Source organism: Amycolatopsis umgeniensis (assembly GCF_014205155.1).
Lineage (GTDB): Bacteria > Actinomycetota > Actinomycetes > Mycobacteriales > Pseudonocardiaceae > Amycolatopsis > Amycolatopsis umgeniensis.
Genome location: NZ_JACHMX010000001.1, coordinates 3,480,901 through 3,536,238, shown reverse-complemented (window position 1 = coordinate 3,536,238; position 55,338 = coordinate 3,480,901). Strand labels below are relative to the sequence as shown.

General features: G+C 68.2%; 57 protein-coding genes (2 of these 57 cut by a window edge). 29 read left to right on the top strand and 28 right to left on the bottom strand.

The window, feature by feature from the left end:
• Window positions 1–631: the 3' portion of a type IV toxin-antitoxin system AbiEi family antitoxin domain-containing protein gene (locus tag HDA45_RS16280; protein WP_221472041.1), read on the top strand. The gene continues 59 nt to the left of window position 1, outside the view; only the last 631 of its 690 coding nucleotides appear in the window; its start codon lies beyond the left edge, outside the window; its stop codon occupies window positions 629–631.
• A gap of 119 nt (window positions 632–750) precedes the next feature.
• Window positions 751–1,617 carry a nucleotidyl transferase AbiEii/AbiGii toxin family protein gene (locus HDA45_RS16275; RefSeq protein WP_246480725.1) on the top strand — a complete coding sequence of 289 codons (867 nt, stop codon included), beginning with the start codon at window positions 751–753 and terminating at the stop codon, window positions 1,615–1,617.
• Here HDA45_RS16275 and HDA45_RS16270 read toward each other — a convergent pair.
• Window positions 1,614–2,198 (bottom strand): TetR family transcriptional regulator C-terminal domain-containing protein, encoded by a 585-nt coding sequence (locus HDA45_RS16270; protein ID WP_184896190.1) that lies wholly within the window; start codon window positions 2,196–2,198, stop codon window positions 1,614–1,616. The two genes, HDA45_RS16275 and HDA45_RS16270, sit on opposite strands and share 4 nt — an antisense overlap.
• Before the next feature lie 149 nt (window positions 2,199–2,347).
• Here HDA45_RS16270 and HDA45_RS16265 point away from each other — a divergent pair, with 149 nt between their 5' ends.
• Genes HDA45_RS16265 through HDA45_RS16255 form a run of 3 tightly spaced genes read left to right on the top strand, consistent with a single transcriptional unit; the run spans window position 2,348 to window position 6,222 of the window.
• Window positions 2,348–3,847, top strand: coding sequence for an MFS transporter (locus tag HDA45_RS16265; RefSeq protein ID WP_184896188.1), 1,500 nt, complete (start codon window positions 2,348–2,350; stop codon window positions 3,845–3,847).
• A gap of 36 nt (window positions 3,848–3,883) precedes the next feature.
• Window positions 3,884–5,575, top strand: coding sequence for an SDR family oxidoreductase (locus HDA45_RS16260; protein WP_184905702.1), 1,692 nt, complete (start codon window positions 3,884–3,886; stop codon window positions 5,573–5,575).
• A 23-nt stretch (window positions 5,576–5,598) separates the two neighbouring features.
• Window positions 5,599–6,222: a TetR/AcrR family transcriptional regulator gene (locus HDA45_RS16255; RefSeq protein ID WP_184896186.1), complete on the top strand. Its 624-nt coding sequence runs from the start codon at window positions 5,599–5,601 to the stop codon at window positions 6,220–6,222.
• Here the strand turns inward: HDA45_RS16255 and HDA45_RS16250 are convergent.
• Entirely contained in the window at window positions 6,219–7,370 is a 1,152-nt protein-coding gene (locus HDA45_RS16250) for a citrate synthase (RefSeq protein ID WP_184896184.1), read from the bottom strand. The two genes, HDA45_RS16255 and HDA45_RS16250, sit on opposite strands and share 4 nt — an antisense overlap.
• 292 nt (window positions 7,371–7,662) lie before the next feature.
• Between HDA45_RS16250 and HDA45_RS16245 the strand changes: the two genes are divergently transcribed.
• Genes HDA45_RS16245 through HDA45_RS16220 form a run of 6 tightly spaced genes read left to right on the top strand, consistent with a single transcriptional unit; the run spans window position 7,663 to window position 12,063 of the window.
• Window positions 7,663–7,965 (top strand): urease subunit gamma, encoded by a 303-nt coding sequence (locus tag HDA45_RS16245; RefSeq protein ID WP_184896182.1) that lies wholly within the window; start codon window positions 7,663–7,665, stop codon window positions 7,963–7,965.
• An 11-nt stretch (window positions 7,966–7,976) separates the two neighbouring features.
• Window positions 7,977–8,270, top strand: coding sequence for an urease subunit beta (locus tag HDA45_RS16240; protein WP_184896180.1), 294 nt, complete (start codon window positions 7,977–7,979; stop codon window positions 8,268–8,270).
• Window positions 8,270–9,991, top strand: coding sequence for an urease subunit alpha (locus tag HDA45_RS16235; RefSeq protein ID WP_184896172.1), 1,722 nt, complete (start codon window positions 8,270–8,272; stop codon window positions 9,989–9,991). The genes HDA45_RS16240 and HDA45_RS16235 overlap by 1 nt, the downstream gene beginning before the upstream one ends.
• Window positions 9,991–10,665, top strand: coding sequence for an urease accessory protein UreF (locus tag HDA45_RS16230; protein ID WP_184896170.1), 675 nt, complete (start codon window positions 9,991–9,993; stop codon window positions 10,663–10,665). Before HDA45_RS16235 ends, HDA45_RS16230 begins: the two co-directional genes overlap by 1 nt.
• Window positions 10,655–11,362, top strand: coding sequence for an urease accessory protein UreG (ureG, locus tag HDA45_RS16225; protein WP_184896168.1), 708 nt, complete (start codon window positions 10,655–10,657; stop codon window positions 11,360–11,362). The genes HDA45_RS16230 and ureG overlap by 11 nt, the downstream gene beginning before the upstream one ends.
• A complete protein-coding gene (locus tag HDA45_RS16220) occupies window positions 11,359–12,063 on the top strand; it encodes an urease accessory protein UreD (RefSeq protein ID WP_184896166.1) in 705 nt (234 codons plus the stop codon). The genes ureG and HDA45_RS16220 overlap by 4 nt, the downstream gene beginning before the upstream one ends.
• Window positions 12,064–12,404: 341 nt before the next feature.
• Here HDA45_RS16220 and HDA45_RS16215 read toward each other — a convergent pair whose 3' ends face one another.
• Window positions 12,405–13,496, bottom strand: a complete 1,092-nt coding sequence (locus HDA45_RS16215) for a lipase family protein (RefSeq protein WP_184896164.1) — start codon at window positions 13,494–13,496, stop codon at window positions 12,405–12,407.
• Between the two features lie 91 nt (window positions 13,497–13,587).
• On the opposite strand from HDA45_RS16215, the gene HDA45_RS16210 reads away from it, so the two are divergent.
• Window positions 13,588–14,208, top strand: a complete 621-nt coding sequence (locus tag HDA45_RS16210; protein WP_184896162.1) for a TetR family transcriptional regulator — start codon at window positions 13,588–13,590, stop codon at window positions 14,206–14,208.
• Window positions 14,209–14,223: 15 nt separating this feature from the next.
• Here HDA45_RS16210 and HDA45_RS16205 read toward each other — a convergent pair whose 3' ends face one another.
• Genes HDA45_RS16205 through HDA45_RS16175 form a run of 7 tightly spaced genes read right to left on the bottom strand, consistent with a single transcriptional unit; the run spans window position 14,224 to window position 21,044 of the window.
• Window positions 14,224–14,817, bottom strand: a complete 594-nt coding sequence (locus tag HDA45_RS16205; protein ID WP_184896160.1) for an ATP/GTP-binding protein — start codon at window positions 14,815–14,817, stop codon at window positions 14,224–14,226.
• Window positions 14,795–15,175 carry a DUF742 domain-containing protein gene (locus HDA45_RS16200; RefSeq protein WP_184896158.1) on the bottom strand — a complete coding sequence of 127 codons (381 nt, stop codon included), beginning with the start codon at window positions 15,173–15,175 and terminating at the stop codon, window positions 14,795–14,797. Before HDA45_RS16200 ends, HDA45_RS16205 begins: the two co-directional genes overlap by 23 nt.
• Window positions 15,176–15,195: 20 nt before the next feature.
• Complete coding sequence (locus HDA45_RS16195; RefSeq protein WP_005156032.1) at window positions 15,196–15,621, bottom strand: roadblock/LC7 domain-containing protein; 426 nt, start codon at window positions 15,619–15,621, stop codon at window positions 15,196–15,198.
• Complete coding sequence (locus HDA45_RS16190) at window positions 15,618–18,293, bottom strand: sensor histidine kinase (protein WP_184896156.1); 2,676 nt, start codon at window positions 18,291–18,293, stop codon at window positions 15,618–15,620. Before HDA45_RS16190 ends, HDA45_RS16195 begins: the two co-directional genes overlap by 4 nt.
• Window positions 18,294–18,307: 14 nt before the next feature.
• On the bottom strand, window positions 18,308–19,084 hold the full coding sequence (locus tag HDA45_RS16185; RefSeq protein WP_184896154.1) for an ABC transporter ATP-binding protein: 777 nt from the start codon (window positions 19,082–19,084) through the stop codon (window positions 18,308–18,310).
• Window positions 19,081–20,043, bottom strand: a complete 963-nt coding sequence (locus tag HDA45_RS43050; protein ID WP_184896152.1) for an ABC transporter permease subunit — start codon at window positions 20,041–20,043, stop codon at window positions 19,081–19,083. Before HDA45_RS43050 ends, HDA45_RS16185 begins: the two co-directional genes overlap by 4 nt.
• Entirely contained in the window at window positions 20,040–21,044 is a 1,005-nt protein-coding gene (locus tag HDA45_RS16175) for an aliphatic sulfonate ABC transporter substrate-binding protein (protein ID WP_184896150.1), read from the bottom strand. The genes HDA45_RS43050 and HDA45_RS16175 overlap by 4 nt, the downstream gene beginning before the upstream one ends.
• A 393-nt stretch (window positions 21,045–21,437) precedes the next feature.
• On the opposite strand from HDA45_RS16175, the gene HDA45_RS16170 reads away from it, so the two are divergent.
• From HDA45_RS16170 to HDA45_RS16150, 5 genes are all read left to right on the top strand, one after another.
• On the top strand, window positions 21,438–21,809 hold the full coding sequence (locus HDA45_RS16170; protein ID WP_184896149.1) for a hypothetical protein: 372 nt from the start codon (window positions 21,438–21,440) through the stop codon (window positions 21,807–21,809).
• A 488-nt stretch (window positions 21,810–22,297) separates the two neighbouring features.
• Window positions 22,298–22,978, top strand: coding sequence for a pyridoxamine 5'-phosphate oxidase (gene pdxH, locus HDA45_RS16165; RefSeq protein WP_101610812.1), 681 nt, complete (start codon window positions 22,298–22,300; stop codon window positions 22,976–22,978).
• A 313-nt stretch (window positions 22,979–23,291) separates the two neighbouring features.
• Window positions 23,292–24,575: an MFS transporter gene (locus tag HDA45_RS16160; RefSeq protein WP_184896147.1), complete on the top strand. Its 1,284-nt coding sequence runs from the start codon at window positions 23,292–23,294 to the stop codon at window positions 24,573–24,575.
• Window positions 24,576–24,599: 24 nt separating this feature from the next.
• Entirely contained in the window at window positions 24,600–25,190 is a 591-nt protein-coding gene (locus tag HDA45_RS16155) for a DUF3558 domain-containing protein (RefSeq protein ID WP_184896145.1), read from the top strand.
• A 95-nt stretch (window positions 25,191–25,285) separates the two neighbouring features.
• The gene (locus HDA45_RS16150; protein ID WP_184896143.1) at window positions 25,286–26,671 is read left to right on the top strand and encodes an APC family permease; all 1,386 of its coding nucleotides are present in this window, start codon (window positions 25,286–25,288) and stop codon (window positions 26,669–26,671) included.
• A 5-nt stretch (window positions 26,672–26,676) separates the two neighbouring features.
• On the opposite strand, the gene HDA45_RS16145 is transcribed toward HDA45_RS16150, so the two are convergent.
• The 3 genes from HDA45_RS16145 to HDA45_RS16135 are packed head-to-tail and all read right to left on the bottom strand — an operon-like array spanning window position 26,677 to window position 28,903.
• Entirely contained in the window at window positions 26,677–27,504 is an 828-nt protein-coding gene (locus HDA45_RS16145) for an MBL fold metallo-hydrolase (RefSeq protein ID WP_184896141.1), read from the bottom strand.
• Entirely contained in the window at window positions 27,501–28,331 is an 831-nt protein-coding gene (locus HDA45_RS16140; protein ID WP_184896139.1) for an MBL fold metallo-hydrolase, read from the bottom strand. The genes HDA45_RS16145 and HDA45_RS16140 overlap by 4 nt, the downstream gene beginning before the upstream one ends.
• Window positions 28,331–28,903: a TetR/AcrR family transcriptional regulator gene (locus tag HDA45_RS16135; RefSeq protein WP_184896137.1), complete on the bottom strand. Its 573-nt coding sequence runs from the start codon at window positions 28,901–28,903 to the stop codon at window positions 28,331–28,333. Before HDA45_RS16135 ends, HDA45_RS16140 begins: the two co-directional genes overlap by 1 nt.
• A 274-nt stretch (window positions 28,904–29,177) precedes the next feature.
• On the opposite strand from HDA45_RS16135, the gene HDA45_RS42800 reads away from it, so the two are divergent.
• Complete coding sequence (locus HDA45_RS42800; protein ID WP_184896135.1) at window positions 29,178–29,954, top strand: aminoglycoside adenylyltransferase domain-containing protein; 777 nt, start codon at window positions 29,178–29,180, stop codon at window positions 29,952–29,954.
• On the opposite strand, the gene HDA45_RS16125 is transcribed toward HDA45_RS42800, so the two are convergent.
• A complete protein-coding gene (locus tag HDA45_RS16125) occupies window positions 29,931–31,439 on the bottom strand; it encodes a fatty acyl-CoA synthetase (RefSeq protein WP_184905700.1) in 1,509 nt (502 codons plus the stop codon). The two genes, HDA45_RS42800 and HDA45_RS16125, sit on opposite strands and share 24 nt — an antisense overlap.
• 52 nt (window positions 31,440–31,491) lie before the next feature.
• On the opposite strand from HDA45_RS16125, the gene HDA45_RS16120 reads away from it, so the two are divergent.
• The 4 genes from HDA45_RS16120 to HDA45_RS16105 all read left to right on the top strand — a co-directional run bounded on the left by HDA45_RS16120 (window position 31,492) and on the right by HDA45_RS16105 (window position 34,745).
• On the top strand, window positions 31,492–32,397 hold the full coding sequence (locus HDA45_RS16120; protein WP_184896132.1) for an aldose 1-epimerase family protein: 906 nt from the start codon (window positions 31,492–31,494) through the stop codon (window positions 32,395–32,397).
• Entirely contained in the window at window positions 32,397–32,882 is a 486-nt protein-coding gene (locus HDA45_RS16115) for a GNAT family N-acetyltransferase (RefSeq protein WP_221471138.1), read from the top strand. Before HDA45_RS16120 ends, HDA45_RS16115 begins: the two co-directional genes overlap by 1 nt.
• Before the next feature lie 11 nt (window positions 32,883–32,893).
• A complete protein-coding gene (locus HDA45_RS16110; protein WP_184896128.1) occupies window positions 32,894–34,123 on the top strand; it encodes an amidohydrolase in 1,230 nt (409 codons plus the stop codon).
• 67 nt (window positions 34,124–34,190) lie between these two features.
• A complete protein-coding gene (locus HDA45_RS16105; protein WP_184896126.1) occupies window positions 34,191–34,745 on the top strand; it encodes a hypothetical protein in 555 nt (184 codons plus the stop codon).
• Between the two features lie 238 nt (window positions 34,746–34,983).
• Here the strand turns inward: HDA45_RS16105 and HDA45_RS16100 are convergent, their stop codons facing one another.
• Window positions 34,984–36,129: an acyl-CoA dehydrogenase family protein gene (locus HDA45_RS16100; protein ID WP_184896124.1), complete on the bottom strand. Its 1,146-nt coding sequence runs from the start codon at window positions 36,127–36,129 to the stop codon at window positions 34,984–34,986.
• Between the two features lie 103 nt (window positions 36,130–36,232).
• Between HDA45_RS16100 and HDA45_RS16095 the strand changes: the two genes are divergently transcribed.
• From HDA45_RS16095 to HDA45_RS16080, 4 genes are all read left to right on the top strand, one after another.
• On the top strand, window positions 36,233–36,835 hold the full coding sequence (locus tag HDA45_RS16095; protein ID WP_184896122.1) for a TetR/AcrR family transcriptional regulator: 603 nt from the start codon (window positions 36,233–36,235) through the stop codon (window positions 36,833–36,835).
• 42 nt (window positions 36,836–36,877) lie between these two features.
• Window positions 36,878–37,819 (top strand): PfkB family carbohydrate kinase, encoded by a 942-nt coding sequence (locus HDA45_RS16090; protein WP_184896120.1) that lies wholly within the window; start codon window positions 36,878–36,880, stop codon window positions 37,817–37,819.
• Between the two features lie 192 nt (window positions 37,820–38,011).
• Window positions 38,012–39,328 (top strand): citrate synthase, encoded by a 1,317-nt coding sequence (locus tag HDA45_RS16085; RefSeq protein ID WP_184896117.1) that lies wholly within the window; start codon window positions 38,012–38,014, stop codon window positions 39,326–39,328.
• 120 nt (window positions 39,329–39,448) lie between these two features.
• Window positions 39,449–40,798 (top strand): FAD-binding domain-containing protein, encoded by a 1,350-nt coding sequence (locus HDA45_RS16080; RefSeq protein ID WP_184896110.1) that lies wholly within the window; start codon window positions 39,449–39,451, stop codon window positions 40,796–40,798.
• A gap of 63 nt (window positions 40,799–40,861) precedes the next feature.
• On the opposite strand, the gene HDA45_RS16075 is transcribed toward HDA45_RS16080, so the two are convergent.
• The 8 genes from HDA45_RS16075 to HDA45_RS16040 all read right to left on the bottom strand — a co-directional run bounded on the left by HDA45_RS16075 (window position 40,862) and on the right by HDA45_RS16040 (window position 46,795).
• Window positions 40,862–42,052 carry an ABC transporter permease gene (locus HDA45_RS16075; RefSeq protein WP_184896108.1) on the bottom strand — a complete coding sequence of 397 codons (1,191 nt, stop codon included), beginning with the start codon at window positions 42,050–42,052 and terminating at the stop codon, window positions 40,862–40,864.
• A complete protein-coding gene (locus tag HDA45_RS16070) occupies window positions 42,049–42,975 on the bottom strand; it encodes an ABC transporter ATP-binding protein (protein ID WP_184896106.1) in 927 nt (308 codons plus the stop codon). Before HDA45_RS16070 ends, HDA45_RS16075 begins: the two co-directional genes overlap by 4 nt.
• Window positions 42,972–43,202: a hypothetical protein gene (locus tag HDA45_RS16065; protein ID WP_184896104.1), complete on the bottom strand. Its 231-nt coding sequence runs from the start codon at window positions 43,200–43,202 to the stop codon at window positions 42,972–42,974. Before HDA45_RS16065 ends, HDA45_RS16070 begins: the two co-directional genes overlap by 4 nt.
• The gene (locus tag HDA45_RS16060) at window positions 43,199–43,663 is read right to left on the bottom strand and encodes a hypothetical protein (RefSeq protein ID WP_184896102.1); all 465 of its coding nucleotides are present in this window, start codon (window positions 43,661–43,663) and stop codon (window positions 43,199–43,201) included. The genes HDA45_RS16065 and HDA45_RS16060 overlap by 4 nt, the downstream gene beginning before the upstream one ends.
• Entirely contained in the window at window positions 43,660–44,205 is a 546-nt protein-coding gene (locus HDA45_RS16055) for a hypothetical protein (protein WP_184896100.1), read from the bottom strand. Before HDA45_RS16055 ends, HDA45_RS16060 begins: the two co-directional genes overlap by 4 nt.
• Window positions 44,202–44,471, bottom strand: coding sequence for a helix-turn-helix transcriptional regulator (locus HDA45_RS16050; RefSeq protein ID WP_020631744.1), 270 nt, complete (start codon window positions 44,469–44,471; stop codon window positions 44,202–44,204). The genes HDA45_RS16055 and HDA45_RS16050 overlap by 4 nt, the downstream gene beginning before the upstream one ends.
• 222 nt (window positions 44,472–44,693) lie before the next feature.
• Entirely contained in the window at window positions 44,694–46,235 is a 1,542-nt protein-coding gene (locus HDA45_RS16045; RefSeq protein WP_184896098.1) for an FAD-dependent oxidoreductase, read from the bottom strand.
• A complete protein-coding gene (locus HDA45_RS16040) occupies window positions 46,232–46,795 on the bottom strand; it encodes a TetR family transcriptional regulator (RefSeq protein ID WP_184905698.1) in 564 nt (187 codons plus the stop codon). Before HDA45_RS16040 ends, HDA45_RS16045 begins: the two co-directional genes overlap by 4 nt.
• A gap of 97 nt (window positions 46,796–46,892) precedes the next feature.
• Between HDA45_RS16040 and HDA45_RS16035 the strand changes: the two genes are divergently transcribed.
• Window positions 46,893–48,512: an FAD-linked oxidase C-terminal domain-containing protein gene (locus HDA45_RS16035; protein ID WP_184896096.1), complete on the top strand. Its 1,620-nt coding sequence runs from the start codon at window positions 46,893–46,895 to the stop codon at window positions 48,510–48,512.
• Here HDA45_RS16035 and HDA45_RS16030 read toward each other — a convergent pair.
• The 4 genes from HDA45_RS16030 to HDA45_RS16015 form a co-directional block, all read right to left on the bottom strand.
• Window positions 48,490–49,137: a gamma-glutamylcyclotransferase family protein gene (locus tag HDA45_RS16030; protein WP_184896094.1), complete on the bottom strand. Its 648-nt coding sequence runs from the start codon at window positions 49,135–49,137 to the stop codon at window positions 48,490–48,492. The genes HDA45_RS16035 and HDA45_RS16030 overlap by 23 nt on opposite strands.
• Window positions 49,131–50,225: an S-(hydroxymethyl)mycothiol dehydrogenase gene (locus HDA45_RS16025; RefSeq protein ID WP_184896092.1), complete on the bottom strand. Its 1,095-nt coding sequence runs from the start codon at window positions 50,223–50,225 to the stop codon at window positions 49,131–49,133. The genes HDA45_RS16030 and HDA45_RS16025 overlap by 7 nt, the downstream gene beginning before the upstream one ends.
• Before the next feature lie 81 nt (window positions 50,226–50,306).
• Complete coding sequence (locus HDA45_RS16020; RefSeq protein ID WP_184896090.1) at window positions 50,307–51,572, bottom strand: C39 family peptidase; 1,266 nt, start codon at window positions 51,570–51,572, stop codon at window positions 50,307–50,309.
• Between the two features lie 259 nt (window positions 51,573–51,831).
• On the bottom strand, window positions 51,832–53,553 hold the full coding sequence (locus HDA45_RS16015) for a TIGR03767 family metallophosphoesterase (protein ID WP_184896088.1): 1,722 nt from the start codon (window positions 53,551–53,553) through the stop codon (window positions 51,832–51,834).
• Window positions 53,554–53,725: 172 nt separating this feature from the next.
• Here HDA45_RS16015 and HDA45_RS16010 point away from each other — a divergent pair, with 172 nt between their 5' ends.
• A complete protein-coding gene (locus tag HDA45_RS16010) occupies window positions 53,726–54,160 on the top strand; it encodes a hypothetical protein (RefSeq protein ID WP_184896086.1) in 435 nt (144 codons plus the stop codon).
• A 301-nt stretch (window positions 54,161–54,461) separates the two neighbouring features.
• Here HDA45_RS16010 and HDA45_RS16005 read toward each other — a convergent pair whose 3' ends face one another.
• Entirely contained in the window at window positions 54,462–55,061 is a 600-nt protein-coding gene (locus HDA45_RS16005; protein WP_184896085.1) for a TetR/AcrR family transcriptional regulator C-terminal domain-containing protein, read from the bottom strand.
• A 57-nt stretch (window positions 55,062–55,118) separates the two neighbouring features.
• Here HDA45_RS16005 and HDA45_RS16000 point away from each other — a divergent pair, with 57 nt between their 5' ends.
• Window positions 55,119–55,338, top strand: partial view of a hypothetical protein gene (locus HDA45_RS16000; protein WP_184896083.1) — the 5' portion only. 236 nt of this gene lie beyond the right edge of the window; 220 of the gene's 456 nt are visible here — the first part of the coding sequence; the start codon lies at window positions 55,119–55,121; its stop codon lies beyond the right edge, outside the window.

Here is a 55,338-nt window from a genome sequence, read left to right as displayed (position 1 = left end):
GTCACGGCAGGCCAAGGAAGTGGGCGTCGACGGATCCACCCTCCACCGGATGGAGAAGGTCGGCTACCTCGACAGGGTCCGCCGCGGCGTATACGCGTCGACCACCGCGGCGGTCGACGTCGCGAGAGACGAGCAAGCTGCTTGGCTCGCACTGAACCCCGCGGTGGCGAGCTGGGAGCGGCCGGTACCGGATCCCGATGGCGGCGTGGTCTCTCATCGGTCTGCCGCCCGTCTGCATGGCCTGGGCGAGTTGGTCGCCGACCGCATCACCTTCACCAGTTCCCGAAGGCGCACCAGCCGTGACCCGGATCTGTGGTTCAAACTCGCCGATCTCGATCGCGACGACGTGACCTTCGTCGACCGACTCCCGGTCACGACCGCGCTGAGGACCATCTGCGACCTGCTCGATCAACACCTGGATGGCAGTCACGTCGGCGCGATCATCCATGACGCCGTGCTGGCGAACCTGGTCCAGCTCGACGTGCTGAGCGACAGCATCGGCCCTTACGCGCTGCGCTACGGAATCCGTCGCCCGGACGATGGTGAAGCCCTGCTCGAGCATCTGCTCGTCCAAATCGGAACCAGTACCGCGCTGCTCGCCCGGAGACCGGCGCCACCGAGCGTTCACTGACGGGGACTCCACGGCTACTCACCGCAACATGATGGTCAAGAATGATGATCATGGCAGTGCGGAAGAGACCCAAGAGTCCACAGGACTACCTCACTTCACAAAGAGGTCGCGCCAAAGCGATGGCGAAGGAGGCGGGTGGCAACGTCGGCGAACTGCTGGAGCAGCATTTCCATCGCCGCTTGATCGCCCGTGTCTTCGACGGCGCGGAAGCGGACAAGTGGGTACTCAAAGGCGGTCAAGCGTTGCTGGTGCGTTGGCCGACCGCTCGGTACTCCACGGATGTGGACCTCCTCAGCGCCGAGGGCACCACCGAAGCGGCGGTCGAGGCACTGAAGATGGCCGCGGTCCGTCGCTTGGACGATGACATCTGGTTCGATCACCTCGGCACCTCTGTCCCTGTCCAGCTCGATCGCCCGACCCGCACGGTGAAGTTCATGGCCATGTTCGGAAACGCACCGCTCGGGCATCGGGTCAAGGTGGACGTCGTGGTCTCGGCGTGGGCGCCCCGCGGAAAGGTCGTCGTCGAACCACTCGCGCCCGTGTACAAGACGGATTGCGCTCCTTGGCCCCTGGCGCGGCTCTATCCGTTCGAAGACCACGTGGCCGAGAAGGTCTGCGCGATGTACGAGCGCCATCGGGCCGATGGGCAGTCGTCCACTCGCTACAAGGACCTCGTCGACCTTGTCCTCGTCGCACTCAAAGTACGGTTGCCGGGCCCCGAAACGCATCGCGTCCTGCGTGACGAAGTGGCACGTCGGCAGCAACGGGGCGTCGTCCTCGAACTGCCGGACCGGTTCGGTGTCCCGGACCCCGGCACCTGGCGTGACGGCTACGACAAGGTCGCCGCCGGCGTTCTCGAACTGCCGGAACACCTTCGCCGCTTTGACGAAGCCGAGAAGCTTGCTTACGACTTCCTCGGTTCGCTGTTGCGGCCCGAGCCGCCGACCGGCAGTTGGGACCCGGAACTGCGTACGTGGTCCGCTTAAGGGGTGAGCAGGGTGCGGACGGCGGTTTCGAGGGAGGGGAGCAACGCGGCGGGGTCGGCCGAAGTGAGCATCCTGTTCGCGAAGCCGTCCGTGAGGGCGAGGACGGCGTCTGCCAGGTCACCTGCCGCGAGGTCGTCGCGGACGTGCCCTTCCGACTGGGCCTCCTCGAGGTATCGCGCCGTGACCTCTTGGATTTCGTCGTAGCCGGTGCGGATGAACTCGGCCCACGACGGCAGGACCGCGGCGCGGGCGGTGAAGGCGTTGATGACGATCACCTCCGCGCGGCGTTGCTCGTCGAGTGGCATCGCCTCGACCAACAGCCGCAGCAGCAGGTCCAGCAGGTTCCCGGACTGATCGAGGGTCTTCCAGCGCTGCTCCAGGAACTCGCTCGTCATGTCGAGCGCGAAGCGGAACAGGTCCTCTTTGGTGGAGAAGTACTTCTGCACCGCACCGCCGGACACGCCCGCTTCCGCGGCGACCGAGCGCACGCTGACGGCCTCGACGCCGTCGCGCGCGACGATGCGCAGGAGGGCGCTGGCGATCTCTCGGCGGCGTTCGGTCCGGTCCACGATCTTCGGCACGGCCGTATCTTCCCCTCCGCTGACTCGGTCGGCTTGGTGGCGCGAAGGCGGCCTTCACCCGCGACAGTCGCCCGACAAGGCATCGAGTCACCGCGCTTGCTCACCCGCTCCCTTTAGAATACATTCGTATCCGAAAAGGGGGTACTGGGGTGGACGAAGTAGCACAGAAGCGGCGTGCGGAGGAGAACCAGCTCGCCGCCGCGCTGACGAAAGGGCCGGCGGAGGTTCTCGATTTCCTCCTGCCGTTGTGGGTGGGGAGCCAGCTCGGCGCGTCGGCCGCCGAGGTCGGGGCGTTGACCGCGCTGGAGACGCTGGTGTCGTTCGTGGTCCGGCCGATCGCGGGCTCGCTCGCGGACAGGTTCGACAGAGGGCGCGTCGCGGCGGTCGGCGCGGTCCTCTATGGACTGTCCTTTGTGGTCTACGCGGTGACGCCGGGTATCGGGGTCGCCTATCTGGCGGCGGTTCTCGGTGGCGCGGGCGGTGCGCTGTTCTGGGTCGCGTTGCGGGCCCGCGTGGGGGAAGGGCTCGCGAAGGACGACGGCGCGTTCAGCAAGCTGTTCGCGGCCGAGGGGGGTGGCACGTGGATCGCGTTCGTGGTCGCGCTGACCGCGATCGCCTGGATCGACTACCGCGGCGTGTTCTGGCTCGGCGCGGCGGCCTGCGTGGTGGCCGCGGTGGTCTTGCTGAACGCGAAATCCGCGCCGGTGCGCGCGGAGGACGCCCCGCGGCTTCTGCAACTCGGCAAACGCATGCGCCCGATGCTCGCGCTCGTCGCGTTGACCGCGATGGCCGAGGCCGGGGTCGCCCTGTTGCTCCTGATGCATCTGCAACGCGGGCATCAGCTTCAACTCGGGGAGATCGCCGCCGTCTTCATCCCCGGGTTCATCGTGTACAGCCTGCTGCCCGACTATCTGCACGGGTTCGTCCGCAAGGTCGGACGGACGCGCGTGCTCGCGTTGGCGATGACGGCGAGCGCGCTCTTCGCCGCCGGGCTGTCCTTCGCGCCGGGCCCGGCGGTGCTCGCGGTCATGTGGGTCCTGTCCGCGGCGGCGTTCGCGGCGGCCATCCCGGTGGAGCAGGCGGTGGTCGCCGAGGCGGCCGGGCTGAGCCTCGGCCGGGCGATGGGGATCTACGAGAGCGCGACGCTACTCGGAGCGACGATCGGGACTTTTCTGGCGGGTCAGCTCTACGGCTCGGACGGCGGCTGGCGGATCGCGTGCTTCGGCGCGGCGGCACTCCTGCTCTTCGGATCATTCGTGGTTCGTGGCGCCGTACGGCGTGTCGGAGTTGCGGAGTTTCCCGTGGAACCACGAAAAACGGTGTCACAAAAGGAAAAACCGGCTTCCGGCACGGTTGGGGAAAGTCTGCAAGCGGCCGAATCGGTGACGAAGGAGACGAACAAGCGGGCGAACCCGTTCCGGAACTGGGCGATCCATGTCGCGGTGTACGTCCTCGCACAGGCGGCGTTGGCGATGGTCGGCTACAGCTGGCCTGTCGAAGCCTTGTTCGGCGAAGCACACGAAGCCGGTTGGTACTGGAACTCGAGTGGTCACTGGCTGCTGAACCTCGGCCGGATCTGGACCTTCGTCTTCGTGATCGACACCGCGTGGACGGTGGGCCGGGTGCTGCTGAAAAAACGGCCTTATTGACAGGTTGTCTAACATGACACCATGTCTCATAAGTGGGTGACGGCCAGCGACGGTGTCCGCCTCTTGGTCCGGGTGACCGGTGTCGACGACGCGCCCACGGTGGTGCTCGTCCACGGTTACCCGGACAACGGCTCCATGTGGGACGGCGTCGCCGCCCTGCTGGAACAGCGTTTCCGGGTCGTCGTCTACGACGTCCGCGGCGCGGGCCGCTCGGACAAGCCTTCGGGACGCGCGTCCTATAAACTCGACCAGCTGTCCGAAGACCTCGCCGCGGTCGTCGACGAGGTCCAGCCCGTGGGCAAGGTCCACCTGCTCGCGCACGACTGGGGTTCCATCCAGACCTGGCATTCTGTCACCGGTGACAGGCTGCGCGGACGGCTCGCGTCGTTCACCTCGATCTCCGGGCCCAGTCTCGATCACGCGGGAGCGTGGTTCCGCGCGCAGGCACGCCCGAACCCCAAACGGATCAAGAACGCGCTCGTGCAGTGGGCGCACTCGACCTACATCCTCGGCTTCCAGCTCCCCCTGGTCCCGCAGTTGCTGTGGCGCACCGGCGCGATGGGCGCGCTCATCGGCCGCATGGATCCGGCGGCCGCCGCTCCCTCCACTTCGGACGGACTGCACGGGCTCAACCTCTACCGTGCCAACGTGTTCACCCGTCTCTCCCGACCGAAGCCGCGCAACGCCGAGATCCCGGTGCAGGTGCTCGCGCCCACCGGCGACAAGTTCGTGACCACGCCGCTGCAGACCGAGATCGAGCGCTGGGCGCCGGACCTCCGGGTCCGCCGGATCGTCGGCACGCACTGGGTGGTCCGCGAGAAGCCGCATGTGATCGCGAAGGCCGCGGCGGAGCTGATCGACCACGTCGAAGGCGGCGAGGAAAGCCGCGCGCTCAAGCAAGCCCGGCAGGGCGGTTTCGCGCACAAGCTCGTCCTGATCACCGGCGCCGGCAGCGGGATCGGCCGCGCGACGGCGCTCGCGTTCGCGGACAAGGGCGCCGACCTCGTCATCACCGACATCAACGGCTCGGCCGCCGCGGACACCGCGAAACTCCTGCGGGACAAGGGTGCCACCGTCGGCGAGTACACAGTGGACTCCTCCGACGCCGAGGCGGTCGAGAAGTTCGCCCAGCAGGTAAAGGAAGAGTTCGGCGTTCCGGACATCGTCGTGAACAACGCGGGCATCGGCCTGTCCGGCCCGTTCCTCGACACGACGGTCAAGGACTGGGAACGTCTCATCGACGTGAACCTGTGGGGTGTCATCCACGGCTGCCGCGTCTTCGCCGAGCAGATGCGGGAGCGGGCCGAAGGCGGCCAGATCGTCAACGTCGCCTCGGCCGCCGCCTACCTGCCGTCGAAGATCCTTTCGGCCTACGCCACCACGAAATCCGCCGTGCTGACGCTGAGCATCTGCTTGCGCGCCGAGCTCGCCGCCGAGAACATCGGCGTCACCGCGATCTGCCCGGGCATCGTGAACACCAACATCACCAGCACCACGCGGTTCGTCGGCGTCGACGACGTCGAGCAGAAGCGGCGCCAGAAGTCGAGCAGCAAGCTGTACGCGAAACGCGGCTTCGGCCCGGAGCGGGTCGCGCGCGACATCCTGCGCGCGGTCGAAAAGGACAAGGCGATCCAGCCCTCGACCCCGGAGGCCAAGGCCGCGCTCGTCCTCTCCCGGCTCACCCCAGGACTGCTGCGGGCCGCGGCGAAACTGGACGTCACCCCGTGACAACCGCCAGACGGCCTCGCCGGATGTCGCCCCAGGCGCGCCGCGAGGACCTGATCCGCGCCGCGCTGGACCTGTTCGGTTCACGCGCGCCCGAACTCGTCACGGTCGACGACATCATCGCGCGCGCGGAGGTCTCGCGGCCGCTGTTCTACCGTTATTTCTCGAGTCTGCGGGAATTGCAGGTCGAGGCTCTGAAGACGGTCACCGAGGGGCTCATCGACGGTCTGGCCGGGCTCGAGGAAGGCCCGCCCGAGACCAGGCTGCGGGCCGCCGTCCGCGGGCTGATCGACGTCGCCGACCACTACCGCGCGGGTTATGTCGCGCTTCTGCGCAGTGGTTCGGTGATCGCGACCTCGGAGACGGACGCGGCGATCGACGAGGTCCGCAACCGCGCCGTCGAGCTCATCCTCGACGCGCTCGAAGTGCCGGAGCCCTCACCGATGCTCTCTCTGACCCTGCGTTGCTGGACAGCCGTCGTCGAGGGTGCCTTGCTGAGCTGGCTACAGGAACGCGCCGTGTCCCGCGAGGTGCTCGACGGCTGGCTGGTCGATCAGCTGACAGCCATGCTCTCGGCGACGGCGCTGCACGACTCAAACGCAGTGAAGGGGCCTTTCGCGATGAAAGGCCCCTTCGACGTACGTGACTAGGCCTGCTTGGCGACCAGGTCCCAGCCTTCGACCTCTTCCGGCTTACGCGGCTCCGGCCCGACGTACTTGGCCGACGGGCGCACGAGACGGCCGGTCTTCTTCTGTTCCAGGATGTGCGCGGCCCAGCCGGCGGTGCGCGCCGAGCTGAACATCGCGGGCATCATATGCGGCGGTACCTGGGCGAAGTCCAGGATCACGGCGGCCCAGAACTCGACGTTGGTCTCGATCGGGTGATCCGGACGGCGCTCGCGAAGCTCCTTCAGCGCCACCTGCTCCAGCTCGGCGGCCGCCTCGTAGCGCGACGCGCCGAGTTCCTGGCAGGTGCGGCGCAGCACGCGCGCCCGCGGGTCCTCCGCGCGGTACACGCGGTGCCCGAAGCCCATCATGCGTTCCTTGCGGTCCAGGATGCCCTTGACCAGGCCCGACGCGTCACCGGTCTTCTCGACCTCTTCGATCATCGGCAGCACCCGCGCCGGCGCGCCGCCGTGCAGCGGGCCCGACATGGCGCCGATCGCGCCGGACAGCGCCGCGGCGACGTCGGCGCCGGTCGAGGCGATCACCCGGGCGGTGAAGGTCGAGGCGTTGAGACCGTGCTCGGCGGCCGAGACCCAGTAGGCGTCGATGGCCTTGACGTGGGCCGGGTCGGGCTCGCCGCGCCAACGGACCATGAACCGCTCGGTGATCGACTTCGCCTCGTCGACCCGCGTCTGGGGGACGGCGGGCTGCCCGATGCCGCGAGCGGACTGGGCGACGTAGGAAAGCGCCATCACCGAAGCCCGCGCAAGCTGGTCGCGGGCCTCGTCGTCGGTGATGTCGAGCAGCGGCCGGTAACCCCAGATGGGGGCGAGCATGGCCAGCGCGGCCTGGACGTCGACCCGGACGTCGCCGGTGTGCACCGGCAGCGGGAACGGTTCGGCGGGCGGTAGCCCGTGCCCGAACCGGCTGTCGACGAGAAGACCCCAGACGTCACCGAAGGTCACCTTGCCGGCGAGATCCTCGATGTCGACACCGCGATAGCGCAGCGCGCCACCGTCACGGTCGGGCTCGGCGATTTCGGTCCGGAAGGCGACAACGCCTTCGAGGCCCGGTCGGAAACCGTCGTCGACCTGGTCGGACGGCTGATTGGTGCTGATCGTGGAGGCACTCACTGTGGTGAAACCTTTCGATGCGCATTCCCCGGCTTTGTGTTTCATGCGTGGACGGGATACACGCGGCGAAGGCGCGCCTCATCGCACGGATGGACAAACTTTGCTCCACGTCGGGGCGCGGGGCAATCGAAAGATGTGGTGGTTTCGGTCACGATTACGAGAACGATTCAGTGAAAACGGCCTTCGTACGCGAAGAGTTACGGTGACGTTCACTTTGCGTGTACCGGTCGCCGAGGTAAATCCTGTGTTTCGAGAACCGGCGCAGGACGGTTTCCGGTGATAGACCTTTCTCATGCACCTGAGCCCCCAGGAGCGGGACAAACTGCTCATCCACGTCGCGGCGGACGTGGCTCGCAAACGCCTTGAACGCGGGGTCCTCCTGAACTACCCCGAATCGGTGGCGTTGATCACCGACCACGTTCTCGAAGGCGCCCGTGACGGACGGACCGTGAGCGAACTCGTCGCCAGCGGCCGGACGGTGCTCGCGCGGGCGCAAGTGCTGGAGGGCGTACCGGAAATGGTCGACTCCGTGCAGGTCGAAGCCACTTTCCCGGACGGCACGAAGCTCGTCACCGTGCACGACCCGATCGTCTAGAAGGGGGACGGGTGCGTCCAGGAGAGATCATCACCGGTGCGGCGCCGGTCGAACTGAACCCCGGCAGGCCGCGGGTCCGGCTGCTCGTGCGGAACCTGGGCGACCGGCCCGTCCAGGTCGGCTCGCACTACCATTTCGCGGCCGTCAATCCGGGACTCGAATTCGACCGCGAGGCCGCGCGAGGACACCGGCTCGACGTGCCGGCCGGAACTTCGGTGCGTTTCGAGCCGGGCGTCGAACGCGAAGTCGACCTCGTCCCGCTGGCCGGGAACCGGCGCGTGCCCGGATTGCGGAAGGAATCCTGATGCCGTCGATCGAGCGCGACCGTTACGCCGAACTCTTCGGCCCGACGACCGGCGACAGGATCCGCCTGGCGGACACCGATCTGCTCATCGAGGTCACCGAAGACCGCAGCATGGGGCCGTCCGGCAGCGGGGACGAGGTGCTCTTCGGCGGCGGCAAGGTGATCCGCGAGTCCATGGGCCAGGGGATGGCGACCAGGGCCGAAGGCGCGCCGGACCTCATCATCACCGGAGCGGTGATCCTGGACCATTGGGGGATCGTCAAGGCCGACGTCGGCGTGCGCGACGGCCGTATCGTCGGCATCGGCAAGGCGGGGAACCCGGACACGATGGACGGCGTCGACCCGGCACTGGTGGTCGGACCGTCGACGGAAGTGTTGTCCGGCAACGGGAAGATCCTCACTGCGGGCGGTATCGACTGCCACGTCCACTTCATCTGCCCTCAGCTGACCGACACCGCGCTGGCGTCCGGGCTCACCACGCTGGTCGGCGGCGGCACCGGGCCGGTCGAGGGCAGCAAGGCGACCACGGTCACGCCCGGCGCGTGGAATCTCGGCCGGATGCTGCAGGCGATGGACGGTCAGCCGGTCAACGTCCTGTTGCTGGGCAAGGGGAACACCGTCCGGCACGAGGCGTTGCGCGAACAGCTCGCCGCCGGTGCCGGCGGCTTCAAACTGCACGAGGACTGGGGCAGCACCCCGGCCGCGATCGACGCCTGCCTCACCGTGGCCGACGAATCCGGTGTCCAGGTGGCGATCCACACCGACACGCTGAACGAGGCGGGGTTCCTGGAGTCCACTGTGGACGCCATCCGGGGCCGCTCGATCAACGCGTACCACACCGAAGGCGCGGGCGGCGGGCACGCGCCGGACATCATCCAGGTGGCCGGGCTGGCCAACATCCTGCCGTCGTCGACGAACCCGACGCGTCCGCACACCGCGAACACCCTCGACGAGCATCTCGACATGCTCGTCGTCTGCCACCATCTGAACCCGTCCGTACCCGAGGATCTGGCGTTCGCCGAAAGCCGTATCCGGCCGACCACGATCGCGGCCGAGGACGTCCTGCACGATCTCGGCGCGATCTCCATGATGAGTTCGGATTCGCAGGCGATGGGCCGGATCGGCGAGGTGATCATCCGGACCTGGCAGACCGCGCACGTGATGAAACGTCGCCGCGGCGCGCTGCCCGGCGACGGCGCGGCCGACAATCTGCGGGCGCGTCGCTATGTCGCCAAATACACGATCAACCCCGCGATCGCGCATGGGATGGACCGCGAGATCGGTTCGGTGGAGATCGGGAAACTCGCGGATCTCGTGCTGTGGGAGCCGAAGTTCTTCGGCGTCCGGCCGCATGTCGTGCTCAAGGGCGGATTCCCGGCGTGGGCGGCGATGGGCGACGCGAACGCGTCCATCCCGACGCCGCAACCGGTGCTGGCGCGGCCGATGTTCGGCGCGGCGCCGGTCGTCGCGGCCGGGAGCAGTTTCCATTTCGTGGCACCGGAAGCCATCGAGAACGGCGTCGCGGAGCGATTCGGTATCGCGCGGAAGCTCGTGCCGATCTCGAACACCCGATCCCGCGGCAAGGCGGACATGGTGCTCAACGACGCCACCCCGGACATCCGGGTGGAGCCGGACAGTTTCGCCGTGCACGTCGACGGTGAGCTGATCGAACCGCGGCCGGTCACGGAACTGCCGATGGCGCAAAGGTATTTCCTTTTCTGATGAACACCGCCGCGCTCATCCTCGCCGACTCCCGGTTCCCCGGGGGCGGTCACGTCCACTCCGGCGGTCTCGAAGAGGCCGTCGCCCGCAAGCTGATCACCCACGAACGCGACCTGCCGGGGTTCCTCTCCGGGCGGTTGCGGACGGCGGGTTCGCTGGCCGCGGTGTTCGCGGCCGCGGCGGCGCACGCGGCCGCGCGGAAAGTCCGAAGTGGACATTGGTCGCGGCTCGATGCCGAACTCGACGCGAGGACGCCGTCGCTCGCGCAACGGGAGGCGTCCCGCGCGCAAGGGCGCGGAACGGCGAGGGCGGGCAAGGCGGCGTGGCCGTCACCGGTGCTTTCCCAGCTGTTGAAGGAAACCCCGAGACCGCATCATCCGGTGGTCCTCGGTGCGCTGGTCGGGGTTCCTCTCGACGCGGCGATGGCGGTGGCCTACCTGGCGATCAGCGGACCGGCGAGCGCGGCGGTGCGGCTGCTCGGACTCGACCCGTTCGCCGTCAACGCCGTCGTGGCAAGGCTTTCCGTCGAAGTCCGGGACGTATCCCTGCGCGCGGCCGAGGTCGCGGGGGCCGATCCCGCCGAACTCCCGGCGCCGGGGTCTCCGGCGCTCGATCTGTTCGCCGAGGCACACGCCCGGCATCACAAGGAAGAGGTGCGTCTCTTTGCCAGTTGAGCACGGTCACGGCCACGGGCACGTCCACCCGGTCAACTTCGACCCGACGGCCGCCGAACCCGATCACTACGAGCAGGCGCCGACCGCGGGCCGCGCCTACCGGATCGGTATCGGCGGGCCGGTGGGCAGCGGGAAGACCGCGCTCACCGCGGCGCTGTGCCGGGCGCTCGGCGACGAGGTGAACCTCGCCGTCGTCACCAACGACATCTACACCACCGAGGACGCCGACTTCCTGCGCAAGGCCGGGGTGCTCGACCCGGAACGGATCGAGGCCGTGCAGACCGGCGCTTGCCCGCATACCGCGATCCGCGACGACATCACCGCGAACCTCGACGCGGTCGAATTGCTCGAGGAGCGCTTTCCTGGGCTGGACCTGGTGATCATCGAAAGCGGCGGAGACAACCTCACCGCGGTTTTCAGCCGGGGGCTCGCCGACAGCCAGGTCTTCGTGGTCGACGTCGCGGGTGGTGACAAGGTGCCGCGCAAGGGCGGGCCGGGTGTGACGACCGCGGATCTGCTGGTGATCAACAAGATCGACATCGCGCATCTGGTCAACGCGGATCTGGACGTGATGACCTCGGACGCGCACCGCATGCGCGGCGAGCTTCCGGTGATCTCACAGTCCCTTGTGGACACTCCGAACGCGCCGGCTGTCGCGGATTGGGTCCGCTCGCTGCTCCCGGTCCGCGCGGGGTGAAGGCGCACGCGCGGCTGACCGCCTGCTTCGAGGGCGGCCGGACCGTACTGCGTGAGCTGCGCTCGATGGCGCCGCTCACGCTCCTTCCCAAACGGGGCGCCGGTGTGGCGGCGATCGTGCATCTGGTCAACTCGGCGACCTCGCCTTTGGGGGGCGACGAACTGAAGTTGACCATCCACGTCGGCCCCGGTGCTTCGCTGCGGCTCTCCGGAGTCGCGGCGACCATCGCGCTGCCTGGGTTGCACGGCGAAGAGAGTGTGACCGAAGTGGACGTCGTCGTGGAGGACGGCGGCTCGCTGGAGTACCTGCCGGAGCCGACCGTCGTGACCGCCAGGGCCCGGCACCGCGCGGTGTTCACCGCGGCTCTGGCGGCCGACGCGTACCTGCACACGCGGGAGGTGCTCGTTCTCGGCAGGGCCGGTGAGCGGCCTGGGTCCCTGGTGACCACGCAGCACGTGACACGTGGCGAAGTCCCTGTGCTGCGGCAAACGCTGGAGATCGGGGACTCCACTTTGGACTCCAGCCTCGCGCATCTGGCCGGACGGCGGGTGCTCGCGACCGATCTGGTCGTCGGCGGCCCCTCGGTTCCCGAAGCGTCCGGCGAGTGGTGGTCGCGGACGTCATTGGCCGCGGGCGGAACACTCACGACGTCCTTGGCGCCGGACGCCGTCACCGCGCTCCGGGTGTTCGGCGCGCCCTAGCGCCGGTCGGATTCGTCGGCTTTCGGGCGTGAAAGGGACGACGCGCGTGATCGGATGGACGACACGCGTGATCCGATGGACGACACGCGTGGCGCTCCGCCCTTGGTCGTGTCGTCCCTCCAGTCGCGCGTGTCGTCCGTCTGGTCACGCGTGTCGTCCGCTCGTTCCATGCGGCGTTCCAATCCGCTAGCGCCGCTAGAAATACTAGCGTTACTAAAGGTCCCTTGCTCCCCCGTTGTAGGGGCGTGTGTGGCGCCTGGAGGCGTTGCGAAAGCCACTTTCGCAACCTTGAAGGTTGCGAAAGTGGCTTTCGCGTCATCCCCGGCGGCGTACCCGGGACGTCAGAACTTGGTGCCCAGCCAGGTCATCGCGACCGGGCCGCCCGCCGAGACGCCGCCGATGTGTTCCAGCAGCGGGAACTCCTGCCAGGTGACGTCGGCGCCGAGGGCGCGATAGCGGTCGCGCAGGCCCTTGCCGACCGAAAGCGGGATCAGCTCGTCCAACGACGCGTGGTACAGGTAGACCGGCGCGCCCGGTTTGGTCTTGCCCGCCAGGTTCTCGCCGAGTCGGGCCTGCCAGCGCGGGTCGGACGAAACGTTCGGCACGGTCGTGAAGTCGTTGAGCCGCGCGAAAGGTGCGGCCGCGCCGAGTTCGACGACGCACGCTTCCTTCACCTTCGCGACGGCCTTCTCGCCCTTCGCGTTGAGCACGTCGTTGAAGGGTAGTTCGGGGTACGCCGTCGCGTAGCCGACTGCGGCGCCGAGCACCAGTCCGAACGCAGGACCGCCGTCGTTGAACTTCAGGACCGCGTTCAGATCCGCCGGGACACCGCCTTCCGCGACGCCGACCAGGTTGACGTCGGGTGCGTAGGACGGCTGCAGTTCGCCGGCGAACGCCGCGGCCTGACCTCCTTGTGAGTAACCGAAAACGCCGACCGGTCCGGTCTTGGACAGGCCTGCTTCGGGGACACGGGAGGCGGCGCGGGCGGCGTCGAGGACCGCCCGGCCTTCGGACTGGCCGACGGCGTAGGTGTGCGTACCCGGTGTGCCGAGGCCTTCGTAGTCGGTCACGACGACCGCCCAGCCACGCGAGAGTGCTTGGCTCATCAGGAGGACTTCGTTCTCGGACCCGTTCGTCAGCCGGGTCGACGGCGCGCAGCGGTCGCCGAGGCCGTGGGTGCCGACGGCGTAGCTGACCAGCGGACGCGGCCCCTTCGTCCACGGCGTGTGCGGCACCAGCAGGATGCCCGACACCGTGTTCGCCTTTCCGGTGGCCGAGGTGGAGCGGTAGTTGAGTTTCCAGGCCTTCGCCGGGGCGGTGGCGATCACCGGCCTGTAGTCGACCAGGTCCCCTGGCGCGTTCGGCGCGGCTTGCGCGGCGGGCGCGCCGATCAGGGCGGCTGCGAGGGCTGAGACCAGAACTGTCCGAAGCACCGTTGCCTCCAGTTTGGTAATTGAGATTTTCGCAATGTAGGCGCTGTTGGTAGCATCTGGCAATCCCTATTACCGAATCGGGGGAGGTCGAGTGGCCCGCACATACGGCGGGGTCGCACCCGAGCAGCGGCGCGCCGAACGGCGCGAACGCCTGCTCGTGGCGGCCCTGGACCTGTTCACTTCGACGGGCTACCAGCAGGCGAAGATCACCGAGTTGTGCACGCGCGCCGGCGTCTCGACGCGGAACTTCTACGAGGAGTTCGAGAGCAAGGAGAAGGTGCTGCTGACCCTGCACGAGCGCATCAACGCCCTCGCGCTGGAGCACGTCACCGGTGTCCTGGAACGCCTGGAGGGCGCCGACGCGGTCACCAGGATCGGGACACTGCTGGACGTCTTCGTCGGCACGGTGACCTCGGACCCCCGGATGCCGCGGCTGAACTACGTCGAAGCCGTCGGCGTCAGCGCGGCTTTGGAGGCGCAGCACCAGGAATGGGTCGACCGGTGGGCCGCGTTCATCGAGGCCGAGGCCCGGCACGCCGCCCTGGGCGGCGTCGCACCGGACCGCGACTATCACCTGACCGCGATAGCGCTCGTCGGCGCGGCGACCGGTCTGCTGCGCGAGTGGCAGGCACATACGCCGCCGTTACCGGTCGCCGACGTCGCCGCCGAACTCCGTGCCCTGATGCTGGCCGCCATCACCCGGCCGGGCTGAGCGGGCCGCGCCGCGTCAGGACGCGGCGGACGCCCGCCGGTAGGTGTTGTGCAGGACGGCGAGCAGCGCGTCCCTGACCGAAAGGCGCTGCCGTGCGTCGAAGGTGATCAGCGGGACGTCCTCGCTCACCGCGAGCGCCCAGCGCACGTCCTCGAGATCGTGCTTGAGGGAACCGTCGAAGACGTTCACTCCGACCACGAAAGGCAAACCGGCCTTCTCGAAGTAGTCGACGGCCGGATAGCAGTCGTCGAGCCGCCGGGTGTCGACGATGACGAGCGCGCCCAGCGCGCCGAGCACCAGGTCGTGCCACATGAATCCGAACCGGTCCTGGCCCGGCGTGCCGAAGAGGTACAGCTTCACCTCGTTGTCGATGGTGAGGCAGCCGAAGTCCAGCGCCACCGTGGTGGTGGTCTTCGACGGCACCTCCCCGCCCGGTCCGTCGACGGCCGCGCCCGCCGAGGTCATGGCGGCCTCGGTCGTCAGCGGTTTGATCTCCGAGATCGCGCCGACGGTGGTCGTCTTGCCGACGCCGAATCCGCCCGCGATGACGATTTTGACCGGTGTCGGCGGCCTCGCCGACGCCGGTTCAGCGAATTGCTTCGAGTCCACGAATGACCCTTTCGATCATGCCGAGGTCCTGGGTGAGAGCTCCGGCCGGACGCCGGAGCACGACGTAGCCGAGCGCGGCGAGATCCGCCACGAGCACCCGGGCCACGCCGATGTGCAGGCCGAGCATCGCCGCCACTTCGGCGACGGATTTCGTGTCCCGGCAAAGGGAAACGATCTCCCGTCGTTCGAAGGTCAGCCTCGCCTGCGACGCCGCGCCGAGCCTGCTCGTGAGCACCTGTGCCTCGATTTCGAGCGTGCCGTCCACCGGCTGCGCGCGGCCGGCGGTGAGCAGGTACGGGCGCAGCGGCGAGATGCCCTGTTCGGCCCCTCTCGGTCGGGGTACCTGGTCGTCGCTCATTCCCTTATCCCCTCGTCAGTTCAGCTGCCGACGCTCTTCTTGAGTTCCTCGATCAGCGCGGGGGTGAGCACCTCGGTGGCCCGGTTGGCGAACATCGCCATCTCGTAGGCGATCGTGCCGAGGCTGGCCTGCTTGGTGGCGAGCACACCGAGCGAGCAACCGATGCTGATCGTGCAGACCAGCAGGTAGCCCTGCTCCAGTTCGATGATGATCTTGTCGGGCGAACCGAGCGGGTGGCTCTCGGAGACACCGTGTGCCAGGCCGAGCATCGCCGAGCAGATCGCGGCCAGCCGGTCCGCGTTGGCGCGTTCCAGCTCGGACGACATCGCGATCAGCAGGCCGTCGGCCGAGACGGCGATCGCGCCCATCGCGCTCGCCGTGTTCTGTGCGAAGCGCGTCACCAACCAGTTGAAATTCCGGGCTTCGACGCTGACTCCGGTCGTCATCTCTTGCTCTTCTCTCTCTGTTCCATCTCCGGGTTGACGGCTTTCTCCAACCCGTCACTGAAGGCGTCGAACGCGGCACGCTCGGCCTCGGGGTCACGCATGCCCTTGGGCTTGGTGGTGTTCAGTGCCGCCCGCGCGGTCTGGTGGCGCGCGGCCGGTCCCTTCGCCAGTCCCGGCGCCAGCTGGGCACCGGGGACCCGTCTGGTGAGACCGCCGCGCGAGGCGGCGGGCACCGGTGTCGGGGTCGGCATCGGCGTCGGTATCGGATTGCCCGCCGGTGGGCTCACCGGCGGCGGCGGGGCTTGCGGCGGAACGGCTGCCTTCGCGAGTCCGGCCTCGAACCCGTCGAAGGCCGCTTTGGCCGCCTCTGGATCATGCCTGGACTTCTGCCGCGACGGTGCTTCGGGGGCACCGGGAAGCTGCGCGCCCTTGACCCGTCGCCTCAGCCCGCCGCGGGTCTCCCCGGAATCGGCGGCGGTCAGTGTCGGCGCGGGAGCTTCGAAGGCGGGCAAGGGTTCGGGCAGTGGTGCGGGTGACGGCACGGGTTCCGGCATCGGCATCGGCTCCGGAATTCCCCGGTCGGTCTTGCGGAACCACCGGAAGTCCTTGGGGGGCTGACCATCGCGCGGGATCATCCCGGCGATCGCCAGTGTCGGCAGCTCCCGCCCGGACGCCCTTTCCCGAGGCTGGGGCGGGGCTTGCGGCGGGGTGGGCTCGTCGCCCGGCTCCGCCGTCGGCCACGCCGGCGGCGGGACGGGCTTCTGCACGGGCTGCCGATAGGTCAGCAGATCCGGCGGGACGGCGATCCGCGCGGTGATACCGGCGCCCGGTTCGGTTTCGGTCAGCTCGACCTTGAGCCCGTGCCGCCGCGCGAGCCGTCCGACCACGAACAGCCCGAGCACACTGGTCGGCGCGAGTTCGAGCCGCTCGCGTTCGACCAGCCGCCGGTTCTCCTCGGCGAGCCGTTCGGCGGTCATGCCGATGCCCTGGTCGACGATCACGATCAGGCAGGAGCCGTCGGGCAGGATCTTCGTGCCGACGTCCACAAAGGACTCCGGCGGGGAGAACGACGTCGCGTTCTCCAGCAGCTCGGCGAAGATCAGCACCAGATCCGAACCGAACGGCGAAGACAGCAGGACGTCGCCCATCGAGCCCAGCCGGACCCGCTGGTAGTCCTCGATCTCCGCGAGCGCCGAACGCAGCGCCGTCGAAAGCTCGATCGGCCCGGAAATCCTCGCCTCGTCACGGTTTCCCGAAACGACGAGCAGGTTGTCCGCGTTCCGGCGCAGACGGGTGGAGAGGTGGTCGAGCCGGTAGAGGCTCGCCAGCAGGGCGACGTCCTGCTCGTTGCGCTCCAGCTCGTCGACCAGCGCTAGCTGCCTGCCCACCAGGTTCTGCGTCCGCTTCGCGACGTTGGCGAACATGAGGCCGACGTTGCGCCGCGTGACGGCCTGCCGTTCCACCAGTTCGGCCGCGGTGGCCTGCACCCGGTTGAACGCTTCGGCCAGCTTGCCGAGTTCGTCCTGGGAGGACACGTCGATGGTGGCGAGCCGTGGCGCGAGCTCCTCGGCCTGCTCGGTGTCGGTGACGCGGACCAGTTCGGTACTCGCGAGGTCGGCGACCGACGTCGCCGCCGTGGTCAGCTTCCGCAGCGGATCCGCGATCGACCGGCTGACCGCGATCGCGAGACCACCGACCAGCAGGAACAGCACACCGGCACCGGCACCGATCGTCCACGCCAGGTTCTGCGCGGCGTCCGCTCGCGCGGTCGCCGCGTCGGTGATGCCGGTGGTGACCTCGTCCTGGGCGAGTCGTCGCTGGTTCGACTGGGCCTCGACGGCGCCGAGGATGTCCGGCAGCAGTGTCTGCACGGCCTGTGCGCCGCGGGTGTCCGGGAGCTTGGCTTCCAGCGCGTCGACCCGGCGGCCCGTCTCGCCCTGCTCGACCGAGACGACCTGCGTCGCCTGGGTGACGTCGGCCTGCTGCACGAACCGTTCGAGGAACAGCGACGACTGCTGCTTCGCGTCGTCCAGCACCGGTTTCCCGGATTCGGGCGTGACCAGCACGATGATCAGCGCCATCCCGCGCAGCGAGTTCTCCTCGTTCGCGCGCAGCAGCGCGTCGAGCGCGGTCAGCTGCCGGGTGCCCTCCGCGTCACTGGTCTGCTGCGGGACGAGGCGGAGCGAGTTGATGACCGCGTCGATCACCGCGTGATAGGTCCGCGCCACGCTGTCCAGCGAGGCACCGCGCCGGAGCGCGTTCTCCCGGATCTCGCTCAGCGACCCGATTCGCACGAGGGCGGCCGCGAGCTCCTCCGGCGCGTCGGCGCTCAGCTGCGAACGCACCCGGTTCACCGTGTCCGCGACGACGCCCTGCTGCTTCAGCATCGCGCCGCTGCTGGCCGTCGAAGACGCGATGTAGTGCGCCGTCAGCAGCCGTTCCCGCTGCAGTTCCCACGCCAGCGTGCCGAGGGCACGGGCCTGTGACGCGACGTCGGCGGTGGTGCGGGCGGACCGGGCGTCGTCGATCTCCCCGGCGACGTAAGGCACCGACACCAGGACCACGGCGGTCAGCGGCAACATCAGGAGCAGGTTGAGCTTGCCCCGGATGCCGAGTCTGCCGAGCAACCCGGAACGCGGGGTGCGTTCCGGCCGGGTCTTCCCGTGCCTCATGATCACCTTTCTTCTCAGCTACGCCCGAGGTGTCCGCGGTGCTGTTCCCGGACGAGGTCTTCGATGGACGCGCGCAACGAAAGGAACTCCGGCGCGCGTTTGACCGCGAGGTCGCGTTCATCGGGCAGGTCGACCACGATGTCGGCGGCCACGCGGCCGGGGTCCGAGGCCAGCACCACGACGCGTCTTCCGAGGAACACGGCCTCTTCGACGTCGTGGGTCACCATCAGCACGGTGGTGCCGGTGTCGGTCCAGATCCGGCGGATCAGGACCTGCATGTCCTCTTTGGTCTGGACGTCCAGCGCGCCGAAAGGTTCGTCCAGCAGCAGGACGTCGGGTTCGCACGCCAGCGCCCGCGCGATCGCGACCCGCTGTTTCTGACCGCCGGAAAGCTGTTTGGGCAACGACTTCCGCAAACCGTCGAGCCCGGTCTCTTCGAGATACCAGTCGACGCGGCGAGCTCGCTCGGCCTTGTCGAGGCTCAGCAGTTCGAGCCCGAAAGCGACGTTGCTCTCCACCGAACGCCACGGGTACAGCGCCCCGTGCTGGAACACCAGCCCGCGATCGGGGCCGGGCCCGGTCACCGCGTCGCCGTCGAGGGTGATCAGGCCCTCGGACGGTTCGGCCAGCCCGGCGATCAGCGAGAGCAGGGTCGACTTGCCGGACCCGCTCGCGCCGACCACGCAGACGAAGTCGCCGCGCGCGATGTCGAGGTCGATCCCGTCGAGAGCCCGCGTGGTCTTGCCGCGGACCGTGTAGTCCTTGGCGACGGCCTTCAGCTGAAGCGTCATGCCGCCCACTTCCCGACGCGTGTCCGCAGCTGCCGCAACGCGATGTCGATGATCAGTCCGAGCAGGCCGATCACGATCAGCAGCGCGAAGATCCGGTCGGTCTGGGTGAACCGCTGCGCCCGCATGATCCGCAGGCCGAGGCCCGCGGTGGCGTTGATCAGTTCGGCGACCACCACGAAGTTCCACGCGGCCGCGGCGTTGACGCGGGTCGCGTCGATCATGCCGGGCAGCGCGTGCGGGACGATCACCTTGCGCAGGACCTCACCGCGCCGCGCGCCGAGCGTGTAGGACACGTCGATCAGCGAACGCGGCACCCCGCGGACGGCGTCTGCCGTCATCAGCGTGTTGAAGAAGACCGTGCCGAGGAACAGGACGGCGACCTTCGACGGTTCGCCGAGGCCGAGCCAGATCATCAGCAGCGGGATGAACGCGCTCGCCGGCAGGTAGCGCAGCATCGCGATGACCGGCTCGAACAGCGCCAGTCCCGCGTTGAACGTCCCCATCACGATGCCGAGCGGGATCGAGACGAGGATCGCGAGCCCGAAACCGAGCAGCACCCGCTGGGTGGTCGCCCAGAGGTCGCTGAACAGTTCGCCGGACTCGGCCATCTTCAGCAGCGCGTCGAACACCGCGACCGGGGTCGGCAGGAACGTCGGCTTGATGGTGCCCAGCGCGTTCAGTGTCACCCAGATCAGCAGCGGGATCGCGAACGAGGCCACCGCCAGCGTCCACCGCCAGCGCGCGGGGATCGGGGTGCGGAGCGAGAACAGCGGGGACGCGTTGGGCTTGAGGCCCGCCCGGCGGGGCAGCGGCGACCAGTCCGGTCGCTTGCCACCGCCCCGGACACGGCTTTCCTGTGCTTCGGCGAGCCGCTGCTCGTCGTCGAGACGGCGCGCCTCGGCCTCGTCAGCGGCGTCCGTCCGCTGAGCGGCCTGGCTCGCCGAATCCGTGGTGCTCACTTCACCGCCTTGACGTACTGGTCGTCGAACAGCCCGTCGAAGTTGGGCCTGCTCTGGGCGAGCCCGTTGGCGATGATGAAGTCGGCGATCTTGCCCGCCTGGAAGTTCAGGTGGGCGGGGGTGACGCCCGGGGTGAACGCGTCGAGGTTCTGCTGCTTGGTGAAGATCGTGGTGCCCGCGTCGTAGGACTTGTACTCGTCGATCGACACCGCGCCGCGTTTGGCCATGATCTGCACGGCCTCGTCACGGTTCTGCTTGATCCAGTCGATCGTCTGGAACCAGGTGGTCACCAGCGCCTGGACCTCCTTCTTGCGCTCCTTGGACATCTGCTCGGAGACGACGAGGTGGTCGGGGATGGCGCCGGGGAACTCGGCGGACGTCGCGATCGCGCGGCTGCCGGGACGCTCGAGCGCCTTCGAGGTGAAGGGCGCGAACGCGGCGACCGCGTCGACCTGCTCGCCGACGAACGCGGCCGCGGCGGCGTCGGTCAGCAGCGGGACCAGCTGGACGTCCTTCTCGGTCAGCTTCGCTTCCTGCAGCGCGAGCAGCAGGAGGTAGTGGTCGACGGTGCCCTGCTCGACGGCGATCTTCTTGCCCTTGAGGTCGGCGACGCCGGTGATCCCCTGACGGGCGATGATCTTGTCGTTGCCTGTCGAGTTGTCGTTGACCAGGACCACCGACAGCTTCGCGCCACCGCTGACGGAGGCGAGGGTGTCGTTGAGGGTCTGGCTGTTCGCGTCGATCGCGCCCGAAGAGAGTGCGTTGATGCTCTCGGTGTAGCTGTCGAACCATTTGAGGTCGACGGTCACGCCGTTCTTCTCGAAGAGGCCCTTCTCCTGGGCGACCGCCCAGGGGAACCAGCCCGGCCAAGCGCTGTAACCGATGGTGACCTTGGTGCCGGAAGCGGCCGTGCTGTCGGAACAAGCCGAAAGGGCTGTCACGCCTGCCAGCGAAAGGGCACACAACAGGGCCGTCATGAGACGGCGGGAACGGGAAATCACAACGCACTCCTGGGGAAGGGGAGTAACAAGGTCGTAGAAAGTTCCGGCGGCGGCTCGAGCGCAGGACTGATCGACCGACGTCGAACTCCCTCGCGGAAGCCCGGCCGGCAATAGCGGACGGAGCGGCCGCACACCCGGCCGTCCCATCCAAACCTCTGAACACACTGGATAGAGGTGATCACCCCGTTGCTCTCGGCGGCGATCCTATCGAGTGGCGCAAGGTCTACCTAGTGTGATCATCAGCTCTTGCACGATTTGCTGTCACATTCTGCTAAATCGGGGTCGTTCGCCCCAAGGGGCGGGGTCTCTTCCGGTGGGCAACCCCGTGCCGTCCGGGGCGCGTCCATCGGGTGACGGGTGAAATCTTCGCCCGGCTTCGGGAGGGAGCGGAAGATGAAAATTCGTTCGGCCGCGTTGTGCGTCGCGGGGGCGGCGATCGTGTCCACGATGGTCGGTGCGGGGCAGGCGAACGCGACCAGACCGTCCAGTCTGGTCTTGAGCCCGAACACCGTCGTCGCAGGTGGGACGGTGACCGCGGACCTCTACTGCCTGCGCCCGTCCGGTGCCGGCGAGCTCGCGAAGACCCTTGCCGCGGACGGTCTCGCCGCGCCGATTCCCTTGCGGGTGGTGGGGGACGGCGGTACCGGCGGCATCGGTGTCGCGTTGCGGGGCGACGGTTCCGTGGGGACGGTGCCGGGGCGGTACACGGCGTCGTACGACTGTTGGGGATGGATTGTTCGCGCGGAGTTCACTGTCACGAACTGACAGTCCGAGACGGACGAAGTGAAGGCCGCTTTCGGGATTTCGACCCTCCCGAGGGCGGCCTTCTTGGCACAACTCGTGAGTATGTGTCGCGTTCGTAATTTCTATCGGGCGACAGAATTAGACTGGATCCGGGGAGGCGAGTGCGGGCGTTGGGCCGAATGCCGCGATCAATTGTCGTGAATCAGGAAAATGGCGCCGGGAAATTGTCCGAGGGTCGTCGATTTTCGAAGTTTTGGTTTGGGTTAATTCGGTGTGTCGCGAGTGGCGAGCACGGTTCCGGCCGCCCTTGCCGCCCGCGAGGCCTTGATCGATCAGGGGCCGAAGGTAACCAGGAGGTAACGGCTTGCGGTCCGGCGGTTACACACAGATGATCGGACGGGGGTGGCGGGTGTCACCGTTCAGTGGGTTTCGCCGCCGCCTTCTAGGCAATACCGTCGGCGGCAAAGCCGAAGTCACAGATGCCCTGACCGGGTGCGGAGGTTTGGCGGATGATGCCGGAGATCAAGGATGGCGTGGACGGTGACGCCGTCGTGCGCCTGCCCGGAATGCGGGTGGCCTACGAAGGGGCCGCCTTCGACGAGTCCGCGCTGGCGGAGACCTGGACCGCCCAGTTACAGGACTGGCTGAACCAGGCCGTCTCCGCCGGAGTCGCCGAACCGAACGCGATGGTGCTCGCCACTGCCGACCCGGAGGGCAGGCCGTCCTCCCGGACCGTCCTGTGCAAGGGCCTCGACGAACGCGGCGTCGTGTTCTACACGAACTACACGTCGACGAAGAGCCACGACCTCACCGCGACGCGCTACGCGTCGATCACCTTCCCGTGGTACGCCCTGCAGCGTCAGGTCCACGTGCGCGGCGAGGTGGAGAAGGTCAACGTCGCCGAGACCGCCGAGTACTGGGCCTCCCGGCCGCGGGGCTCGCAGCTCGGGGCCTGGGCTTCGCCGCAGTCCCGCGTCGTCGACGGCCGCCGCGCCCTCGAGACCGCGCTCCACGGCATCGAGCGCCGCTTCGCCGACGTCGAGAAGATCCCGTTCCCGCCGCACTGGGGCGGATGGCGCATCCGGCCCGACGTCGTCGAGTTCTGGCAAGGCCGCGAGGACCGCATGCACGACAGGCTCCGCTACGTCCGCACCGACGACGGCTGGCAGATCGAGCGCGTCGCGCCGTAATTTTTGTCAGCGCGCTTACGAAAAGCGCGCCGAAGGGGCGTCGTTCCGTACGCAACTCGCGTTGCGGGCGGAGGGCGCCCCTTCATCGCGTTTTCGTGGGCCTTCGGCCCGAAAGAGGGCGCGCGACGGTGAAGTCTCCCCGTCGCGCTGGCGCGCTCCCGGGAGACGCGTGGGGTCACCAGTGCCCCGCTCGCGTAGGTGACGTGGGCTGAAGGGGCCCTTCGCCGCGTCTCACGTGGTGAAGGGGGCCTTCGGGGGCGGGTGACGTAAATCGCGCGCGGTTGGTTAGTTAGCGCGGCTAAGCTGTCTGGCTGTGAGTAGTGACGTGGGGGCCGAGCAGCGTAAAGGTGTCCGCAAGCTGTTCGGCTCGATCGTCGTCGACACCCGGCCGCTCAAGATCCCCGCGTTCCGCCGCCTCTGGCTGTCCACCGCGGTCACCGCCGTCGGCAGCCAGCTCACCGCCGTCGCGGTCCCCAAACAGGTCTTCGACCTCACCGGTTCGTCGGCGTACGTCGGACTGACCGGCCTGGTCGCCCTGATCCCACTGCTCGTCTTCGGACTCTGGGGCGGCGCCATCGCGGACGCCGTCGACCGCCGCAAGCTCCTGCTCGTCACCAACGTCGGGGTCACGGTCACGTCGGCGGTCCTGTGGCTCCAGGCGTTCCTGAACATCGGCTCCGTCTGGCTCGTACTCGCACTGCTGGCGGTCAACCAGGCGTTCTTCGCGGTCAACATGCCGACCCGCAGCGCCGTAGTCGCCCGGCTGGTGCCGGACAACCTGATCGCGCCCGCGACCGCGCTGAGCAGCACGATGGCCACCTTCGGCGCGGTCTTCGGCCCGCTGCTCGCCGGTTCGCTGATCCCGATCCTCGGCCTCTCGACGCTCTACTTGATCGACGTCATCGCGCTGAGCCTGACCCTCATCGCGGTCTGGAAGCTGCCCCCGATCCCACCGGTCGGCGAGATCGCGCGCCGAGCCGGGATCCGCGACATCATCGACGGCTTCAAGTACCTGGCGACGCAGAAGATCCTCTTGGCCTCCTTCCTCGTCGACATCATCGCGATGGTCGCGGGTATGCCGCGCGCGCTGATCCCGGAGATGGCGGAGCGCACGTTCGGCGACCCGCCCGGCGGCGGACCGGCACTGGGCTGGCTGTACGCCGCGCTCCCGGCGGGCGCGATGCTGATCGGCCTCTTCTCCGGTTGGCTGACGAGGATTCAGAAGCAGGGCGTCGGCGTGATCGTCTCGATCTGCGTCTGGGGTGGCGCGATCGTCGGCTTCGGTCTCGCGAATTCGCTGTGGCTCGCGGTCTTCTTCATGGCGCTCGCCGGAGCCGCCGACATGGTGAGCGCGATCTACCGGATGTCGATCCTGCAGGTCGCCACCACCGACGAGATGCGCGGACGGCTGCAGGGCGTGTTCACCGTCGTCGTCGCGGGCGGTCCGCGGATCGCCGACCTCACCCACGGCTGGGCCGCCGCGGGTGTCGGCACGGCCGCCGCCGCCTCGGGCGGCGGGGTGCTGGTCATCGTGCTGGTCATCGCGGCGGCGCTGCTGATCCCGTCGTTCTGGCGGTACCGGGCCCCGGTGGACTGATCCTCCGGGGCTATCGTCGGGTCCATGCGTATTTCACGGGCGATCGTCTTGTTCGCCGCTGTCATCGCGACCCTTTCCGCCTGTTCTTCCGGGGACGAGAAGTCGGACAACGCGGCCAAGCCGTCGAGCCAGGCTCCCGCTCCGTCCACCTCCGCCGCGCCGAGTTCCTCGGCCGCGCCCACCGGCGGTGCCGGCGCGAAGGAGCCGTGCGCGCTGCTGCCCGCCGAGGCCGTCTCCAAGGCCATCGCCATCCAGGGCGTGACGTCGGCGCCTGGTCCGGTGCAGGACAACGCCGCCAACGGTGGCAAGGCCAAGAGCTGCGTCTACTCGGCCGCGGGCAAGCAGGTCGGCGCGCTCGCCGTGACCCGCTTCGAGGGAAACAAGATCAAGCCCGCCGAGATGGTCGCCGCGCTGAAGAAGGCGAAGCCGGGAGCGAAGGACGTCGCCGGTGTCGGCGAGGGCGCCCTCTACTACGTCGACGAGAACAAGACCGCGACGCTGGCGGCCGCCGAGGTCGTCAACGACGTTCCGGTGCTGGTCAACTACACGGGGCCGATGAAGATGACGCAGGAGATGATGGTCCCGCTGGTGAAGACCGCGGTCGACGCGAACTGACCGAATTACCCAGAACCGCCCTTCGTCAACCCGTGACGAAGAACTGACCAAATCGGACTGTCGGCCACAGACGTGATGCGGCACACTCTTGCCGCATGGCGGACACGACGACAACAGAACAGACCGGCTCGTCCGGTCAGCCGAGCCTCAAACGGGTCATGGGTTCCAAGCTCCTGCTGTTCTTCGTGGTGGGGGACATCATCGGGACGGGCGTCTACGCGCTCACCGGGCAGGTGGCGGGCCGGGTGGGCGGCGCGCTGTGGCTGCCGTTCCTGATCGCGTTCGTGGTCGCGATCATGACCGCGTTCAGCTACCTGGAACTGGTCGGCAAGTACCCGCAGGCGGCGGGTGCCGCGCTCTACACGCACAAGGCGTTCAAGATCCGCTTCCTCACCTTCATGGTGGCGTTCGCGGTGATGTGTTCGGGGATCACGTCGGCCTCGTCCGCGGCGAAGGCCTTCGGAGACACCTACCTCGCCGAGTTCATCACCGCACCGATGCCGCTGGTGGCGATCCTGTTCGTGATCGGGCTCGCGCTGATCAACTTCCGCGGGGTCTCCGAATCGGTGAAGACCAACGTGGTGCTGACCTGCATCGAGATCGGCGGCCTGCTGATCATCATCGGTGTCGGCGTGTGGGCGGTGCTGAACGGCAACGGCGACGCTTCGCGACTGGTCGAGTTCGACACCGAGAACCAGACGATGCTGGTGGCGATCACCTCGGCAACGTCGCTGGCGTTCTTCGCGATGGTCGGCTTCGAGGACTCGGTGAACATGGCCGAGGAGTGCAAGGACCCGATCCGGATCTTCCCGAAGGCGATGCTGTGGGGCATGGTCATCGCCGCGACCATCTACATCCTGGTCTCCGTGACCTCTTCGCTCCTGGTGCCCGCCGACGAACTCGAGGCCGCCAAGAGCAGCGCGTTGCTGAAGGTGCTCGACGTCGGCGCCCCGGGATTCCCGCGCGAGGTGTTCTCCGCGATCGGTCTCTTCGCGGTCATCAACTCGGCGCTGATCAACATGCTGATGGCCAGCCGCCTGCTCTACGGCATGGCGAACCAGCGGATCATCCCGAAGCAGCTGGGCACGGTGCACCCGTTCCGCCGCAGCCCGTGGGTGGCGATCGTGTTCACCAGCGTCATCGCCATCGGTCTGGTGTCCTTTGTGGACATCAGCGTGCTCGGCGGTACGACGGCGTTGCTGCTGCTGGCGGTGTTCGCCATCGTCAACGTCGCCGTCCTGGTGCTGCGCAAGGAGAAGTCGGCGCACAAGCATTTCCGTGCGCCGACGGTCATCCCGGTGCTGGCCGCGATCTTCTGCGTCTACCTGGTGACCCCGTTGTCCGGGCGGCCTGCCCGTGACTACAAGGTCGCCGCGATCCTGCTCGGCGTCGGTGTCGTGCTGTGGGGGATCAACTGGCTCGTCATGCGGGCCACGCACAGCGAGGAAGACCGGCAGCCCGTCGAGCCGCCGGTCGGCTGACCTCGCTATCCGCGGCTGAGTGCCTGGTACTCCACCGGGCTGTGGGCCGAGAACACGGTGACCTCGTCAGCGTGTTCTCGGCTCAGCTCACGCAGCCGCTCGACGTTCTCCAGCCGCGGTTTGCGCAGCGTCTGCACCATGTTCTGGAACACGGTCATCCCCGGCGGGCAGTGCGGCTTCACCGGATCCATCTGACCGTGGAAGAAGTACGCGTCGCCCGCGTGCAGCAGCCAGCCGTCGCCGGTGTCGACGGCCACCCCGGTGTGGCCCTTGGTGTGTCCCGCGAGCGGTACCAGCAGGATCTCCGGTGGCAGTCCCTTGAGCTCGCGGACGGCCTGGAAGCCGAACCACTCGTCGCCCGCCTCGTCGTACTGGCTCCACAGTGGACGGTGGGCGAACTGGTTGGCGCGGAACCGGAACTTTTCGCTCGCGTTGGACGGCGACGTCGCCGCGTCGTGCTCCGCGGTGCGGACGTGCACGACGGCGTGCGGGAAGTCCGCGAGCCCGCCCGCGTGGTCGACGTCGAGATGGGTGCAGATGATGTGCCGGACGTCCTCGAGCTTGTGACCGAGCGCTTCGATCTGGTGGGCGGCCGTTTCCACCTCGACCGGTTTCGCGCCCACCATCAGCGTGAACGGCGTACCGAGCCACCCGCCGGGATTCGCGACGCCCTTGCGGCCGAAACCGGTGTCCACCAGCACGAGCCCGTCGCCGGTCTCGATCAGCAGGCAGTGCGCCACCAGCTCCGAGCGGCGCAGCAGACCCGGCTGACCGTCGAGGAATTTGCCTCCCGGCGCGCGCATCGTGCCGCAGTTCAGATGGTGGACCTTCATAGCCTGCTCCTCTGGCTGAACCGTTCGAATGCGGTGGCGTCGTGCGCGGCGAAGACCGTCACCTCGTCACCGTTGTTACTGACAAGTTCGCGCAGCCGGCGCTGGTTGTCCAGTCGTGCCGTTTTCTCCGTCTGCATGTACGACTCGAAGAACCCCAGCGCGAACGGGATGTGCGGCTTTTGCGCCAGCTCGCCGCCGTGGAAGACCGCGTCCCCGGCGTTCAGGAGCCAGCCGTCGCCGGTGTCGACCGCGATCCCGGCGTGCCCGCGCGTATGCCCGGCGAGCGGGATGAGCAGCACGTCAGGCACGCCTTCGAGCTCGCGGACGGCTTCGAAGCCGAACCACGGCTCGCCGTCGGCGCGGTAAGACCGCCAGATCGGGCCGTGGTCGAACTGGACCTTCCGGTAACGGCTCGCCTCCTTGCGGTCGATCGGCTTCTCCAGTGCCTGGAGCTCACGGGCGTGGACATGGACCCGTGCCCGCGGGAAGTCGACGAGCCCGCCCGCGTGATCGAGATCGAGGTGGGTCAGCACGATGTCGCGCACGTCGGCGGGGTCGAAACCGAGCTTGCGGATCTGGGTGGTGGCGCTGAGGTCGTCGTCGCTGTCGGGATGGACCAACCGGACGAAACCGGCGCCGAGCCATTCGACGGGCCGGTTGACGGTCGGGGTGCCGACGCCGGTCTCGACGAGCACGAGCCCGGTCTCGGTCTCCAGCAGGAGGCAGTGGCAGATCAGTTCCGCGCGGCGGAACAGCCCGGGCCTGCCGTCGACGAGTTTGCCGCCGATGGGCCGCATGGTCCCGCAGTTGAGGTGGTGGACGCGCATCAGGACGACTCCCGTTCGAGTGTGGTGCGGAGGTGAGGGGCGATCGCGCGCAGCGGCGCGGTGTCGTGCAACGTCTTGGCCAGCAGCAGACCGCCCTCGACGGAGGCGAGGACGACGGTCGCCAGCTGATCCGCCCTGTCGGTGCCCAGCTCGTTCAGGGCTTCGGAGATGAGGGTGTGCCAGGAGGTGTAGCCGTCGGCGCAGGCCTGGCGGATCGCCTCGCTGTCACCCGACGCGTCGAGCGCGACCGTCGCGAGTGGACATCCGCGCTGGAAGTCCGACTCCTCCAGTGAGATCGCCAGCGCCTCGACGACGTTCTCGATGCCGGTGATGACGTCGGGCGAGTTCTCGGTGATCGTGCGCAGCTGCTCGCAAAGCCGGTCTGCGGACTGGCGGATGGCCTCGGCGGCCAGCTGTTCCTTGCCGCCGGGGAAGTGGAAGTAGAGCGACCCCTTGGGCGCGCCGACGGCGGCGACGAGCTGGTTGAGGCCGGTGGCGTGGTAACCCTGCTGGTGGAAGAGCTCGGCGGCGGAATCGAGCATGCGCTGCCGGGTGTCGGTGCGGCGGACCATGCGGCCGACTGTAGCCCAAAGTATGACGACCGGTCTAGTAATCTTGCGGTGCCGCGTTCTCCGGGATCGGACGGCCCCGCGGTTCCGGCAGCTGTCGAGAGGTGGGGGTGTGTGGAAATAGGGACACTCAACGTCCCTATTTCCACACACCCCCACCATGATCGGACCGGTCACGCGGGACCGTGTGGATTTCTGGTCATCCAACGTCCTAAAATCCACACAGTCGGCGTCACAAGGTTCGCCGACGAACACGACACCTTCTCAGAGAGTCATCGTGTACACGCCCTACGCGGAACTCGACGAAGTCCTCGTCGGCCTCGTCGCCTCAGCCCGCGAAATCCTCGGCGACACCTACGTCGGCGCGTACGTCCAGGGCTCCTTCGCCCTCGGCGCCGGCGACCTCCACAGCGACTGCGACTTCATCATCGCGACCACCGAACCGCCGAGTGGCAAGGCCGAAGCCGACCTCCGTGCGCTCCACGACGAGCTGCCCACGCGCGAAGGCTTCTGGTGCAAGGAAATCGAGGGTTCGTATGCGGACATCGGCTCCCTGAAAAGCAGCCAAGGGCTCGGAACTCCTTGGCTGTACTGCGATCACGGCCATCGCATCCTGATCTGGGACACCCACTGCAACAGCCTCCACACGCGCTGGATCCTGCGTCACCGCGGCATCGTGCTCGACGGCCCGCCGATCGCGAGCCTGGTCGACGAGCCGCCGCCGGACGCGATGCGCGCGGCGATGCGCGAGGAACTGCACGGGCTGGTCGACGGCGTGCGGACGTGGGCGCCCTTCGACATCGCGTGGACCCAGCGCTACATCGTGTCGACTTGTTGCCGTGTGCTCTACACGGTGCGTACGGCCGAGGTCGAGTCGAAGCGCGGCGCGCTCGAATGGGCTCGCGAAAATCTCGATCCGCGGTGGCGGCCGCTGCTTTCGCAGGTCCTGCGAGACCGCGAACTCGGCTGGGATCCGGAGGATCCGCCGCGTCCGGGCAGCCTCGAAGCGGCCTGCGAGTTCGCCGAGTCGCTAGACGCCGATCGCGGACGCTGACCCGCCGAACTGTTGCCGCAGCTCGCGTTTGAGCAGTTTCCCGGACGCGTTCTTCGGCAGTTCGCCGACGAAATGCACCGACTTCGGCACCTTGTGCGCAGCCAGCGAATTCTTGGCGAATTCGATCAGCTCGGCTTCGTCGACGGACTCCTTCACCACGACCACGGCGGCGATCGCCTCGATCCAGCGTTCGTGCGGCAGGCCGACGACGGCGACCTCGGCGACGGCGGGATGTGCGTACAGCGCGTCTTCCACCTCGCGCGACGCGACGAGCACGCCGCCGGTGTTGACGACGTCCTTGATCCGGTCGACGACGAACAGATAGCCCTCTCCGTCCTGGCGCACCAGATCGCCGGAATGGAACCAGCCGCCCTTGAACGCCTCCACCGATTCCTCGGGCTTGCCCCAGTATCCGGTGCACAGCTGCGGAGAGCGGTACACGACCTCGCCGAGTTCGCCCGGCGGGAGGTCGTTCATCTCGGCGTCCACCACGCGTGTCTCGACGAACAGGACCGGGCGGCCGACGGAATCCGGCCGCGCGTCGTGTTCTTCGGGGCGCAGCACCGTCGCGAGTGGACCGATCTCCGATTGGCCGAAGCAGTTGTAGAACCCGACTCCCGGCAGCCGCTCGCGGAGTTTCTCCAGTACCGGGACGGGCATGATCGACGCGCCGTAGTAGGCCTTGGTGAGGCCGCTCAGATCCGCTTCGGCGAGGCCGGGATGGTTCGCGAGTCCCACCCAGACGGTCGGTGGGAAGAACAGTGAAGTGACCCCCTGGCGCGGGATCCGCGCGAGGATGTCGCCGAGATCGGGGGCCTCGACGAGGTGGTTCGTCGCGCCGACGGCCAGTCCTGGCATGAGGAAGACGTGCATCTGCGCCGAGTGGTACAGCGGCAACGCGTGCAGCGGCACGTCACGGTCGCTCAGGTCGAGCGCGGCGATGCAGGACGAATACTCGTGCACGAGCGCGCGATGGGTGAGCATCGCGCCCTTCGGCCGGGAAGTCGTGCCGGAGGTGTAGAGCAGCTGGACGAGATCGTCGTCCGCGACGCCGGATTCCTCGTGCGGCGCAAGGGTGGTGTCGAGTGCCCAGCCGAGAATGTCCGAAGTGGACTCATGTTCGGACTTCACGTGTTCGGCCAGCGCGGGATCGACGAACGCGACCGCGGGCTCGGACTGCGTGAGCAGGTACTCCAGTTCCTCGCCGCGCGCGTTGAAGTTCACCGGCACGTGCACCAGTCCGGCCCGTGCGCAACCGAGGTACAGCAACAGGTACGCGTCGGAGTTCTTGCCGAAGACAGCGACGCGGTCACCGTGGACGAGCCCGCGGCCGAGCAGTTTCGCCGCGACCCGGCCCGCCGCGCTGTCGAGGTCCGCGTAAGTCCACACGCGATCGGCGAACGTGAGCGCGACCCGGCCAGGGACGCGCCGGGCGCTCCGCTCCAGGACGCGGCCGACGGTGCTGGGGTAGCCGGGAACGGTCATCGCGACGGTCTCCTTCGTCCGGGCTTGGCGTTCCCACAGTAACCTCGTCCGCATGGCCAATCCCACCGGAGAGCAGTTCGAGATCACCCGCGGCAACGCGCGCGCCGTCGTCACCGAGATCGGTGCCGGGTTGCGCGCGTTCGAGGTCGGCGGGGTGCCGTACGTCGAGGCGTTCGCCGAGGACGAGAAGCCGCCGAAGGGTGCCGGGCAGGTGCTGCTTCCTTGGCCGAACCGCACCAAGGGCGGCCAGTGGGTCCACCAAGGCGAGAAGCAGCAGCTCCCGATCACCGAGGAGGCTCGCGGCAACGCGATCCACGGCCTGACCCGGCACGAGGAGTGGGAGCTCCTGGAACACGCGGAGTCGTCGATCACCCTGGCCGTCGACGTCCCGGCGCAGGAGGGCTGGCCGGTGCCGCTGCGGGCGACGATCACTTACGAGATCTCGCCGCGCGAGCTGATCGTGACGCACGAGATCCGCAACGAGGGCGAGAGCCCGATCGGCGTCGGGCTCGGCACGCACCCCTACTTCCGCATCGGTGACGTGCCCACCGACGAGCTGACCCTGACGCTGCCCGCGAGCCGGGTCCGGCCGTACCTCGGCGACGAGCAGATGCCGTACGCCGACGAGCAGGACGTCGAGGGGACCGAGTACGACTTCCGGCGCGGCAAGGTGCTCGAAGGCGTCGACCTGGACACGGCGTTCGGCGGGCTGAGCGTCGCCGAGGACGGCAACCACCACCACGTCCTCTCGCACGGCGAGCAGGAGCTGGTGGTCTGGGCGGGGCCGGACTTCCACTGGGCGCAGGTGTTCACGCCGGACGACCTGGTCGGCCGCGGCCGCGCGGTGGCGATCGAGCCGATGACCTGCCCCGCCGACGCGCTCAACACCGGCACCGACCTGATCGAGCTGGAGCCCGCGTCCTCGTGGACCGGGAGCTGGGGAATCCGGGTGCGCTGATGACGTCGCTGCTCCGGCTGGGCCCCGTGGACGCGGGCGAAACGCTCACGCTGCAGCGCGCGGCCTACGTGCCGGAGGCGAGGACGCACCGGAACCTGGACCTTCCGCCGCTGGTGGAGACCTTCGAGCAGACCAAGGAGGCCCTGGGCGATCCCGCGTGTTTCGCCTGGGGCATCAGGGAATCCGGACGGCTGGTGGCGAGCGTCCGGATCGTCGTTGACGGCGAGGCCGGTCTCGTCGGCAGGCTCATCGTGGCGCCGGACAGGCAGGGTCACGGGCTCGGCAGCTCGCTGCTGCTCGCGGCCGAAGCGGCGATGCCGGAGCCGGTGACCGTGTTCCGCCTGTTCACCGGAGAGCGGAGCGCCGGTCCGCTGCGGATGTACCCGAAGCTCGGCTACGTCGAAACACACCGTACGCCCGAGTCGGACTACGAGCTCGTCCACTTTGAAAAGCCCCGCGTGCGTCCGGGCGGCCCAGTTCGTTAGCGTGTCAAAGTATGTCTGACAAAGCACAGGTCAAGGCCATCGTCGGTGGTTACGTCGTCCCTGTCGACGGTGATCCCATCGACGGCGGCACGGTCCTCATCGAGAACGGGAAGATCGTCGCGGTCGGCACCGCCGCCGACGTCGAGGTCCCCGAAGCCGCCGAACTGATCGACGCCGCGGGCTCGTGGGTGCTGCCCGGGTTCATCGACGCGCACGCCCACCTCGGCGTCCACGAGGACGGTGAGGGCTGGTCGGGCAACGACACGAACGAGATGACCGACCCCAACGGCGCGCGGTTCCGGGCGATCGACGGGATCGACCCGTACGAGCCCGGTTTCGACGACGCGCTGGCCGGCGGTGTCACCAGCGTCGTCATCAAACCCGGCTCCGGGAACCCGATCGGCGGGCAGACGATCGGCGTCAAGACCTGGGGCCGGACGGTGCTCGACATGATCTTCGCCGAGGGCGTCAGCGTGAAGAGCGCGCTCGGCGAGAATCCGAAGCGGGTCTACGGTGAGAAGAAGCAGACGCCGTCGACCAGGCTCGGCGTCGCGTCGACCATCCGCGACGCGTTCACCGCCGCCCGCAACTACGCCGCCAAGCGCGACCACGCCGCCGGTGAGGGCAAGCCGTTCGACGTCGATCTGACCAAGGAGACCCTGGCCAAGGTCCTCGACGGCGAGCTGTACTGGGACCAGCACGTCCACCGCGCCGACGACATGGTCACCGCGATCCGGCTGGCGGACGAGTTCGGCTACAAACTGGTGATCAACCACGGCACCGAAGGGCATCTGATCGCGGACCTGCTCGCCGAGCGGGACGTGCCGGTGATCCTCGGCCCGCTGTTCACCACCAAGTCCAAAGTGGAGCTGCGCAACCGCACGCTGCGCGCGCCCGGCATCCTCGCCAGGGCGGGCGTGCGGATCGCGATCACCACGGACCACCCGGTCGTGCCGATCAACTTCCTGGTGTACCAGGCGGCGCTGTCGGTGAAGGACGGCCTCGACCCGGAGACCGCGCTGAAGGCGCTGACCGTCAACCCGGCCGCGATGCTGGACCTCGACGACCAGGTCGGCTCGCTGAAGCCGGGTCTCGACGCCGACGTGGTCCTCTGGTCGGGTGATCCGCTCGACGTGATGAACCGGGCCATGCGGGTGTTCGTGCGCGGACGCGAGGTCTACCACTTCGACTCCGAAGCCGGGGTCGGCGTCACCGAGGAACGCCGTTACCGCGAAAGCTGACTTCGCTCTTGTCAGGGACGAGGGACCTGTGCTCTCATGTGTTACATATGGGGAGGACATGTAACACATGAAGCGCTGGGTCTTTGTCCTGATCGTCGGTATCGGGTTCTTGGTCGTCACCTTGCTGTTCTCGCGCGAGGATCCGAATCTCATCAAATGCGGCGGCAAGATCATGTCGCCCGGTGACGTCTGCGAGACCACGAAGAACGGCCGCAGTACCGGCGAGGACACCTACAACGAGATGAAGGCCGCCGCCGAATCCCGTGCGGAGACGTTCCGGAACCACGGGCTCTGGATGGCCGGGGTCGGGGTCGCGCTGACCGGTTTGGGCGCGACGATGCTCATCCGCGGGAAGCGGCGCAAGGCGCGTGACCTTGTCGCGGCCCGGCAGGGATTTCCGCAGCAGCAGGCATTCCAGCAGCAGGGATACCAGCAGCCGCACGTCGCGCAGGCTGTCCAGCAGTACCCGCCGGGGCAGCCTGGGCCTCAATGGCAGCCGGGGCCGGGGCAGCAGCCGTATCCGCCGCAGGCCGGATGGCCGCCGCAGCAACAGCAGCAGCAACAGCCGCAACAGCAGCAGCTAGGCGGCCCGCCGCCGCAGTTCGGCCCGCGAGGGCACTGACGCTCGACGATTCCAACCCAAGTCCGTGAAGGCCTCCTTGAGGGACCCTGAGTCCCTCAAGGAGGCCTTCACGGACTTGGGAAGGTGTGAGGGGCTCCACCGGAAGGTGTTGCGAAAGTCGCGTTCGCAACCTTCAACGTTGCGAACGCGACTTTCGCAACATCACCTGTCCGCCGGGCCGCGTCACAGCGTCTCACGGCCTCCCAGTGACCACTCGTGATCATAGTCCCGCGGAGCGTCAGGACTTCCGTAGTTCCCGTGCGATCACCATGCGCTGGATCTGGTTCGTGCCCTCGAAGATCTGCGGCACCTTCGCCTCCCGCATGTACCGCTCCACCGGGAAGTCCTTCGTGTAACCGGCGCCGCCGAGGACCTGCACGGCGTCGGTGGTCACCTTCATCGCGCCGTCGGTCGCGACGAGTTTCGCGATCGACGCCTGCCGCTGGAACGGCAGCCCGCGGTCGCGGCGGCGGGCCGCATCGAGGTACATCGCGCGTGACGTCTCGACGGTCGCGGCCATGTCGGCCAGCAGGAACTCCAGGCCCTGGAACTCGATGATCGGGCGCCCGAACTGCGTGCGGCCCTTCGCGTACTCGAGGGCCTCGTCCAGCGCGGCCTGCGCGAGCCCGACGGCGCAGGCGGCGATGCCCAGCCGTCCGGAGCTGAGTGACGACAGCGCGATCTTCAGCCCTTGGCCCTCGTCGCCGATCCGCCGCTCGGCGTCGACGACGGCGTCGTCGAACATCAGCTGCGCGGTGGTCGAACCGGTGAGACCCATTTTCCGCTCGGGTGGCGCGGCCGAGAGGCCCGGAGTCGCCGCGTCGACGAGCAGGCAGGTGATGCCCTGTCCGCCGTCGTCGCTCGTGCGCACCATGGTCGTGTAGAAGTCGGCCTCGCCCGCATGGGTGATCCACGCCTTCGTGCCGTTCACGACGTACTGGTCATCTTCGAGCCGCGCGCGGGTCGAAAGGGCCGCGGCGTCGGAGCCGGCGTGGGTCTCCGAGAGGGCGTACGCGCCGAGCAGTTCACCCTCCAGCATGTCGGGCAGCCAGCGGTCGCGCTGCGCGTCGGTGCCTTGGTGCGCCAGCGCGAAGCAGGACATCGTGTGCACGGAGAGCCCGACGCCGACGGACATCCACGCGGCCGCGATCTCCTCGAGAACCTGCAGGTAGACCTCGTACGGCAGGTCGCCGCCGCCCCAGCGCTCCGCGTACGGCAGGCCGAGCAGCCCGGCTTGCCCGAGCAGCCGGAACTGTTCACGCGGGAAGTGCGCGGTCTCTTCGTACTTGCTCGCGATCGGAGCGAGTTCTTCGCGTGCGATCTCCTTGGCCAGGTCGATCAGGTCCTGGGCCTCGGTGCTGGGCAGCAGACGGTCCGCCGGCATGGCTCCTCCGAGCTGAGCTGTACTAAAAACAGTACTGTGGGTCCATTGAGCGTACAGTAGAAGGCGCTGGGGGTACACCGTCCGCGTAAGGGATAGTGATCCGATGACCGAGAGCAAGACCCGGCGCCGCCAGCCCACCGCACGTCAGCGTGCGTTGCTTTCGGAACTCGAAGCGCTCTTCCTCGCCGAGGGGTTCTCCCAGTTCACGCTGGACGACCTCGCCGCCAGGCTCCGCTGCTCGAAGTCGACCCTCTACGCGCTCGCCCCCAGCAAGGAGCAGCTCGCGGTCAAGGTCGTCACCCACTTTTTCAAAGGGGCCGCCGAGCTGCTGGAGGAGCGGATCGCCGGGATCGACGACGCCCGCAAGATCCTCGGGGAGTACCTCGCCGGCATCTCCGAATACCTGAATCGCGCTTCGGCCGCTTTCATGACCGACATCGCCGAATTCGCCCCGGCGCGGGACGCGTATCAGCTCAACAGCCGCGCCGCGGCCCAGCGCATCCGGTCGTTCATCGATCGCGGCGTCACCGACGGTGTTTTCCGTGAGGTGCACGCGCGGCTGATCGCGGAAATGGCGGGGCTCATCATCGAGGGAATCCAGACCGGGGTGGTCGGCCAGCGCGCCGGGGTGACCGACGCCGAAGCCTTCACCGCTTTGTCGGAACTGCTCCTTGGCGGGATCGCGACAAAAAATGTCCTGAGCTGACAATTCTGGTGTGGCACCACGGCCTCGGCTAGCATCGCGCCCGTGATCGTCGTGGGTGGAGAGGCGCTGGTCGACCTCGTTCCTGGAGAACCGTTGGATTCCACTGTGGACGGTGGGTTGCGCGCGCTGCTGCCCCGGATGGGGGGTGGTCCCTACAACGTCGCGCTCGCCGCCGGACGGCTCGGCGTCCCGACGGGCTTCTTCTCGCGTGTCTCCAATGACCGTTTCGGGATGGCGCTGGTGGACCGGTTGCACGCCTCCGGGGTCGACACCGCCTTGCTGCAGCGGGGAAACGAGCCGACCACGCTCGCCGTGGTCGCGCTCGACGAGAAGGGCTCCGCGCAGTACACCTTCTACACCGAGGGCACCGCGGACAGGCTGGTCGGCGATCCCGGCGCGCTGCCGGAAAATGTGACGGCGCTCTCGCTCGGCACGCTCGGCATGGTCCTGGAGCCGGGCGCGAGCACGTACGAAACCATGTTGCGCCGTGAATCCGCCCGAGGTGTCCTGACCGTCCTCGACCCGAACATCCGGGCGGCGCTGATCGCCGATCCGGCCGCGTACCGGGCGAGGTTCGAGTCCTGGTTGCCGGACGTCCGCCTGCTCAAGATCTCCGACGACGACACGGAATGGCTCACCGAAGGCGCCGATCCGATCGACGCCGCAAAGGTCTGGACCTCTGCCGGAGTCGATGCCGTGGTGCTCACCCGCGGCGCGCAGGGGTTGTCCGTCATCACACGGGCGGGCGAAATCGCGCGAGTCCCGTCACGCCGAGTCGCCGTCGTCGACACGATCGGCGCGGGGGACACCGTGCAGGGCGCGCTGCTGGCATGGCTGTACTCGAACGAGGTGCGTGACGTGTCCACTCTCGACGCCGACGGCTGGCGTTCGGCGCTCGAATTCGCGGCGAAAGCGGCGTCGATCACCGTGTCGCGGAGTGGGGCGGAACCGCCGACGGCCGAAGATATGGCATCCGCCGTGTGAACCTGGTCCCAAAGGGGCTGTTGTGAGCAACTCACCCGCTGCGCGTTGACCCCATTCTCGACTAGCGTAGTGGGGAATTCATACCCCAGCGGGGCGGTGTGCAGCGAGGCCGTGGGTCACGCGCGTGAAAGAGGGCGTACCTGTGGAACCTACAGGCGCCGCCGGCCCGTGCTGAACGTGAGAGGGACTTACATGTCCGACGCGACGACGGCTGCGGGGCAGTCCGGCGAGACCGCGACGCTGCGCCTGCCCAATGGCGAGCACGAGTTCAAGGTGATCCACCCGGTCGAGGGTGCGCCTGGGATCGAGCTGGGGAAGCTGCTGGCGACGACCGGGTACATCACCCACGACCCCGGGTTCGTGAACACCGGCGCCGCGTCCTCGGCCATCACCTACATCGACGGTGACGCCGGCATCCTGCGCTACCGCGGCTACCCGATCGAGCAGCTGGCCGGGAAGTCGACCTTCATCGAGGTCTCGTACCTGCTCATCTACGGCGAGCTGCCGACCCAGACACAGCTGGCGGAGTTCACCGACAAGATCCAGCGCCACACCCTGCTGCACGAAGACCTCAAGGCCTTCTTCAGCGGCTTCCCGCGTGACGCGCACCCGATGCCGGTGCTCTCCAGCGCCGTATCCGCGCTGTCGACCTTCTACCAGGACTCGCTCAACCCGTTCGACGAAGCGAACGTGGAGCTGTCCACCATCCGCCTGCTGGCCAAGGTCCCGACCCTGGCCGCGTACGCGTACAAGAAGTCCGTCGGACAGCCGCTGCTGTACCCGGACAACTCGCTCGGCCTGGTCGAGAACTTCCTGCGGATGACCTTCGGCTTCCCGGCCGAGCCCTACGAGGTCGACCCGGACGTCGCCAAGGCGCTCGACCTGCTGTTCATCCTGCACGCCGACCACGAGCAGAACTGCTCCACCTCGACAGTGCGCCTCGTCGGCTCCTCCGAGGCGAACCTGTTCGCCTCGATCTCGGCGGGCATCAACGCGCTCTTCGGCCCGCTGCACGGTGGCGCCAACAGCGCGGTGCTGGACATGCTCGAGGGCATCAAGGCCGAGGGCGGCGACGTCGCGAACTTCGTCACCCGCGTGAAGAACAAGGAAAAGGGTGTCCGCCTGATGGGCTTCGGGCACCGGGTCTACAAGAACTACGACCCGCGCGCGAAGATCATCAAGAACACCGCGGACGAGATCCTCTCCAAGCTCAAGGGCGGCGACGAGCTGCTCGACATCGCGAAGAAGCTGGAAGAGACAGCGCTCTCGGACGACTACTTCATCGAGCGGAAGCTGTACCCGAACGTCGACTTCTACACCGGTCTGATCTACCGGGCGCTCGGCTTCCCGACGAAGTACTTCACCGTGCTGTTCGCGCTCGGTCGCCTGCCGGGCTGGATCGCGCACTGGCGCGAGATGATCCAGGACCCGGCCACCAAGATCGGCCGCCCGCGGCAGATCTACACCGGCTCCGCCGAGCGGAACTACACGCCGATCTCGGAGCGCTGATCCCGCTTCGCGCAAGCACCATGAAGGGTCCCCGGAGGGCGAATTCCGCCTCGAGGGGGCCCTTCGTGGCATTCCGGGGCCGGACTGCGGTCACCAGCGGTACCGCTTAAGGTTTCCTGGGTGACCAAAGAAGCCCCCGTAGTGCTGTGGTTCCGCCGCGACCTGCGACTGGGCGACCACGCAGCCCTGCTGGAAGCCTCGAAGCACAGCAAGCATGTCCTCGCGCTGTACGTCCTCGACGACGCGCTCCTCAAACCCTCCGGCGCCCCGCGCGTCGCGTTCCTGCACGGCTGTCTCGAAGCGCTTGACGACCAGCTCGGCGGACGGCTGATGCTCGTCAAGGGCGATCCGGTCAAGGAGGTCGTCAAGGCCGCCCGCGAGATCGGGGCCGCCGCCGTGCACGTCAGCGCGGACACCGGTCCCTACGGCCGCCGCCGTGACGACGAAGTCAAGAAAGCCTTGGCGGAGCACGACATCGCGTGGACGGAGACGGGTTCCTCGTACGCGATCACACCCGGCAGGGTCACCAAACCGGACGGCGACCCGTATCGCGTGTTCACCCCGTTCTACCGCGCGTGGACGCGTCACGGCTGGCCGCGCCCCGCGGACACCGGAAAGTCCATAGTGGACTGGTTGGAGCCGCCGCGTTCGGTCAAGCTCCCGAAATCCCCTTCGCTCAAAGGGATGGAGCTGCCGGAGCCCGGTGAGAAGGCGGCGCTGGACCGCTGGCACGAGTTCCTGGACGACGGCATCGAGACCTACGACGAGGACCGTGACCGTCCGGATCGTCCCGGGACGACCAGGCTTTCGCCGTACCTGCGATGGGGTTGCGTTCACCCGCGCACCTTGCTGGCCGACCTCGCCGGGAACGAGGGATCCGGCGCGAAGTCGCTGCGCGGCGAGTTCGCGTGGCGCGAGTTCCACGCCGACGTCCTGTGGCACCGCCCCGAAACCGCGCGCAAGAACTACGATTCCCGCTTCGACGCCATGGAACACGAAAGTGACGACGAGGCTTTCAAGCGGTGGTGCGAAGGGCGCACCGGCTTCCCGATCGTCGACGCGGGGATGCGGCAGCTGCTCGCCGAGGGCTGGATGCACAACCGCGTCCGGATGATCGTGGCCAGCTTCCTGGTCAAGGACCTGCATCTGCCATGGTGGCTCGGGGCGCGATACTTCATGCGGCACCTGGTCGACGGCGATCTCGCGTCGAACCAGCTGAACTGGCAGTGGGTCGCGGGCAGCGGCACCGACGCCGCGCCGTACTTCCGGATCTTCAACCCGACCACGCAGGGGGAGAAGTTCGACCCCTCCGGCGAGTACGTCCGCCGCTATGTTCCCGAACTCCGCTCCGTGCAAGGGAAAGCGGTGCACAAGCCGAAGGACGTCAAGGGCTATCCTGCGCCCATGGTCGACCACGCCCACGAACGTCAGGTGGCCCTGGAGCGCTACGGCGCCATCAAAGGTACCTGAACGCGCGTGAAGGCCCCTTCCCTCGGCTCAGCTGAGGGAAGGGGGCCTTCACGCGCGAAGCGATCAGCCGCGAAGGGCGTCGGTCAGCTTGATCCGGCTGCCGACCCGCAGGACGCTGTTCTGGTAGATCCGCGCGCCCAGCCAGGTGAACAGGGCGATGGCGCCCACGGTCAGGCCCAGCGACAGCGCGATCTCCCACACCTCGACGTTCCCGGACGCGATCCGCGCGGGCATCAGCACTGGGGAAAGCAGCGGTACCAGGGAAAGGATCTTGGTCCCCGTACCGTCCGGCGCCTGCGCCAGCAGGTTGAACCCGACGACGAAGCCCAGGATCAGCACGATGTTGACCGGGCCGATCACCGACTGGGTGTCTTCCTGCCGGGAGACCAGCGAGCCCATCGCGCCGTAGACGGTGGCGTACAACAGGAATCCGAGCAGGTACCACAGCACGCCCCACAGCAGCGCGCTCGTCGCGACCCCGGACAGCGTCAGCACGTCGGTCGCCGACGCGACGATCAACCCGGCGCCGCCGATGATCACCAGCTGGGTCAGTCCGACCAGGCCGAGCCCGATCACCTTGCCCAGCAACAGATGCCATGGCCGGACGGTGGACAGCAGGATCTCCACGACCCGGCTGGACTTCTCCTCGACCACGCCCTGCGCGACCAGCGTCCCGTAGGTCACGATGCTCATGTAGAGCAGCACGGCCACGATCAGCCCGATCACCATCCGCTGGTCCTTCTCCGGATCCGGCGGTTTGATCGAGTCGACCTCGACCTGGGTCTCGTTGACCGTGCGCAGCACCTGATCCGGGTTCTCCACGACCTCGGAAAGCTTGCCGTTGAGCACTTCCTGCTGCGAAACACCGGTCAGCATGGCACGGAGCTTGGTGTTCAGTTCGGTCTTGACGAGCACCTTCAGCTCGGTGGCGTTGCCGGACAGCAACACGTCGAGATCCCCGTTTTCGACCTGCGAGCGGCCCTGGGCCGGATCGGCGACGGGGACGGTCTCGATCTTCTCGCCGATCGCCGCGCCCGCCGTCTGGAGCTGCTGCGCGATCCCGGCGGTCTGGCCGGTGAGCCCGATCTTGCTCTTGTCCTCGTTGCTGATCAGCGTGGCCTGCAGGAGGACGTAGCCCATCAGCATGACCAGCAGGACGGCGGTGCCGATCACGAAGGACCGGGTGCGCAGCCGGGTGTTCAGCTCGCGTTTGGCGATGAGCCAGACCGCGCGCCACGAAGAGACGGTGTTCATGCGGAAACTCCTTGTGCCGCGGGCTTCTCGGCGACGGCGTCGCGGAACAGCTCGGTGAGCGAGCGCCTGCGTTTGGTGAATTCGGTGACCGGGCCGGTGGCCAGCGCCGCGGCGAGTACGGCCTGGTCGTCCGCGCCCACCTCGAGTTCGAGGATCGTCGTCGGGCCGTTCTGCTCGACCGACCGGACACCGGGAACGGCCGAGGCCCACCCGGGCGAGGAGTGGGGCGCGGTGACGACGAGGCCGTTGCCCGCGTCGGCTGTCAGCTCGCCGACACTGCCGGAAGCGACCATCCGTCCACTTCGGATGATGCCGACGCGGTCGCACAGCCGCTCGACCAGATCCAGCTGGTGGCTGGAGAACACCACCGGCACGCCTGTCGCGGCCTTCTCGCGCAGCACCCCGCTCATCACGTCCACGGCCAGCGGGTCGAGGCCGGAGAACGGCTCGTCCAGCACCAGCACCCTCGGATCGTGCACCAGCGCGGCCGCGAGCTGCACCCGCTGCTGGTTGCCGAGGCTCAGTTTCTGGACCTCGTCCTTGCGGCGTTCGGTCAGCCCCAGCCGGGAGATCCAGTTCTCGGCGCTGCGGTGGGCGTCGTTGGCCGACATCCCGTGCAGTTCGGCGAGGTAGACGAGCTGCTCCAGCACCTTCATCTTCGGGTACAGCCCGCGTTCCTCCGGCATGTACCCGATATGCGTGCGGGTCTCGTGCGTGATCGGCGCACCGCCGAGCCGCACCTCGCCGCCGTCGGCCGCCAGCACGCCGAGGACGATCCGCATCGTGGTGGTCTTGCCCGCCCCGTTGCTGCCGACGAAGCCGAACAGCTCACCGGGCTGGACTTCGAAGCTCACCTCGTCCAGCGCGACCTTCGCGCCGTACTTCTTGGAGATCCGGTCGATCTCCAGTTTCCCCTCGCTCATTTCCACTTCCCCTCTTCGAAATACCGCACCAGCGCCGTGAATCCCCGGTGGACGCCGGAAACCGTGCGGTTGCGTTGGAGCAGCCCGTCCAGCTTGACGTTGTTCACCACCGAGGTGGCCCGGTACACCAGCACCGCCCGTCCCGCGCCGGCGAGGACCCCACCCGCCACCAGCACGACGGCGACCACGCCGACGGACACCTTGTAGCGCCTCTTGTCCCCGGTCATGCCGGAGTCACCCCCTCGAAGTCCGTGTAGTCCTCGGGATCGTCGTCCGGCAGCCGCCACGCGAGCCAAAGCGCCGGCAACGACGTCCCGAAGACGAGTAACGCCGCTGTCATCGCGGCCAGCAGGGAACCGGCATCCGGTTGGCCCGCCGCGTAAAGCCCGTAACCGAGATCCACCACCATCAGCAGGCAGATCCCCTGGAAGGCGCTGTAGTGCGCCTTGCCGCGCAAGTGCAGTTCACGTTCGTCGAGATCGTTCGCCGCGGAACCGGGTCTGCCGACGGCCTTGCGCAGCACCGCCGCTGTGCCGACGCAGAGACACAGCCCCGGTCCCATCAGGCCGACGGCGAACCACAGTGTCGGCTCGCGGAGCAGGGCCGCCCCGGCGATCACGACGAGATGGCCGATCACGGCGGAGACGGCGAGCCGCCGCCGGTCGGAGCGGGTCCTGGTGACGGTCATGCGGGAGTCACCTCTTCGAAGTCTTCGGGGTCGTCGTCCGGCAGCGTCCAGCCGAGGATGGTCGCCGCCGAGGTGGTCCCGGCGAGCAGCAGCGCGGCCAGCATCAGGGCGATGCGGAATCCCGCGTCCTCCGTGTTCGAGATGATCATCGAGAAGACCATCCCGACCATCATCAGGCCGACCAGGATCTGGTAGCTGGCGTAGGTGACCCGGTGGCGCATTTCCCGTTCGCGTTCGTCGAGCCGGAGCGAGAATCCGCCACTCATCTTGCCGGTGAGGATGCGCAGCAGCCAGTGCGCGGTCCCGGTGATCAAGGCGCCGCCGAACCAGAGCCCGAAGAAGACCGGCCCCTGCTGGGTGACGAACAGCGAGGCGCCGACGAGCAGCATCAGGTTCCCGAGGATCACGAGCACGCTCAACTGGCGGCGACGGCGTCGCGTGCGCCAAGCCGGCAGCTTCCTGGCCCGTTTGAGTTCCACCTCCTCGAACCGCTCCTGCTGTCGCTCCCAGCGCGCGGCCAGCCACCCCTGCCTCTCGCTCATGCTCCCCCCTCCCGGTAGACCTGAGTGGACAGTGGCGTGAACGGTTCGCGGCTGAACACGGCCTCGACCGGGAGGTCGAACACCGCGCAGATGCGAAACGCCAGGTCCAGGCTCGGGTAGTGGTCCCCTCGTTCGAGCGCGCCGATGGTCTGCGGATTGACCTCGACAGCCGTCGCGAGGGCGGCCCTGCTCAGTCCGCGCTCCGCCCGGAGCACCGGAAGCCGGTTGTAGATCGGCAGCTCTTTGCCGCGTCTGACCGGGCTCATGGAACATACTGTTGCAAAAACCCAACGACCCGTCAAGTTGGGGGCGTGTTACACCGCATTTAGAGGACTAAATACGGTGTCAGGCGGAGAAGCACGCCGACGAGCCGAGCGTGTCGCGAAAGCCACTTGCGCGACGTCTGGTGTCCCGAAAGTGGCTTTCGCGACATCCGGGACGGGGCCGGCGAGCGCGCCCTCACCGCATTTAGAGGACTAAATACGGCGTCAGGTGAGTCCGGCGAGCGACTTGTCGACGAGTTCCTGGACCCGGGGGCGGGCGGCTTCGGCCTCCGCGGCGACCAGGCCGAGCCGGGTGCGGCGCTCCAGGACGTCCTCGACGTCGAGAGCGCCCTCGTGCCGCACGGCCCAGACGACCTCGGCCGCGCTGATCTCGGTGCCGCCGAACAGGGGCAAGGCTAGTTCCGGATCGACCTCGCCGAGCGCCGCGATGCGGGGCGCCTCGGTGCCGTACTTCGCGACCAGCCGAGCAGGAGCGTCCACAGAGGACAGACGGCTCCGGGGAGCCGCGCCGAGAAGGGGGAGCCGGGAGGTGGTCGACGGCCCGGCGTGGAGCCCGGACCGCTTCAACGCGGCGTCGACGGCGTCTTCGGCCATCTTCCGGTACGTGGTCAGCTTGCCGCCGACGACGGTGAGCACGCCGTCGGCGCCGGTCACCACCGCGTGCTTGCGGGAGAGATCCGCGCTGCGCCCGCCGTGACCCTCGACCAGCGGCCGCAGCCCGGCGAACGAACCGGCGACGTCGGCGCGGGTCAGCGGGCGGGTGAACGCCTTCGACGCCACGTCGAGCAGGAAGTCCACATCGGACTCCGGCACGGAGGGCACGCGCGGGATCGGGCCGTCGGTCGGTTCGTCGGTGACCCCGACGAACACCCGCCCGTCGGGTTGCGGCAGCAGGAAGACGAACCGGTTGTTCTCGCCGGGGACGGGCACGTTGACCGACGTCGCGCCGATCGGCGCCGCCCCCGCCGCCAGGATCAGGTGGGAACCGCGGGACGGCCGCAGCCGCACGGACTCCGCCAGTTCGCCCGCCCAGACCCCCGTCGCGTTGATGACCTGACGGGCGCGGATCTCCACTTCCCGTCCGGTGAGCCGGTCTCTCGCCCGCACCGAATCCGCGCCGAGCCGGATCGCCTCGACCCTTGTCAGGATTTTCGCGCCGCGTGACGCGGCCGTGCGCGCCAGGTTCACCACGAGCCGCGCGTCGTCGGTCAGCGCGCCGTCGTAGGCCAGCAGCGCGCCGCGCAGGCCTTGAGGGGACAGGCCGGGGGCGAGCGCGAGTGCCTCCGCGGCCGGGATCGACCTCGGCCGCGGCAGTACCGACGCCGGGGTGCCCGCCGCACGGCGGAGACCGTCGCCTGCGACGAGGCCGGTCATGATGAACGCCTGCTGGCCGCGCGAGGTCTCGCGGTACATGGGGAACAGCTGCGGGATCGCCCTGGTGAGATGCGGCGCGGTGCGCGTCATGAGGATCCCGCGTTCGACGGCGCTTTCGTGCGCCAGCGCCAGATCGCCCTTGGCGAGGTAGCGGAGCCCGCCGTGGACCAGTTTGCTGGACCACCGCGAAGTCCCGTACGCCAGGTCGTACGCCTCGATCAGGGCCACCGAGAGCCCGCGCGCGGCCGCGTCCAGCGCGATCCCGGCGCCGGTGACACCGCCACCGACCACCGCCAGATCGACCCGCTCACCGCCGTCGAGCGCCGCGAGCTCCCGCTCGCGCCGCAAAGCGTTGAGCGAGCCCGGCGTCACGGGCGCAACGCCGCGTCGAGCACCTGGGCGAATTCCGCCATCAGGTCTTTCTCGTTCACGTCCGCGGTGGCGGGGCGGAAGGAGAACGCGAAGGACTGGATGAGCAGCAGCAGGGTGCGCGCCTGAGAAGGCAGGTCGCCCTTGCGGATCGAACCGTCTTCGTGGCCGGACCGCAGCAGATGCAGGATCACGCCCTCGGCGAAGCGCTGGGTCTTCCCGAGCCGTTCGACGATGTAGGGCAGGACGAGTTCGGGGTCGAGGTCCAGCAGCGTGCGGAACAGCGGGTCGCCCGACAGCGCGGTGACGGCGGTGGCCGAACTCCGCACGAGCTTCTCGCGGAAGTTGGCGGGCTCGGTCTCCGGTTCGGCGGCGCCTTGCAGCAGGCCGCCGAACTCACGGGTCATGAGGGTCGCGAGCACGCTGCGCACGTCCGGGAACCGGCGGTAGACGGTCATCCGGCTGACCTTCGCGGTGCGCGCGATCTCGGCGAGGGTGGTCCGCCTCACGCCGACGGCGAGTACGCACTTCTTCGCCGCGTCGAGCAGAACGTCGTCGGACACGCGTGTCGAGGCCTGACGGGATCGGGTGTCCGCCAGCGCCGAGACGCCTGTTTCCGCAGGTGAGTGACGTTGTACGTCCATATGTAACACTGTAGTCGTGACTGAGCTTATTGACCACCGGTTAAGACGGTCGTGGACGCCGGAAGCCGGTGACGCGGCCCACCTTCCGGCGAAGGCGTTGCGGTGGCTCGTCCAGCGTATCGGTCCTCTGGGTTCACCGGCCCCGTTCGCACCCGATTCGGCGTTGTCCGTTCCCGAACCGGTGCTGGGCGAACAGCCGAAGCGAGACCTCGAGGACCTCGTCGGCGTCGAACACGTCCTGGTGACACCGGGCGAACGGCTCGCACGGGCGAGCGGGTTGTCCTACCTGGACCTGCTGCGGCGCCGGGGGTTCGGTGATTTTCCGCTGCCGGACGCCGTCGTCCTGCCGGAGAATCCCGGCGAAGTCCAGTCGGTGCTGGAAATCTGCGCACGGCACGACATCGGTGTCGTCCCGTTCGGCGGCGGGACTTCCGTGGTCGGCGGGGTTTCCGCGCCGCGCGGGGACAAGAGCGCGGTGATCGCGCTCGACCTCACCAGGCTCGGCGAGCTGGTCTCCGTCGACCCGGTGTCCCGGATCGCGGTCCTGCAGGCCGGGGTCACCGGCCCGGCGGCCGATCGGCTGCTCGCCGCGCACGGTTTCACCCTCGGGCACGTGCCCCAGTCCTACGAACGGGCCACCATCGGCGGATTCGCCGCGACCCGCTCGGCCGGGCAGGCCTCGTCGGGTTACGGACGGTTCGAGGACATGGTTTCGGGTGTCCGGCTCGCGACCCCGCGCGGCGAATGGAAACTCGGCGTCGCGCCGGCGTCGGCGGCCGGACCCGACCTGCGGCATCTCGCCGTCGGCAGTGAAGGCGCGCTCGGCGTGATCACCGAGGTCGCCCTCCGCGTCCGCCCGGTGCCGGAAGTCCGCCGCTACGAAGGCTATGTCCTCGACGGCTGGGAAAACGGCACCGCGGCGGTCCGCGAACTCGCCCAGCGGCACGTGCTCGCCGATGTCACGCGACTGTCCGATGTGGACGAAAGCGAGGTTTCGCTGGCACTCAACGACAGTTGGAAGACCAAGGCGCTGCGCCGATATCTCGAGGCGCGGGGGATCACCCATCCCTGTCTGCTGATCGTCGGCTGGGAAGGCGCGTCGAAACACGAGGTCACCCGGCGCCGCCGGGAGACCACGCGCGTGCTGGAGCCGTTCGGTGCCGTCCGCATCGGTGCCACCCTCGGCGAATCCTGGCGCCGCGGCCGGTTTTCCGGCCCCCGGCAACGGGACGCGCTGATGGACAACGGCGTCTGCGTCGAGACTCTGGAGACGGCCGCGTACTGGGCGGAACTGAGCGACCTGCGCGACGCCGTGCGTGCCGCGCTCACCGCCACGCTCGGCCGGGCCATTATCATGTGCCACGTCTCGCACGCCTACGAAACGGGCGCGTCGCTGTACTTCACCGTGCTCACCGCCCGCGACGAGGCCGATCCGATCGGCCAGTGGCAGCGGGCGAAGGCGGCGGCTTCGGAGGCGATCACCGGTATCGGCACCATCTCGCACCACCACGCCGTCGGCGTCGACCACGCGCGGTACCTGTCGGCGGAAATCGGCGAGATCGGCGTCGAAGTGTTGCGAGCGGCGAAGAAGGCCGTCGACCCCACCGGGATCCTCAATCCAGGGAAGCTTCTTTGACCAGAGCCCTGGTGTCGACCAGCGTGCAGTCCAGGCCGTGCGTTTCGGCGGGGATCCCTTCCAGCGCCGCGGCCCGGCGCTGTTCGAGGTCGGCGACGCGGATGTGCCTGCCGTCCACGAGGATCGGCAGGCGGATGTCCGCGGCGCCGACGTAGGCCACCACGTCGTCGAGCACGGTGCCGTCGTCGAGGGTGATGGCGGGCGCCGTCAGCCGCACCAGCCGGTAGCGCAAGCCGTTGCCCTCGCATCTGTCGAGTACGGCCAACTGGTCGGAGGAGGCGAACCAGACGGAATGCTCCTCGACGACGCCCGGGGCGGCGGCGAGCGTGGCGGGCCGCTGCCCGTCCCGGAACCGCAGCCCGGACGCCCAGACCGCGGCGAGATCGGTGCAGCGCGCGTGGCAGACGACGACAGGGCCCTCCAGGCCCATGTTCTCCCGCAGCCAGGTGATCTTGGACGGGCACGCGTTCGAGCCGTAGGCGAGCACGGCCTGGCGTCCGCGCCAGCCTTCCGGCGCGGTGTCGAGGCTGTGCCCGGCGCCGTCGAAGTGGACGAAGGAGTGTCCCGGTCGCGCTCCCGGATACGGGTCGGCGGGGAAATCGGCGTCGGTGAAGAGTTTCACCACGTCACCACACTACGGAGGACGTCCCCGTGGTGCATGCGTTCGAAGGCCTTCTCGACGCCGTCGAGGGCGATCCGCTCGGTGACGAACTTGTCGAGCGGGAGCCTGCCCTGGAGATAGAGGTCGATCAGCATCGGGAAATCGCGTGAGGGCAGGCAATCGCCGTACCATGACGACTTCAAGGAGCCGCCGCGCGAGAAGAAGTCGATCAGCGGCAGGTCCAGCCGCATCTCCGGGGTCGGGACGCCGACGAGCACGACCGTACCCGCCAGATCGCGGCCGTAGAACGCCTGCCGCCACGTTTCGGGCCTGCCGACGGCGTCGATCACGACGTCCGCGCCGAAGGAATCGGTGAACTCCTGGATCGCCTCGACGACCTGGTCTTCGTCGAGCCCCTTGCTGTTCAGCGTGTGCGTGGCGCCGAAGTCCTTGGCCCAGGCCAGTTTCCGGTCGTCGGTGTCGACGGCGATGATGGTCTTCGCGCCGGCGAGGTTCGCCCCGGCGATGGCCGCGTCCCCGACGCCGCCGCAGCCGATGACCGCGACGGTGTCGCCCCGGCCCACCGCGCCGGTGTTCAGCGCCGCGCCGAGACCGGCCATCACCCCGCAGCCGAGCAGCCCGGCGACGGCCGGTTCGGCGGCCGGGTCGACCTTCGTGCATTGTCCACTGTGGACGAGCGTCTTCTCGAGGAACGCGCCGACGCCGAGTGCCGGCGACAGAGCGGTGCCGTCGGACAGTGTCATCGGCTGAGCGGCGTTGAACGTGGAGAAGCAGTACCAGGGTTTGCCTCGGCGGCAGGCCCGGCAGGTGCCGCAGACCGCGCGCCAGTTCAGGATCACGTAGTCGCCGGGTTCGAGGTCCGTGACGCCGTCGCCGACGGCCTCCACGAATCCCGCGGCTTCGTGGCCGAGCAGGAACGGGAACGCGTCGTTGATCCCGCCCTCGCGATAGTGCAGGTCGGTATGGCAGACGCCGCACGCCTTGACCGACACGACGGCCTCGCCGGGCCCGGGATCGGGCACCGTCACGGACTCCAGCGAGACCGGTTCACCCTTGGCGCGGGAAACGACGCCCTGGACCTCGTACGGCATGCCCACCTCCGAGTCGACGAAACTCCGAGCTTGCCACGTGGGCGGCCCGGATCGCGAGATCCGCTCGGGTGCGGTATCGGTTCAGTGCCCGGGCGTGATGATGTACACGACCCCGCCGGGGCCGCTGGAGACCCCGCCCGTGGTGTTGTACCGCTTGGTGCGCTGCCAGATCGTCTCGAACTGGTGTCGCTTGTAGACATTTCGGACGCGGTCGTTGCTGCTCGCGGCCGGATCGTTCGCGATCACGTCGCCGTCCTTCGTGAAGCCGACGACGACCATGATGTGGCCGGCGGTGCCGTAGCCCGCGCCGTCGAGTTCCTCGGCCTTGAACGATTGTGAAGTGATCACCGGAATGCCGCGCGCGATGTAGCTTTCGAGTTCGGTCAAGGAGTGCAAACGGGTGATGTGCCCACGCAGTCCGAGTGAAGCGGCGTACGCGGTGTTGAACGGCCAGTTGCCGGTTCCGTCGTAGGCGTAGTCGAACGTGTACCGCGCGGCGTACGCGACTGTCGGATCGACGTAACCCTCCGGGATCCACGCCATGTCCTCGCGCTTGGGCCGTTTGCCCCAGTACTCGGCCACCATTTCGGTGGACGTCGGGCTGCACCAGTTCTCACCGCCGCCGCCGTACTCGGGGAAGTGTCCTTTGTGGAGGTTCTGGGCGTAGGCGGGCACTTTCAGCTCGATCCCGGTGGCCCGGCCCGGCTTGGTCGCCTTGACCTCGAACCGGTCCGGGACCAGCGACGTCATCGCGCCGATCGAGGTCACCGAGGGTGTGGCGCGGGAACCGGCCTCGCGGTACAGGCTGACCCGCAGCTGGAACGACCGGAGCGCGACGCCCGCCTTCATGACCAGCGTGTCGACGTCGACGGCGGCGTTGGCGTCGCTCTGGCCGTCGACGCTGGTGCGCTTGATGTCGGCGTCACCGCTGGCCCACCGCCCCATGACGTACCAGGTGGTCTCGGCGCCGGACGCTGTGCGGCCCTTCGCCTCGACCTCGATCCAGGTCTTGGACGGTGTCTTCGCGTTCCATGAGGCGATCAGCTGCGAGGCGTCGAAGCCCTGCTTGTGACTTCGCGACGTCCATCGGCCGTATTCGTAGGTTTTCGTGGTGCCGAGCGTGGGTTCGGTGTGTTCGACGGTGCCGATCGGGCGGTCGATTCGCAACGCCCCGTGGTCGAGGTCGAGCCCTTCCATCCTGCCGTCGCGGAAACCGTGGTGGCCGGACCATTCGTGGTAGTCGATCGCTTCGTCGTCCGGCCGTCCCGGGCTCGCCTCCGCCGTCTGTGCCGTCACCGCGGTCATCGTCGCGATCGTCAGCAGCGTGACCAGCCCTCGTATCCGCATCCCGGCTCCATCCCTCGGATCCACCCAGTAGGAGAGGGATTTTCGCCGGTTGTGCGAGGTATGTAAACAGTTGTCTGCAAGACGGCCCGAGTCTGTGTCGCTTTCGCGACCAGCCCGCCGTGTTCCGCCTCCAATCACGCGAGTTCGCCGTCTGATCACGCGAGTCGCGTCGTTCGGCCGTGTGCGGCTACGCGTGACTCGCGTGATCAGACGGACGACACGCGTGATTGGAGGCGGAACTCGCGTGATCGGGCGGCGATCAGGCGAGCGGGTTCGGCAGCAGCAGTTCCGTGTTCTGGTCCTGGGCGGTGCCGACGGCGGCGAGCGAAGCGTGGATGTCGTTGTACGAGAACTCCCGATACAGCGACGCAAGCGCTTGCGTCGAGGTGTCCGAGTACTCCGCCTCGTACGGCGCTTCGGCCTCGATCAGGGTGGTGAAAAGCGAGAGCGTGCCGTCGGCGTTGTCCGCGACCTCGATGATCCGCGCGTGCTGCGGGAAGTCGATGTGCGACGCGGTGTTGATCTCCCAGAAGCCCTGCTTCGCCGTCTTGCCGGGGTGCGGGGTGATCTTGTTGTGGTGCGTGTGCCCGTTCACCCACGCCAGCACGTTCGGGAACCGGTTCAGCAGCGAGACGAACGTGTCGCCGTTGAGCCGCAACTCCAGCGGATGCCGCGCGTCCGGCAGCACGTTGCCCATGGTGTCGCTGGTGTGGTGGCTGAACAGGATGAACAGCTCGTCCGTCACGTTCTGGGTGACCTTGCGCCCGAAGAAGTCGTAGTACGTCGAACTGTTGCGCTTGAGCGTGTTCTCCACCCAGGTGAACTGTCCGAGCCCGATCGAGCCGTCGGCCAGTCCGGCCATCGTCGTGGTGTCGAGGCTGAGGCCGACGACGCCCGGCGCGATGCGGAAGGTGTAGTACACGTTCCGCCCGTCGGCGTTGTTCCCGCTGAACCCGTGGCCGACCGGGCCGGGGCCGGTGTTGGCGGTGTCGAGGTGGTGCCGGACGAATTCCGCGGTGCTGAACGGCCGACGCCGTTCGTCCGGGGTGATCTCGCGGATCGTTCCCGAACCGCCGAACAGTTCCGTGACCGGGACGCCGGAGCCGGCGCCGATCGCCTTGGCGAGTTTCCGCGACGTCGTCTCGTCCTTGCCGATCACCTTGAAGCGGCCGGTGTACCAGGCGTCCATCCCCGGCAGATCCGGCAGCGTGCCGACGATGCTGTCGTCGTGGTTGCCGAAGGTGCAGAACCACGGGATGTCGAGACCGGGTGAGGTGAAGGTGCTCGAAGCCGCGCCGAGCAGGCCGGGCAGCTGCGGGAAGCCCTTCTTCGTGTAGGCGTCGTCCAGCGTCTTGCCGGGGTTCCAGTAGTGCGAAGACCCGGACGTCTGGACGCCTTCGTGCGCGTTCGGATCGCCCGACGTCGGGTTCACCGTGCCGCCGTTGAGCACCTTGAGGAACCACTCGAGCTCGATCAGCTCGTGGTTGTCGGTGTTGTCGCCGGTGGTGACCATGAAGTCGATCGCCCGTCCGGTGAACGGGCCCGATTTCAGGCTGTTCACCCGCTCCACCAGCGCCGTCGTCGCGACCGGGCCGAGCGTTTCCTGCGGCCGGTGCGCCGAGCCGATGAACGGGTGCAGATACTCGAACCGCGCCGGGCTCTCGGCGTCGGTGAAGTGCAGGTCGGTGAACTGCGCGAACGAGGCCATCGCGCGGCGCCTGTCGTCGCGGCCGGACTTCGGTGCGGCGAGATCACCCCGGACCACGAGCGGCCAGCCGGGCCCGGCGGTCAGTCGCGTGTAGCCGGGGCCGCTCTTGAGCGGAGCCGCGGCCGAGTCCAGTGTGGTGCCCGCTGTCCGCACCGCGCGGGTCGCGGTGCGCGCGAGCGCCCTGTCGAGTGCGTTGGCCGTCGGGGTGCACAGCAGCAGGCCGACGCCGGCGGCGCCCGCCGCGGTGAAGGTACGCCTTGAGATGTCGGACATGGCGGTGCCCCTACTCGTCGCGGGTGGGTGTCGCGGAAGGACGATGCCGGACGACGTTAGCCGTGGGGTGAACACCAGAAAAGGGTAATGCGAAAATTTGTCACGTTCGGCCGAATGCTTTCGTCGGCGTGGTGGTTAAGCTGGTCGTTCGGCTGGTGAGGAGGTGGCCCCGGTGGGTGCTTCGGCTTGGTCTGTCCGCGGCCGGTTCGACGGAGATCCGGAAGCGGCGCTGGACGCGATGAAGGCGCGCGTCTTCGAGGAGGGTGACTACCTCTGGGAAGAGGACGAACTCGGCCGTCCGGATTCGATCGAGGAGCTCTACGAGATCGAGAGCGTCCAGGAGTCCGGAACCCATTCCGTCCTCGACGTCCATGAGTTCATCAGCGCCACGGGTGAGGACGACTTCGGCACGATCCGGCCGTTGACCGACGCCGAACTCGCCGCCGCCTTCGGTACCGAGGAGCCGTCCGTCTCCGGCTTCGACGAACTCGACAAGGCCGGACAGCTGCCGTACGGGCGCCGCCCGCGCTGGAGCGCGAACTGCGCGCTGCTCTACGAAAACGACGTCGCCGTCGAGCTGGCGATCTGGGGCGTCTCGGGCGACTAGGGCCGGGCTGTTGTGAGGTAAAGGTGTCGGGTCCGGTCGCTCATCGCGTCGGCTTTCGCGACATCGGGGTGGCGTGGGTGGCGGTCCGGCTAGAGCGGACCTGTTTTTGCTCACCTACGCCTGACCTGCACGAGGACGGCGGGTTGCGTGAGTGTCGGAGTTGACGGTGGAGGATTTGGGACGTTCAACGTCCCGAATCTTCCCCGCTCGACCACACCGGCACCCGGCACGCGAGGCCACGCGGTCGGTGTCCCGGGGCAAGCGTCGCGTGGGCCGCCACCACGATGCCCACCTTCGGCGACTAGAGCCGGGCTTCGAGCCCGTCGAGGATGACCTCGACGCCCAACTCGAAGACGTCCTTCCCGGTTTGACGGCCGAAAGCCGCGCCGAGCCTGCTCACGTGCGGATAGGCCGCGAGCCGCTCGAGGAATCCTTCGTCCGGCTTCCGTGCGGGCAGGGTTTCCACCGAGGCGAGTACGTGTGCCGTGAGCAGCCGCGAAATACCCGCCGTGTCCTCTTCGGAAAAACCCGCCTCCAGCAGGATCCGCGCTGTCGTCTCGATGTGGCCCAGCCGGTGCGGTCCGGTCGGCGGCCGTTCCCGAAGGAGCGCGGCCGCGTCCCGGTGGCTCAGCAGGAGGGTCCTGAACTGGCGGAGCCCGCTTGCGAGCCGCTCGCGCCAGGACAGCTCCTCGTCGATCTCGAAGGCGTCGGCACAGATCGCTTCGGCGACCAGGTCCAGCAGCTCCGCTTTGTCCTTCACGTGCCAGTAGAGCGTCGGCGAGCTGACGCCGAGTTTCGCCGCCAGGCGCCGGGTGCTCAGCTCCGCGAGACCGGCTTCGTCGAGCAGGTCGACGGCCGCGGCGGTGATCTTGGCGAGGTCCAGCGAGCCTTTGCGTGCCACCCGCGGACTCTATCAGTGATAGATTTGTCTCTATCACTGATAGAGACGGGGGAAGTGATGCTCTGGACACCGAAGATCCGCCTGGTCACGGTGCTGTGCTCGATCGTTTTCGTGGCGGGAACGGCGCTGCAGAACTACGTCATCATCGATCTGGACCTGATCGAGGCGAGCATGCGCCTCAAGGGCGCGGAAACCGGCGACGCGCCCGCCTACCTCAGCGCGTTGCGGCTGGTGGGGAACGTCTTCATCGTCGGCAACGCGTTGGGACTGCTGGTGT

What these genes read in the sequence shown, in the direction of transcription:
- HDA45_RS16025 (WP_184896092.1), bottom strand. Translation starts at nt 50,225, where the DNA reads ATGCCGTACGAGGTCCAGGGCGTCGTTTCCCGCGCCAAGGGTGAACCG.
- HDA45_RS16255 (WP_184896186.1), top strand. Translation starts at nt 5,599, where the DNA reads ATGTCGCCCCAGGCGCGCCGCGAGGACCTGATCCGCGCCGCGCTGGAC.
- HDA45_RS16115 (WP_221471138.1), top strand. Translation starts at nt 32,397, where the DNA reads ATGACGTCGCTGCTCCGGCTGGGCCCCGTGGACGCGGGCGAAACGCTC.
- HDA45_RS16195 (WP_005156032.1), bottom strand. Translation starts at nt 15,621, where the DNA reads ATGACGACCGGAGTCAGCGTCGAAGCCCGGAATTTCAACTGGTTGGTG.
- HDA45_RS16095 (WP_184896122.1), top strand. Translation starts at nt 36,233, where the DNA reads ATGACCGAGAGCAAGACCCGGCGCCGCCAGCCCACCGCACGTCAGCGT.
- HDA45_RS16150 (WP_184896143.1), top strand. Translation starts at nt 25,286, where the DNA reads ATGGCGGACACGACGACAACAGAACAGACCGGCTCGTCCGGTCAGCCG.
- HDA45_RS16020 (WP_184896090.1), bottom strand. Translation starts at nt 51,572, where the DNA reads ATGCGGATACGAGGGCTGGTCACGCTGCTGACGATCGCGACGATGACC.
- HDA45_RS16235 (WP_184896172.1), top strand. Translation starts at nt 8,270, where the DNA reads ATGCCGTCGATCGAGCGCGACCGTTACGCCGAACTCTTCGGCCCGACG.
- HDA45_RS16050 (WP_020631744.1), bottom strand. Translation starts at nt 44,471, where the DNA reads ATGAGCCCGGTCAGACGCGGCAAAGAGCTGCCGATCTACAACCGGCTT.
- HDA45_RS16135 (WP_184896137.1), bottom strand. Translation starts at nt 28,903, where the DNA reads ATGGTCCGCCGCACCGACACCCGGCAGCGCATGCTCGATTCCGCCGCC.
- HDA45_RS16060 (WP_184896102.1), bottom strand. Translation starts at nt 43,663, where the DNA reads ATGACCGTCACCAGGACCCGCTCCGACCGGCGGCGGCTCGCCGTCTCC.
- HDA45_RS16275 (WP_246480725.1), top strand. Translation starts at nt 751, where the DNA reads ATGGCGAAGGAGGCGGGTGGCAACGTCGGCGAACTGCTGGAGCAGCAT.
- HDA45_RS16085 (WP_184896117.1), top strand. Translation starts at nt 38,012, where the DNA reads ATGTCCGACGCGACGACGGCTGCGGGGCAGTCCGGCGAGACCGCGACG.
- HDA45_RS16230 (WP_184896170.1), top strand. Translation starts at nt 9,991, where the DNA reads ATGAACACCGCCGCGCTCATCCTCGCCGACTCCCGGTTCCCCGGGGGC.
- HDA45_RS16125 (WP_184905700.1), bottom strand. Translation starts at nt 31,439, where the DNA reads ATGACCGTTCCCGGCTACCCCAGCACCGTCGGCCGCGTCCTGGAGCGG.
- HDA45_RS16170 (WP_184896149.1), top strand. Translation starts at nt 21,438, where the DNA reads ATGAAAATTCGTTCGGCCGCGTTGTGCGTCGCGGGGGCGGCGATCGTG.
- HDA45_RS16110 (WP_184896128.1), top strand. Translation starts at nt 32,894, where the DNA reads ATGTCTGACAAAGCACAGGTCAAGGCCATCGTCGGTGGTTACGTCGTC.
- HDA45_RS16065 (WP_184896104.1), bottom strand. Translation starts at nt 43,202, where the DNA reads ATGACCGGGGACAAGAGGCGCTACAAGGTGTCCGTCGGCGTGGTCGCC.
- HDA45_RS16100 (WP_184896124.1), bottom strand. Translation starts at nt 36,129, where the DNA reads ATGCCGGCGGACCGTCTGCTGCCCAGCACCGAGGCCCAGGACCTGATC.
- HDA45_RS16105 (WP_184896126.1), top strand. Translation starts at nt 34,191, where the DNA reads ATGAAGCGCTGGGTCTTTGTCCTGATCGTCGGTATCGGGTTCTTGGTC.
- HDA45_RS16155 (WP_184896145.1), top strand. Translation starts at nt 24,600, where the DNA reads ATGCGTATTTCACGGGCGATCGTCTTGTTCGCCGCTGTCATCGCGACC.
- HDA45_RS16200 (WP_184896158.1), bottom strand. Translation starts at nt 15,175, where the DNA reads ATGAGCGACGACCAGGTACCCCGACCGAGAGGGGCCGAACAGGGCATC.
- HDA45_RS16185 (WP_184896154.1), bottom strand. Translation starts at nt 19,084, where the DNA reads ATGACGCTTCAGCTGAAGGCCGTCGCCAAGGACTACACGGTCCGCGGC.
- HDA45_RS16120 (WP_184896132.1), top strand. Translation starts at nt 31,492, where the DNA reads ATGGCCAATCCCACCGGAGAGCAGTTCGAGATCACCCGCGGCAACGCG.
- pdxH (WP_101610812.1), top strand. Translation starts at nt 22,298, where the DNA reads ATGATGCCGGAGATCAAGGATGGCGTGGACGGTGACGCCGTCGTGCGC.
- HDA45_RS16075 (WP_184896108.1), bottom strand. Translation starts at nt 42,052, where the DNA reads ATGAACACCGTCTCTTCGTGGCGCGCGGTCTGGCTCATCGCCAAACGC.
- HDA45_RS16070 (WP_184896106.1), bottom strand. Translation starts at nt 42,975, where the DNA reads ATGAGCGAGGGGAAACTGGAGATCGACCGGATCTCCAAGAAGTACGGC.
- HDA45_RS16055 (WP_184896100.1), bottom strand. Translation starts at nt 44,205, where the DNA reads ATGAGCGAGAGGCAGGGGTGGCTGGCCGCGCGCTGGGAGCGACAGCAG.
- HDA45_RS16140 (WP_184896139.1), bottom strand. Translation starts at nt 28,331, where the DNA reads ATGCGCGTCCACCACCTCAACTGCGGGACCATGCGGCCCATCGGCGGC.
- HDA45_RS16190 (WP_184896156.1), bottom strand. Translation starts at nt 18,293, where the DNA reads ATGAGGCACGGGAAGACCCGGCCGGAACGCACCCCGCGTTCCGGGTTG.
- HDA45_RS16145 (WP_184896141.1), bottom strand. Translation starts at nt 27,504, where the DNA reads ATGAAGGTCCACCATCTGAACTGCGGCACGATGCGCGCGCCGGGAGGC.
- HDA45_RS16015 (WP_184896088.1), bottom strand. Translation starts at nt 53,553, where the DNA reads ATGTCCGACATCTCAAGGCGTACCTTCACCGCGGCGGGCGCCGCCGGC.
- HDA45_RS16245 (WP_184896182.1), top strand. Translation starts at nt 7,663, where the DNA reads ATGCACCTGAGCCCCCAGGAGCGGGACAAACTGCTCATCCACGTCGCG.